Source organism: Bifidobacterium saguini DSM 23967, assembly GCF_000741715.1.
Classification (GTDB): Bacteria; Actinomycetota; Actinomycetes; order Actinomycetales; family Bifidobacteriaceae; genus Bifidobacterium; species Bifidobacterium saguini.
Map to the genome: position 1 here is coordinate 1 of NZ_JGZN01000001.1, position 40,571 is coordinate 40,571.

Below are 40,571 nucleotides of genomic sequence, written 5' to 3' on the forward strand. Positions count from 1 at the left end.
AATGTCAACATCGACCAGATGACCGATGGTCAGGCGCTGTACGCGCGCTACAGCGTGAAAATCGACCGCAAGCAAGTCGCCGATAACGTTGGTACCGACCTCGTCAAAACAAGGTCAAGTACTACAGCGACGATTATGCGAAAAAGCAGACCACTGAACAGAGTATCTGGCTGAACAGCAAATGGTCCGTGAAAAAAGAACGGCAAGGCCAATACCGTCGACAAGACGGATGAGAACGGCAAGCCGGTACTTGGCAAGGACGGCAAGCCGGTGCAGGTCACCGTGGTCAACTGGACGATCACCGTCAACGCCGGCACAGACGCCGAAGTGCCCAACGCGACAACGATCAAGGATTCGCTCGGCAGCAACCTCAAGGCCCCGACCGGTGACGTGAAGGTCGTCTACTACGACGACAACTGGCAGCCGCACGAGACCACATTGAAATGGGACGATCTGGTCAGCGGCAAGGCTACGTTGCCGAGCAACGGTACGCATCCATACCAGCAGTACAAAATCACGTATTCCACTGAAGTCGAGAAGGTGCCCGAGAGCGGCAGCGGCGATAAAGTCACCGTCAAGAACGATGTGACCGTAACGCCCGGCGACGGCAAGGGCAATGCACTGCCCGGCACCGGCACGGTGACGATCGGCAAGGACGCCGTGGATTTGGACAAGAAGTACACCGGTAAGGCAAACGAAGACAAGACGTTGCAATGGCTGACCACATTCAAGGCCAAGGATGATCTGCCGGCCGGCAAGGTGCTGACCGATACCGTCGACGATGACGGCGCGGACCACGAGGACGGATACGTCAAGCCTGACTGGCAGGTGCTCGACCCGGACGCGAGCACTATCAAGATCTACACCGATAGCAAGCTGACCAAGGAGTACGACGGCAGCGTCACCAAGAAGGTCGCTGCCGACCGCAAGTCCTTCACGATCACCTTCAATGGCGAGATCAAGAAAGACACCAAGCTGTACATCTCGTACACGTCCACTGTGCTTCCCGGCGCACCCACCGGCACCACGTTCTACAACACGGCCCGCTTCGTGAAGAAGGAGGCCACGGATAGTCATACGCCGGTGGCCGACAACATGGACAAGTCCAACTTGTCGAACCAGAACGACGGCAATGGTACGCCGATGAGCCGGAACACCATGCGCTGGCAGCTCAAGGTGCATGACATTCCGGATACCGCACAGTCCGTGGTCATCACCGATACGTTGACCCATGGGGAGAAGGCCCCCGACAACAACTGGCAGTACTACGGCGACCACAGCTATATCCCCGGTTCGATGGTGGCCAAGGACTCCAAGGGCAACACGTACGATGGCGTGACCGTCACCGACAACGGCGACCACACGTTGACGTTTGTCATCGCCAAAGGAAGCAAGGCGTTCGAGAAGGCGCAAAGCGGTGAGCTGCTCATCCAGTACGACACCACGTTCACCGACATCACCGGTGCGCTGGCCCAGAAGCTGCAGTACAAGAACGAAGCCACCATCCATATCGACGGCGAAGCGCAGGGGCCGGATTATTCGGACATCTGGGCCCAGCCCGGCAATCTGGTCTCCAAGAAGGGCACATACGACAAGAAGACCGCGCCGAACATCAACTACACAGTGAACGTGAACCCGGGCGGCTCGACCCTGAACAAAGGAAAGTCGCTGACACTCACCGATACACTCGGTGAGGCACTCACCCTGCGTATGGACAGTGTGGTCATCGCCGACACGAACAGCAAGGCCGAAGTGGCCGGCGCGACATACGCGTACGATCCGAGCACTCGGACGATCACGTTCACCGTGCCCGATTCGCGCGCGATCACAATCACCTACAAGGCCACCGTGCAGCTCAAACCGGGGCAGGAGTTCGGCGATCTCGGCAACAACACGATCGTGTTGAAGGGCTACGAGAACAACAGCGGCACGTCCAGCACCACGCAGACCGGCAAGGTTCAAGAGGCGCAGGGCGGCATCAGCTCCAACCTGTACTCGCTACAGATCTACAAGTACGCCGATGGCGACGCCACCAAGCCGCTCAACGGCGCGAAGTTCAAGGTCGAGAAACTCACCGTGGCCATGGACGCCTCCAGCAACGACTGGACCTCGACCAAGGCCGAGATCGTGGATAACGGCCTGCAATCCGGCACCACCGGCTACACCTCGACCGCGGTCGGTCTGAATGCGGACACCATCTACCGCGTGACCGAAACGCAGAGGCCTGACGGATACGATGCGGCACCTCCGGCCACACTGTACGTCGTATTCCCGGGCGGTCAGCCCAGTGGTCATGAAGCCGCGTTCTATCAAGGCAAAACCGTGAACGGTACGCCGCTGACCATCGCCGCCGCACGCGATGTGACACTGCAGAACTACCTGTGGTCGGTGAGCAACGCCAGCGCCAAGAAGGGCTCGTTCAAACTCGACAAGAAGGACGAACAGGGCAACTGGCTGGCCGGCGCCACGTTCACGCTGACCAAGAACGGTGACGCCTCGTTCGTCAGCCAGACGCAGACGACTGCCGACGGCCAATCGATCGAGTTCACGGATCTTACTCCCGGCTCCTACACGCTCACCGAAACCACGGCTCCGGACGGTTACCAGACGGTCGATCCGATCGCCGTCACCGTGACCAATTCCGGTACGGTGCTCGTCAACGGCAAGCCGTTCTCGTCGGCCGACGGCAAACATCTGACCGTCACCGACCATTCGGATGTCACGTCGATCCGCGCTCGCAAGGTGTGGAACGACGATAATAACCGTGACGGCAAACGTCAGCCGGCCGTGTTCCAGCTGCAGAAGTCCGTGGGCGGCGGTCCGTGGACGTCTGTTGCCGGTCAGGACAAGGTGATCAACGAAAGTACGCCGGCCGTGCAAGCTGTGGTCGAATGGACTGATCTGCCGGTGCGTGAGGGAGGCAGGACCGTCACGTACAGGGTCACCGAGAAGGAGCAGGCCGACTATACGACCACCGCCGATCCGGTAACCGAAGCGGACGGCGTGACGACTACCACGTTCACCAACACGCACACGCCGGAAACCGTCTCCGTGCCCGTCACCAAGGTGTGGAACGACGCCAACAACCAGGACGGTCTACGACCAACCAAAATCACTGTGCAGCTTTATGCCAACGGTGTCGCCACCGGCAAGACGCTGGAAATCACGGCCGACGGCAGCTGGAAGGGCACGTTCACCGACCTGCCGAAGTACGAGAACGGCACGCCCATCACGTACACTGTGCAGGAAGTCAACCCGACCAAGGGCTACACGGCGACGACCAGCGGCACCGCAACCGACGCGGACGGCATCACCATCACCAACACGCACTATCCGACCGATACGAAGATTCGCGTCTCCAAGCGCGACCTCGGCGGCAAGGAGATCAAGGGCGCGGAGATGGAAATCGACGGCACGGATGAAGACGGCAATAAGTTCACCGAAAAGTGGACCAGCGAGGCTGGGCAGTCGCGTGAAGTCGAGCTGAAGCCTGGCACGTACACGCTCACCGAGCTGAAGGCGCCGACCGGCTACCGTGTGGCCGACCCGATCACGTTCAAAGTCGTGCGTAATGCCGACCAGTCGCTGTCCGTACAGGACGTGAACGGCAATGCTCTGGACGGCAACGTCATCGTGATGACCGATATCTATAAGACCACCGACGTGAAGATCTCCAAGGTGAGCCTGACCGGCGGCGTGGGCGAGATCGCCGGCGCGAAGCTCACCGTCACCGGCACCACGCTGGCCGGCGAGGCCATCAAGCCGATCCCGTGGACCTCCGCCGGCAAGCCGCGCGAGATCACGCTCGTCCCCGGCACGTACACGCTGCACGAGGCCGAGGCGCCGTCCGGCTACCAGCCGGCGCGCGACATCACCTTCACCGTGAACCTTGACGGCACGGTGAAGGTCGGCAAGGACACCGCCCAAAACAACACCGTCACCATGACCGACGAGCTCAACACCACCAACGTGACCGTCTCCAAGACGGCCGTGGCCGGCGTGGCCGAACTTGCCGGTGCCGATTTCAAGCTGACCGGCACCACGTTCGAGGGTGACGCGGCACCGTTCGACACCGACGCATTCACGAAGCTCGCCGGCGTGACGGTTGCCGACAACGGCGCAGCGCTCACATGGACCTCCTCCTCGGACGGCCCGAAGACGTTCCAGCTGCCCAACGGCACGTACCAGCTCACCGAAACCAAGGCCCCGGAAGGCTACGATGTGGCCGCCAAGCCGATCACGTTCACCGTGGAGAACGGCAAGGTCGTGGTCGATGAGGTGGTCAGCGGCGGCAATGTGGTCCGCGTTGAGGATGCGGTCAAGTCGTATACGGCCGTGTCCGTCACCAAGCGCTGGGAGGACGGTGGCAACACTGCACTGCGTGAAGACGTGACCGTAACGGCTGTGCTGTACAAGAACGGCAAGAAGATGGAAGGCGCTGACTACAGCGTCGAGCTGAATAAGGACAACGGTTGGACTCACGACTGGACCGGTCTGGACGCCAAGGACAGCAAGGGCAACGAGATCACATACACCGTGGACGAGGTACTGTCCGGCGACAACAAGGACGAATACCACGCCTCGATCGTCAAGACGCCGAACGCCAACGGCTACGACGTGGTGATGTACAACATCCATCAGCCCGATGCGCGCAACATCGACCTGACCAAGACTTGGGATGACAACAACAACCAGGACGGCAAGCGTCCTGAGGCGATTCAGGTGACCGTGACCGGCACCAGCAAGCACCCGAAGGACGGCAGTACGACCGAGCTGGAGGAGTACTCCGAGACCATGATCGTCACCACGCTCAAGGTTCCGAACAACGCCGAGGGCAACACGTGGAAGTGGACGTTGGAGAACCTGCCGAAGAAGAACGCGTACGGCTACGAGTACACGTACTCCGTCAGGGAGACGCCGGTGGCCTACTACAACGACTTCGATAAGTCTGGTGTGTGCTCGGTGGCTGATCCGAAGGATGACCAGTGCAACGTCACCTTTACGGAGACGCCGGCCGACGCCGACAAGGGCACGAACGAGCAGTTCTCCATCACCAACAAGCACACACCCGAAACCACGTCCGTGACCGTGAACAAGGTGTGGGACGATGCCCAGAACTTCAACGGGCAGCGGCCCAAGCAGGTGACAGTCTGGCTGCTGACCAGCCTGTGGGACCAGTCCAACGGCTGGCCTGAGCCTCAAGGCGATGAGTGCACCGGTGACTTAGTCGGCGTGAGCTGCGCCGTGCTGACTGCTCCCGACAAGGCGCAGACTGCCGACACCGACGCGGACCAAGCCGACGCAACCAAGGCGGCGGCCGGTGAGACGTGGACATACACGTTCAAGAACCTGCCGAAGTATCGCAACGGCAAGCTGCTGCGCTACTCCGTCACCGAAGAAGCCGTGGACGACTACACCGCGACGTTCCCGACGACATCGGCTCCCTCCGAGGGCGGCAGCACAGCCACCGGTGAACCAGACGCGTACTCCTTCACGCTGAGCAACCGCAACGTGCCGGACAAGACCGACCTCAACGTGCGCAAGGCCTGGAATGACAGCAACAACGCGAACAGAAAGCGCCCCGAGTCCATCTGGGTGCAGCTCTACGAGAAGAACGTCAGCACCACACCCGCCGCGTTCGCCGACGTTACGACCGCGCCACAGTTCGACAACACCAATACCGATGGCCTGACCGCCGTCGGCGACCCGGTCGAGCTGAACGAGGGTAACAATTGGGCGTACACGTTCACCGGGATCAGCAAGCACAAGCAGTACGAGGTGCGTGAAGTCGCCAAGAACGGCGATGGCAAGTACGTGCCGGTGTCTTCGATTGACGGATACCGACCGCCGATCATCACCGGCGATCAGACTCAGGGCTATGTCATCACCAACACCACCGTGCCAACCCTGCCGCAAGCCGGTGGTGAAGGCCTGACCCGCATCCTGCTGATCGGCATGACGTTCATCGCACTGTCCGGAGTGTTCTTCGGACGCAAGACGCTCGCCGCCGCAGGCAAGCGCGACAAGAAGGGAGATCTCCGATGACTCGGAATACCGCATTGCGCGGTTTGACCGCCTCCCGGTCTGCTGAGAAGCCGGCCCACCTGAACAGGCGAGGCAAGGCGATGATGGCCCGATCCTTGCGCAAGAGGGCATCGAAGCTGTTCGCAGTGGTGCTGGGAGCGGCCATGACATTCGGCGGTGCGGCCGCGACAACCGCTGCCGTCGCCGATGAGATCGACGCGAACATTACGCAGTCGGCTGCGGATAAGAAGACCATCGACCCAACCAAGGCACAATCCGACGTGACGATGATCGCATTCCAGCAGTCGTGGAACACCATTGCCAAGGAATGCAAGTCCACGTACGGGCCGGAAGGTGTCGGCTACGTGCAGATCTCCCCGCCCGAGGAATCTGTGCAAGGCACCCAGTGGTGGACGGTCTACCAGCCGATCAGTTACTCGCTCAACTCGCGCTTCGGCACCGAAGACGAGCTGAAGAACATGATCGCCGAGTGCAACAGCGTAGGCGTGCAGATCATCGCCGACGTGGTGCTCAACCACACCTCTGGTCATGATGTCTCGTGGGTGGACGACCAGTACGGCGTTGCCGGCACCGCCTACAACGGCACGTACGGCCGTTACCCGGGCATCGGCATCTACCAGTACGAGGAAAGCGGCAACAACCATCAGTACGGACTGGCCTCGGGCGACTTCCACTCTTGCCGCACCAACATCGCCGACTACACCAATGCCGACGAGGTGCAGGACTGCCGACTGTCGACCATGTGGGACATCAACACCGGTTCCAGCCGTGTACAGAACATTCAGGCCGAGTACCTCGCCAAATTGTGGAACCTCGGCGTGCGCGGCTTCCGTATCGATTCCGCGAAGCATATCGACACGCTCGACCTGAAGGCCATCAAGGCCAAGCTCGCCCAGAAGATTGGCATGAAGGCAGCTGATATCCCGTTCCAGCAGGAAGTCATCTACCATCAGGGAGAATCAGAGCTGCTCGCGCCGAAGAACTACACAGCCAACGGCGACGTCACCGAGTTCTCCTACTCGTACCAGCTGCGGCAGTACTTCAACGGCAATATCGCCAACCTGAAGAACATCAGCAACGGACTGTTGCCGAGCGACAAGGCCACCGTGTTCGTAACCAACTGGGATACCGCACGCGGCTCCGAAACACTGACGATCGATTCAGGCTCGCGCTACGAGCTCGCGAACGCGTTCATGCTTGCCTACGATTATGGCAAGCCGAAGCTCATCTCCGACTACTACTTCACTGACGCCAACTCTGACGCCGGCCCGAACGGCACCACGGACACGCATGTGACCGATGTGGACTTTGACGAGGCGTGCAAGACGAGTGGCACCCGCGAGCAGGGCCAGTGGCTGTGTGAACAACGCTGGGCTTCCGTGCGCGGCATGATCGGTTTCCATAACGCCGTGGCCGGTACCACGGTGGGCAATTGGCAGAACAACGGCGCTGGCAACATCGGCTTCGCTCGTCAGGACGCCAATGGCAAGGACCAAGGCTTCATCGCCATCAACAACACACTGCAGGAGCATCAGGAAACGTACCAGACGAACCTGCCTGATGGCGATTACTGCGACGTGTATACGTCCGGCAAAACCTGCAACAAAGTGACCGTGAAGGACGGCAAGCTGTCCGTGACGATTGACAAGCGATCCGCTGTTGCCATTTATGCGGCCGCTGACAAGCCTGATAACTGGGTCGGCTACGAGACCGCGGCCACCGGTTACGACGATCAGGTCAACACCGACCGCATCGGCGACGGCTCGGCCACGATCTACTACAAGCCTCGCACCGGCTGGGGTGACGACGTATACATTCAGTACGCGATTGGCGACACGTTGCTCAACGGCAAGCCTGTGAAGATGGAGAAGGTCTCCGGCGACGGTGCAGACTGCGATGCGGCTGCCGGTTGGTACAAGACCACCATCCCCGATGCCACGGCGAAGCGCCTCAAGTACCGGTTCACCAATGACCCGAACGGGGCTAACGGTGCACTGTGGGATTACCATGACGGCTATTCGGATGCCGGCGGCTCCAAGCTGTACGAGAATGCGGTCGGTACGGCCATCACCGCGGTCGAGGACCACGATGAGACAATCGGCGTGCCGTTCGTGTGCGTCGCCTCGGCCAAGACCACGTTCACTGTGCACTTCAAGGCGGCCACCGACGCACAGAAGAAGGCGACCGGCGTGGTCGTCTGGGGTACGGACGTGAATGGCAACGCGCTGGGCAAGACGTACCATGCGTTCGACAAGACCTCCGATTCGTACGGCAAGCGCATTACCACAACGCTGGGCGGCGACTTCACCACGGTGAACTATCGCATCGTCGCCGCTGAGGACGGATCGGTGGATGCTGACGCAGTCGCCGGCACAAACGACTCGTACGCGGCTTCCGTAATCGACAAGCAGGAAGGCAGCGTGGTAGCCAAGGTGCGCGGCTCCATCGAAGCATGGGCGGACGGCTCCGACGGCGAGTCGTACGACTCGTCCGAGGAATCGCGCAACCCGGCCTCCGTGCCCACGCCGAACGACGTGAAGAATCCGAAGCAGCTCAACGTGATCGTGCACTACATGCGCGCCGACGGCAACTACCAGGAGTACGACCTCGACACCGACGCCTGGAAGGGCTGGGATCTGTGGATGTGGTCGGGTGAGCAGTCCGGCTCCCCGGTCTCGTTCACCGAGCATGACGACTATGGCATGATCGCGCGCTACACGCTCAACCAGCCGACCAAGGGCAACCGCACTCCTGAATTCGTCCTGCGTCAGGGTGGCGATTCGTGGATGAGCAAGGATCCGGACGGCAACGACCGACTGATTCCCGAGTCCGCGATTCAGGTCGCGGCTGGCCAGAACGAGACCGGAACGGCCGAGATCTGGCTGGTGAGCGGCGATCCGACGATCTACACGTACCGTCCGTCGGTGCTCGGCGTGACGTTCGAGACCGGCTTCGATTGGAACGTCAGCCCGCAAGCCGTGGTCTACGGTGGCACGGTCCGTCCGATTGCCGACAATCAGGTGCCGAAGCGCGAGGGCTACATTCTCACCGGCTGGGCCACCGATGCGGACGGCAAGGAACCGTTCACGATAGGCGAGGGCGGCACTCCGGTGACCGAGCGCCTCAAGCTGTACGCCCAGTATGAGAAGGCGAACGTGGTCAAGTTCGATACCGGTATCGACTGGAACGTCTCGTCGCAGACCGTGAGGGCCGGCGGAACCGTGGCTCCAATCGCCGCTAACCAGGTGCCTCGCCGCGACGGTTACGACCTGCTCGGCTGGAGCACAACCAAGGGCAGCATGGTGGCCGACTTCAAGTTCGACGACGGTAACGGCGGCGGTACCCAGATAACCGGCGACACCACGCTGTACGCGGTATGGCAGATCAAGCAGTACCAAGTGACATTCGTAACCGGTGACGGCGGTCCGGACGTTGCTTCGCAGACCGTCGACCACGGCGGCACGGTCGCACGACCGGCTGACCCGACGATGACGGGCAAGACGTTCGTCGGTTGGACAACGGATGCGGACGGCAAGACACCGTACATGTTCGGCTCGGCGGTGACCGGTGACCTGACGCTGTACGCCAAGTGGGATGACGAGCCAGCTGCGAAGTACTACCTGGTGACGTTCCACCGCAACGACGGCACAACCGGGGCCGACGAGGCCACGTCGATGTACTTCAAGTCCGGTGAAGAGCTGACCGCGCCTACGCTGACCCGCGACGGATACCGACTGACTGGCTGGTACACGGCTGCGGCCGGCGGTGAGAAGTATGACTTCACTGCCGGTGTGACCGGTGACCTGACCCTGTACGCACAGTGGGTGAAGGTCTGGAAGGTTGCGTTCAACCTCAACTATGAGGATGCTCCGGCGGACGGCGAGGACGGTTCGGTGCCCACGCAGACGGTGGACGATGGCGCGAACGCCTACGCCACGAAGCCTTCGCCTGCCCCGACCCGCGAAGGGTACACGTTCGATGGTTGGTATACGGATGCCGACTTGACCACGAAGTTCGTGTTTAAGGACGGTACAGCTGGCGCGGCTGAGCAGCCCACGCTGGTGAGGGCTGACATCACCCTCTATGCCAAGTGGGTGAAGGAAGGCAAGAAGCGGACAATCACGTTCAATGCCAACAGTGGCGCGTTGGGTGAAGGCATGCCTAGCACGCAGCAGGTTCCGGACGGTGAGTATCTGACCAAGCCGAAGAAGAACCCGACCCGCAAGGGCTACACTTTCCAAGGCTGGACCACCGTGAAGAACGACGCCTTCGCCTCGAACAAGAACGGTACGTTCTCGGGCGGCAGTGCCTTCGGCTTCGACGCCGACGGCAAGAGTCTCATCCCGATCGACCGCGACGGTACCCTCTATGCTCTCTGGTCCAAGAACTGACCGGATGGCTGAATAACGGCAGCGGGCCGGCACTGTGAAGCCCCCCCTATCAAGGGCTTTTACAGTGCCGGCCCGCTGCCGTTAATTGTTGTGTTATAAAGCCTTATTACGCAGCCTCGCCGGCCTTACGGCGGGCGTTGGCCACAGCGTACAGGCTGATGCCCGCAGCCACCGAAGCGTTCAACGACTCAACGGTCGAGCTGATCGGAATGCCGGCGATGGCATCGCAAGCCTCACGTACCAGACGGCTCAGGCCGCTGCCTTCCGAACCCAGCACTACCACGAGCGGATCGGTTTCAAAGCCGGTTTCGCCGACGAGCTTATCGCCGCCGCCGTCAAGACCCACTACGTAGTAGCCGCGTTCCTTCAGGCCTTCAATCGCCTTGGTCAGGTTCACCACGCGAGCCACCGGCATATGCGCGGCGGCACCAGCGGACACCTTCCAAGCCGCGGCGTTCACCGAAGCGGAACGGCGTTCGGGCAGAATCACGCCATTGGCGCCGAATGCGGCAGCCGAACGGATTACGGCACCGAGGTTCTGCGGATCGGTCACACCATCCAGAGCAATGAACAGCGGGCGTGCGGCGATGCGAGCGGTTGCAGAATTCGCGGCCTCCATAGCCTTCGCCTTCTTCTCGGCGCGCTCCACCAACTCATGCAGCGAGGAGTACTGGTACGGCTCCACCTTGAGAATCACACCCTGATGGTTGCCGGAGCGGGCGATGCGATCCATCTCCAAGCGGTCGGCTTCCATCATGTGCAGGCCGTTCGCGCCGGCGATCTTCACGATTTCGCGGGTGCGATCGTCATGCTCGATGCGAGACAAGATGTACAGCGTGGAGGAAGGCACACCTACGCGCAGCGCCTCCAGCACGGAATTGCGGCCGAACACCAGATCGGACGTATCCGCGGATGCGAACTTGTCCACGCGGCGGCGGGCAGCCAGTCGCGGATCGGAGCGTAGACGGCGCTCGGCAGCCTTCTTGGCCTTGTATGCCTTGTGATAGACGCGGTCCTCGGCCTTCGGAGTGGGGCCGTATCCCTTCAACTTATTACGATGTTTTCCACCCGACCCCTTGGTCGGTCCCTTTTTGATAGCCATAGGTGCCATTGTCCCAGCACCCCGCGCCAAATGCTGGACATGGTGCCCGCCGCGCCCTACCGCGCTCGCGAGTACAGTATTACCAGTGAAACGGCAACGCGAAATCTTCGGACTCTCCCCGCTGTATTGGGGACTGTGGCTGGCCATCCTGATTCTGTGGATGGGCCGCTTCGTCACATCCTTCCTCTCCATCTATTTGGTCTCCGCGCTGCATATCAATGAGGGCGTGGTGGGCGCGGTCGTCTCCATGTATGGTTTCGGCTCCATCATCGGCTGCCTGTTCGGCGGCACGTTATCCGACCGCTTCGGCCGTCAATCAATGATTATCATCGGCGAAATCGGTGCAGCTGCGGCCCTGCTTGTGGTATCCATACTGATTCATCCCATCCCACTCGGCATAGCGCTTTTCATCTATGGCGCATTCGCCTCGCTGCCCAGCCCGGCCATCGCCGCATATATTGCCGACGTAGTGCCGGTCCAGCGCCAGCAGCGCGCCTATGTGCTGCAATCCTGGGCTATCAACTTTGGTTATGCGACCGGTCCGATAGTGGCAAACCAGCTGGTCAAGGTCTCATATTCGCTGATGTTCTACGTTGAGGCTGCAGTGATGCTCGCAGTTACCGGTTTGCTCATGGTGTTCTTCCGCGAAGTCAAACATTTGGGAATTACTGCTCCTGGGCCGAATGTGCAGATGACTGCGGCAGTAGCCGGCAGTGACAATAACGAACATGGCAGTCAAGTACAGGTCAATGCGTCATCGGCTGGAGCTGCTACTCCCTCCATGCGAGATAGCTGGCGCCGCGTACTTACTGACCTACCGTTCCTCGGCTTTTCCGTACTCATGTTCGGCTACTTCCTCGTTTACTTCCAGAGCACATCCGGCTTGCCCATCGCCATGACTAACCTTGGCCTAGGCCTCGGTGATTATTCGGTGCTGCTTACCATCAACGGTTTCATGCTGTGCGCACTGCAGATTCCAGCGATGAAGCTCTTTGCGCGCATGGGCAATTCGCGCGTGCTCGTCGCCGGCCTCGCGGTAACCGTCATCGGCTACGCAGTGCAGATTGTGGCCGATTCCTGGGCCGGCTTCGCGCTCGCCGTAGTGCTGTGGACACTGGGCGAGCTGGGAACCTTCCCGATTGCTACTACCACGGTTGCCGCAATGGCCCCAGCCTCCGCGCGCGGCACGTATCAGGGCGTCTATAACGTGCTGTGGTCGCTTTCAATCGCTTTGGCGCCGATGGTCGGCGGTTGGGTGATCAGCGACTTCGGTGGGCGCGTGCTGTGGATCTCCTGCACCATCGTGTTGATTGCGGTGACTATCGGCCTGCGCGCGACCAAAGCCTCCCGCGACCGTGCGATGATGCGCAATGTGCACGAGCAGTTTGCAAATTAGACGTACATGTTCCCCTTTCTCGCTTACGAGGGTTGATTTTCGGTTTTCGGAACATCTATCTGCTTTACAAGGGGTTGGTGGAGGCTCATATATCCCGTATGCAAGCTCTCACCACACCGTCTTTCCGCCGTTTTTGAGATCTGTCTACTGAGTGAGGAACCCCTCGTAACGCAGATAGATCTCCGGCGTGGCCCGAATCAACCCCTTGTAAGCGAGATACCGCGAAAAGTTCCGTTGCGGGATTGGTTTTGTGACGATTGCAGACAAGACGGCCGCGCAGATCCTCGTGCGATGGGTTGTGGTGCAAGACGCATAATAGGGGCATGCAATATATTGAGCGCACAATCATCGGTGCCGATGGGAGCGAAGCGCGATTCATCGGGTATGTTGCGGATAACAGTCCGGAGATGGATCCGACCCGACAGCGTACTTCACTACTGATTCTGCCCGGTGGCGCCTATGCCATGACATCGGACCGCGAATCCGAGCCGGTGGCGTTGCGGTTTCTCGGTAAAGGGTTCAATGTATTTGTGTTGCGCTATTCGACCCGTCCCAGCCGCTATCCGGTCGCTCTGTTAGAGTCAGCTGAGGCGATGAGATTGATTCGCGAGCATGCGAACGAATGGCATGTGAATCCGCGTGCCATTGCTGTGCTCGGCTTTTCGGCTGGAGGCCATTTGGCTGCGAATCTCGCCACCTCGGCGGGTGACGCCACCATGCGCGCCCATGAATTCGATCCGGATGCGGTACGCCCCAATGCGCTGATGCTCGCTTACCCGGTGATTACGACCGGCGAATGCGCCCACCGCGGCAGTTTCCAATGCTTGCTTGGTTCGAATGCGCACAACCGCCAGTTGTTGGATGAGCTTGCCATCGAGCAGCATATCGATGCCAAGACCCCACCGGTGTTTGTCTGGCATACGATGACCGACACCACTGTGCCGGTGGAGAATGCGTTGATGCTCATCCAAGCTTGCCGCGCGGCTGGCGTGAGTGTGGAAGCGCATCTCTACCCGGAAGGCAGTCATGGCCTGTCCCTCGCCGATGAGGAGACGGCCGGTGCCGGCAAATACGCTCATGTGGTTGAATGCGTGCAATCCTGGCCCGACCTAGCCGAAGCTTGGCTGCGACGCCTGTTTTAGGCAAAACGCCATTACGCTGTGCGCCGACCCGTCCGCGCGGTTGTGGAATAATGGCAAGGTATGCATCGGCAGCAGTTGCGTCGGTGCCCACAACCGCGCAGTTCTGCGGTGATCAGGAGAGAAAACCTGGTAGAGACCGCGGGACTGACTACTCCGCGGCAATACCAAGGAGAACACTATGGTTGATCGCCAGAATGATCAATCCGTATCCGCGACCGCAACGAATGAGATCGTGGAATCAGAAGAAGTACGCGCCCAGGAAGCTTTGCTCGGTGACACTGACCCGAGCCTGACGAGCGCTGAGGATGTAGCCAAAGCCCTGAATGTCGATCCGAGCCAGGGCCTAAGTGATGAGGAAGCCAAGCGCCGATTGGCCAAATTCGGACCGAACGAACTCGCCGGCGCGCCGCCCGTGCCGAAATGGAAGAAATTCCTGGCCCAGTTCCAGGATCCGCTGGTCTACCTGCTGCTTGCAGCCACCGTGATTTCAGTCATCGCCTGGTTCATTGAAAAAGCCAACGCCGTGCCGGGTGCCGAAGGGGGAGAGGCGCTCCCGTTCGACGCACTGGTTATTGTTCTGATTCTGATTGTGAACGCTGTGCTTGGCTATATGCAGGAAGCCAAGGCCGAAGCCGCAGTCGAAGCACTCGCCCAAATGACCGCGCCGCAGACCTCGGTACTGCGCGGCGGCAAGGTGCAGCGCATCAACACCGCTGACGTGGTGCCCGGCGACATTATCGTCCTCGCTGAAGGCGATTCGGTCTCTGCCGATGGCCGCCTGGTCAACGCGGCCAGCCTGCGCATCGCAGAAGCGTCGCTGACCGGCGAATCCGTGCCGGTCGGCAAGAAGCCGGATACGCTCGCTGAGGCCAAGGCGCTCGGCGACCGCGCCAACATGATTTTCAACGGCACATCCGTGACTCAGGGCACCGGTCGCGCCATCGTGACCGGCACCGGCATGAACACACAGGTCGGCAAGATTGCAGACATGCTCTCCGCCACGGAAGACGAGAAAACCCCGCTGCAGAAGGAAATGGACTATGTCTCCAAGATCCTCGGCATTGCTGTGTGCATTATCGCCGTTGTGGTGCTGGTGGCGCTCGCCGTGCTCGAAGGATTCAACGACATTCACGATGTGATTGATTCCCTGTTGCTCGCCGTTTCCCTGGCTGTGGCCGCCGTGCCAGAAGGATTGGCCGCCATTTTGACCGTGGTGCTGGCGCTTGGCGTGCAACGTATGGCCGCCCACAATGCCATCGTCAAGAAACTGCACTCGGTGGAAACCCTCGGTTCCGCATCCGTGATTTGCTCCGATAAAACCGGCACCTTGACCCGCAACGAGATGACCGTGGAGCGCGTGGTAACTCCGAGCGGTGAAGTGCAGATCACCGGCACCGGCTACGCTCCCGAAGGCCGTATGGTGGTGACCGGCGGCATCAGCCTGATTCTGAGCAGGCCAAGACCGTGGCCGATGAAGTTGTATCCACGCTACTTGCCGGCACGTTGGCCAATGATGGCGAACTGCGTCAAGACGCCAATGGTCGCTGGGAAACCGTGGGCGACCCCACTGAAGTTTCGCTGATCGTGGCCGCACGCAAGGTTAAAGCCGATCACAAGGCACAGCGCTACACCCGCGTGGGTGAAATTCCGTTCACCTCCGAGCGCAAGCGTATGTCCATCATCGCCAAGGATGACACCGATTCCGGCAAGCTCACGGTTTTCGCCAAGGGCGCTCCGGACGTGCTACTGAGCTACTGCAGCCGAATCCGTGTGGGTGGTCAGGTCAGGAAGCTCACCGAAGGCGATCGTCAAATCATTCTCGCCACTGTGGAGCGTCTCTCCTCCGAGGCGTACCGCACGCTGGGCCAGGCAACTCGACCGCTCGAAACCAGTAGCCTCGCGGATGTGCCCGGTGTCACCGTTAATGCAGCTGGTCAGGTGGCGGATATCGCCGATCAGGCCGAGGCCATCGAAACCGATCTCATCTGGAACGGTATGGTCGGCATTATCGACCCGCCGCGCACTGAAGTGCGTGACTCCGTGGCCGAGGCACATCGTGCTGGCATTCGCACGGTGATGATTACCGGCGATCATCCGCTCACCGCAGCCCGCATCGCCTCCGACCTGGGCATCATCGCCAAAGACGGCAAGGCGTTGACTGGCGACCAGCTTGACCAGCTCGCCAGCGAAGCTGAACTCGACAACGCAACCGCTGAAGTCTCCGTCTACGCTCGCGTGGCTCCGGAGCATAAGCTCAAGATCGTTGAATCCTTGCAGCGTCAAGGCAACATCGTGGCCATGACCGGTGACGGTGTGAACGATGCTCCGGCAGTCAAATCTGCGGATATCGGTGTGGCTATGGGCATCACCGGTACCGAAGTCACCAAACAGAGCGCCAAGATGATTCTGGCGGACGACAACTTCTCCACTATCGTGGCCGCCGTGCGCGAAGGCCGCGTGATCTTCGACAACATCCGCAAGTTCCTGCGCTACCTGCTGAGCTCCAACGTGGGAGAAGTGTTTACAGTGTTCCTCGGTGTGGTGCTGGCCGGCTTCCTCGGCATCCGCCAGCCGGAAACCGTAGGCGTCACCGTGCCGCTGCTCGCCACGCAGTTGCTATGGATCAACCTGCTCACTGATGCTGCCCCGGCGCTCGCTATGGGTGTGGATCCGCAGACTGAAGATGTGATGGGCCGCAAGCCTCGTAAGATTACCGATCGTGTGATCGACGCTTCAATGTGGGGCGACATCATCTACATCGGCATCATCATGGCCATCGTGACGCTTATCGGCATGGATATGCACTTGGCAGGCGGCCTGTTCACCGACCGCTCGGTGGAGGCAATCGGCCACGAGGCACAGATGACTGAGGCTCGCACAATGGGCTTCACGATCTTGGTGTTCGCTCAGCTGTTCAACGCACTGGCTTCCCGCTCCCACTTGCAGTCCGCGTTCGTGGGACTGTTCTCCAACAAGTGGCTGTGGGGTGCCATCGGACTCTCGGTTGTGTTGCAGCTTGTGGTGATTTACGTGCCGTTCCTCAATTCCGCGTTCGGCACCACGCCGCTCGGCCCTCTGGCTTGGGTGGAGTGCATCGGCCTGGCAGCTATCGTGCTGATTGCCTCCGAACTGCGCAAGCTTGTGCTGCGTGCTATGGCAAAGAAGTAAAAGCGCACAGAGCAGCAATTGCAGCTGTGAATTGAAGCTGCGCAGTAAGTAAATAAGAAGGTCGGATGGAGATGATCCATCCGACCTTCTGCTATATGACGTGAGCTAGTCAGTCGCTCTCAGGTGTAGCGCTGCCAGTGTCGGTGCTACCGCTATCGCCACCAGTGTTCGGAGTCGGCTGTTGCAGTTGCTGCTGAGCTTCTTCCTGTGCCTTCTTTTCAGCCTCTTCCTGCGCTTGCTTATCGGCATCAGCCTTTTGCTTGGACTGCATGGAAGCATTCACATCAGACTCGGCCTTTTGCAGTGCGGAAATCGCATTATCCACATCTGCATCAGACGGATTCGAGCTGTTCGCAATGGTATTGGCATTGGTGATGGCGGTTTGCAAAGCAGTTCGAGTGCTTTCATCCGCAACATTGCCGGCAGAGTTGTTCAAGGTGCTTTGCGCCTGAGCAATGGCCGAGCTGAGCTTGGACTTCTTCGAATTGGTATCAGCGGTTTTCTCGGAAGCATTAACAGCCTTGATACCGCTGTTAATAGCATCGGTCTGATCAGTCACCGTGCTGATCTGATCCTGCATATCCTTAACCTGCTGCTTGAGCTTATCTGCGGACAGAGAAGCATCGCAGCTGGCGGTATCTTCAGGGTTCTGTCCCTTTTCTACTGCCGCGTTCAGGGAATCAATCGTGGTGCTATCCGCAACCTTGCCCTTGGAAACCTGAACAGTGGTTTGACCCTTGGAGACTGCGGTTGCCAACTTCTTCTTAGCAGCATCGTATTGCTTAGCCGCAGCCTTGCATTCCACCAAAGCGGCAGCTTGACTCACCTTGCTGCTGTTGGAGTGCCACCAGAACAGCCCGCCGCCAATCAATGCAATCACCAGAACTACCACGCCGGCAATAATGGCAATCTTGCGGGTATCCTGCTTATTCTCACCGCCGTTATGACGTCCGGCTTTGTTGCCATCGCCGGAGTCGTCCTCATCCGCGAATTCTTCCAGTGGGGAGATTGTCGGAGGCAGCGGCTGTGCCGGCTCCTCCTCGAGTCCTGCTAGCTTCACCGGAGCATTAGCGACCGGCTGGAATACCTGCGTGGCTTCCTCATCAGCCGGGGTCTCTGCGGACAGTGGAACTGCAGGAGTCTGATTCAAGGCAGTGTATGCCTGTGTGGCCTCAGTCTGAGCAGCGGTACTGAACGGTGAAGTTGCAGCGGGAGTTTGGGCCGGCTGGAATACCTGCGTAGCGCCCTCGTCGGCTGCCGGATTAGTGGGCTGCGGCGTGTAAGACATCGCCTGAGTCGGGGCTGCCGGGGCCACTGGTGCAGTCGCTGGCGTTGCAGCAGCCGGTGTGACGGCTGGAGCAGCTGGTGTGACGGCTGGTGCAGCTGGAGCGACCGGGCGGAAGCTTTGCGTGGCCTGATCCCATACATACTGCTGTTGGCCGGGAGCCGCGGTTACTGGCTGGGCCGCAGCTGGAGCAGCCGGCTGCGTGTATGCCACAGGCTGCGTAGGCTGCACTGGTGCGGGAACCGTAGGCTGCGTTTGCGGGAACGGGTTAAACGCCTGAGTTTCCTGGCCTGCGGTAGCAGAAGTGGCAGGTTGCGTCGGCTGTTCTGCTTGTGTAGGGAGCGGCGGTACTACCGGCTTGATCGGTTCACTGTTGTTCTGGAAGTCGAACTGAAAACCACCATCACTGTTGGTCATTACATCTCCTTGACGTGCGAACAAAGTACCGGCGCACGAGCCGGTGAATAATCGTCAGATGGACTGCAGCCACCTGCCTGGGATAAGCGAGTGAGCGGTTTCAGTCTCAGTCGTCGATATGTGCTCGATAGAAGTTTTCGTAGGAACGGCTTGGCGTGGGGCCGCGCTGACCCTGATAATGCGAGCCGGTGCTTGCAGAGCCATATGGATGCTCAGCCGGAGAGCTCAACTGGAAGAAGCACATCTGGCCAATCTTCATGCCCGGCCACAGCTTGACCGGCAACGTGGAAACATTGGAAAGTTCCAGCGTGATATGGCCTTCGAATCCAGGATCAATGAAGCCTGCGGTCGAGTGGGTCAAAATACCCAAGCGGCCCAGCGAGCTCTTGCCCTCCAAACGAGCAGCAATGGTTGGGTCCAGCTTCACATACTCCCAAGTGGAACCCAACGCGAATTCACCGGGATGCAGAATCCACGGCTCATCAGGACCCACTTCGAATTGCTCGGTCAGCGCGCCCTGGTTCTCTGCCGGATCAACATAGGTGTAGGCATGATTATTGAACAAACGGAAATACCGATCCAGCCTCACGTCGATGGAAGCAGGCTGCACCATTTCGGGGGTCCACGGTTCGAGTGAAATATGGCCAGCGGACTGTGCGGCGATAATATCGCGGTCGGACAGCAGCATAGAAACTCCTTGAATTACAGTATTGTCCCCAAGTTTAGCGCCCAGTGCGGAAACAATAGAGAAAAGGCCGGGGACCTGAGACCTCGTTAGCTTAAAAATTTTCAGGTTATTCTCAGAAAACCCCAGCATTAAACACAGAATCTGATGGTTATATAAGACATGTCAGCGGAAAGCTGAACAGGAACAGCAGCAGTTCCCGATAATTGAACCCCTTTCTTCTTCTCTCTCTCCTTTCTCTCCCCGGCGGCCCGCACCGCCGGGGTTCTTTTTTATTCATGTGCCTGTGGAAGTGGCTTCCCCTTATCCGGTCAACTTTTCAGTTCCTTACGCTCATCCTCGGGAATGACGACTGGCCCAGCTTCTCAGCGGTATACTGGCAAACGAATCGGCAGGGAGGGCGATCTTATGGGGAAGAGCAGCGAGGAATACGATTTCTTTGATGGCGCTGAATACGAGGATGCGCCACAATCCCAGCGCAGACAACGGGCTAAGGGGCCGCATAGTTCCGGTCGCCGCGCTGCCAAGATCAAACTTGATAGCCCAGCTTCCAAAATACTGCGGCGATTGGCGCTGTTCACTGGCTTATTAGCCGTGGCTGCTTCCGCATCTTCCGCTGTGCATGAGATTGCTCCCTACGCCATCTCATTCCTCGTGAAGGTTCCCGGCCGCTACATCGCTGCAACCGCAGCAGTGCTCATAGGACTGACGCTAATGTTCGTGATTGGGGCCCGCACCACCATGCCGCGTAATTCCACTCACGGTGGTGTTGGCGGCGGTGGCATTGTGACCATCGTTCTGGCGGGTGCCTGCTTGGTGGTTGGCGTAGCCGTTGGTGTGCTATTCCCTCAAGGTCTGATTCTTCCGAACAATGACAAAGCGCCAGTGGAAAGCACTGCGCAGATGGAACAAGGTATTGAGCAGTCTGCCGGACAGTGTACGTCCGGTTGGCAAGGCTTGGATGCCGGAGGTCTTCCAGGGGTGAGCACTGTGCAAATGTGCACAGAGCCACGCATGGCCTTTGTATCTTTTGAATCAGAGGCGATGGCAGCAGTGGGCAAGGCACCCATCAAGGTGAAAATCGCCGAGCTGTTGAATCAATACTCTGATAATGAGAAAGCCCAAGGCGATTGGCGCCTGCTCAGTGGCAAGCGTTGGATGGTGTTCGGTGAGGCGGACAAGATGACCGCGTTGCAGCAGCAGTGGGGTGGCGATCTTGAGCCCATCACCGCGGCTGATGACTCAGCTGACGCGACAAGCTCTGATTCCGGTCAGTAAGACTCAGCAAGCTTTGTTGCAATGCCGGCAGCGCCGGTGATGTGACCGAAATCATGAATCGATAGGCGGCGCCTTGCCCTATTGCCCTTTACGATGGATTGGTATGAGCAATGAAGCAAATGCCGCTGGATTCGCATATGAGCCATTGGTTGGCCGCGAGTCCACAGAAGTGCCCGGCCATTTCGGAGACCCGTTGACGGTGGAGTGTAGCGTGACCTCGCGCGGCGGTTTTAATCAGCACCTGACGCATCCGCTATTTCTGTGCCTGCATGGGTGGGGTTCCAACGAGCAGGAGATGGCGGATATTATGCGTCTGATTGCTCCGTACAACGATTTCGTGGCATTGCGCGGACCGCTCACTTTGGCTGAAGCGTCGGCCGATTCTTTAGATCCCGGCAATTATGCGTGGTTGCATGGTTCGCTGCCCGTAGGTGAGGATCTTGACTATGATGCCTATGCTGCTGCTCGGGCTGTAGATTCATGGGTAGCGGCCAATATTCCTACCGACCGCGATATTGTGCCGCTCGGCTTCTCCCAAGGCGGATTGGTGGCCGTGCATTTGCTGCGTATAAACCCAGAGCGATACCGAGCTGTAATCAGCTTGTCTGGTTTTAACGCGCCCGGTCAGGTGCCCGGTACCGCACCTGCTGACGGCCGTCTCGCCGACTTGGACATTCCGGTGTTCTACACCTACGGCAAAAACGATGGCGTTGTGCCGAAATATGAGTTGTTCGCCACTGCCGCTTGGCTTGAGGAACATACATGGCTCAAAACCAAGAGCTACCACGGGCTCGACCATAACGTGAGTCTTGAGGAATTCGCCGATTTGCGCCAGTGGTTACTGGACAATGACATCACTTCCGGCGTGCTGTAGCCATACACTAGTGCCCGTGAATACAGGGGATGCCACCAACAATATTGAGCAGAATCATCTGGACGAGTCACCGCGCGGCCTCATCATCATGGCCGTGGTCGGTGTGGCTGTCGGCGTGCTCTCCGGCATGTTCGGCATCGGTGGCGGCACAGTGATCGTGCCCGCCTTGGTGTGGCTCGGGCTCACGCAGCGTCACGCAGCTGCGACCTCGATGATGGCCATTGTGCCCACCGCGGTTTCCGGTGTGATTTCGTATGCGTTTGAGAGTGACGTGGATTGGATAGTGGCGGCCATCGTATTCGCCGGCATGTTCGTGGGCGGGCAAATTGGCTCATGGCTACTATCCAAATTGCCGGAGCTGGTGCTGCGTTGGGCGTTCGTGGTATTCCTGCTGTTTGTGATGGTCAATCAGGCCATGTCGAATCCGTCGCGAGATTCGCGTATTGAACTTACGGTTGGCACTGTTGTCGGGCTGATTGTGTTCGGTGTTATTGCCGGTATATTGGCAGGATTACTGGGCATTGGCGGTGGCGCAATTTGCGTGCCGGCCTTGTCGATTCTGTTTGGCGCCAGCGATCTTATTGCTCGCGGTACTTCGCTGCTGGCCATGTTCCCCAATGCCATTACTACATCCGTGGCTAATGTGCGTAGGCGTATGGTGCATGTGAAGGCCGCGCTCATTATTGGTATTGTGGCCGCGCTGACTGCGCCGCTCGGCACATGGATTGCTTCCGCCGTGACACCACGCACTGGCGCAATCCTGTTCACCGCGTACTTGTGCGTGCTATTAGTGCGTTCCTTCTGGGTGGCGTTTAAGGCGACGCGACGGTGATGCAGCCGTAATCGGCATCAACCTGCCGAGGCGTGTAGCAGACAGCCCGGTTGGCTGTCTGTAGCCGAGGGGAGCGGCTATGCCGCGACGGTCATGCAGGTTAGATGCCGGAATCGGCATCAACCTGCATGACATAGATGTTGCGCCTCAGGGTCTTGGCTTGGGCTCGGTTGATGTCACCGGCTTCGAGCATGTCTTGAATCACACCAAGTTCGATGGCATAGCTTTCCTTCTTGACCTCTTCAACCTGAGTAATCACGGCTGCGGAACCTCTCATATTCGGGCGGGCTTGCAGCGAAGCCTCAGCTCGTCGATAATCCAGAAGCAGCGCGGAGCAGTGCTCAGTGTTATAGGTGCTATTGCCCATTTCATCCACCAGGCGGTCAATCACATGATGAATCGCCTCAACCTGCAGTTCACGCGTGCGAGCAAAAATCTGGTCCTCGCTCACCAGCGGCGTAGTATGACGAATCTTGGAAATCGTGCGCTTCGCATAATTGCTCGCGCGACGCTGCAGCATGCGCGCACGTCCACGAATCTGAGACACCGCATGACCTGATGCCGGATTTGTGGACGTGTGACGCAGCGTATTCATGATCTGATCAAGCATGCGCTCGCAAGCTTCCACATTGAGTTCCTGAGTGGCGGCATCTGCGGCCGGATGCGCCTTATCCTCCGCTAAGCGGTCTCGTACAAATTCCTTCTCCCAGTGCAGTGCTTCAATCTGCAGTTGCTCCAACCCTTGCGGATCGGAATCGCCATTGCGCTGCTTCAAACGGCTGATGCGCTTGGTGTACAAATCAATCACCATCAGCACAGCACGGCGATTTTCCGGCGTAATGCGGCCGGTCAGCTCTTCTACGGTATTGCGCAGCACCTCAATCGTAATCGGAATCATTTCAGCGCTGGGATCTTTGCCGCGGTTTGGTGCCAGCAGCGGTAGCAGGAAGTTCGCCAAAACCAGTGTCAGGATAATCACGCCTGATGCGATGAAAATCAGTTCGTCACGCATCGGGAACACGGCGCCGCCCGCAATGTAATACGGGATGGTAAACATCAAAGACAACGTAATAGTGCCTTTAGGTCCACCAAAGGTCATGACGGCTGCGGACCGCCAGCGTTCAAGAGTCATTTTGCGGCGTTTGCCGGTGTTCATATCGCGGGCGATACGCAACATGGCTGCCACCCAAATGAATCGCAGCACAATCACCACCGCGGTCACCAGAGCAATAATGCCGATAAGCAGCGTGTTATTGATGTAGGGATCAGACCAGCTGGCCGTCATCGCCTGCGGCAACTGCATACCAAGCAGAATAAACACGGCACCGTTGAGCGAGAAGCTCAGCACACCCCACACCGACGTGGACACAATATTCGTGCGCGCCACATTCGGGCCAACGCCAGTGCGATCGAATCGAATGAACAAGCCGGCTGCCACCACGGACAGAATGCCGGATACGCCGAATTCTTCCGCGCCCAAATACAGCAGGAATGGCAGGAACAGTTCCATCAGAATACGCGTGGTAGTGGTTTCCCAACCGAGCGATCGCACGGTTTCGAATACCCAGTTAGCTATCGCAGCCACTACAAGACCAAAGACCGTGCCGCCGAAGAACGAAATCACGAATTCTCCAGCAGCCTGACCGATGGCGAATTCGCCAGTGAATGCGGCCGCTAATGCGAATTGGAAGCCCACGATACCGGACGCATCATTGAATAAGGATTCGCCTTTAAGCACGCCGCGCTGACGTTGAGTCAGCGAAGCTTCCTTGCCTAGGGAGCTGACAGCCACCGCATCGGTCGGGCCAAGCGCTGCGCCAAGTGCCAGTGCGGAAGCGAGTGAAATCACCGGCCAAACAGCGTGCAGAATAAAGCCGACTGCCACCATCGTCACAATTGCTAAGCCAATGGCCAGCGAAAGGCTTAATTTCAAAGTTTTCAGCAGAGCTGACTTGTCGATTTCATGCGCTTCGAGATACAGCAGCGGTGCAATGAACAGCACCATGAACAGTTCCGGGTTGAGTTGCGCGTCTGGGAAAAATGGAAGATATGCCACGAGTACGCCTAGTGCTATCTGCACGAGCGGCGTGGATACCTTCGGAATGAAACGACTGGCAAAAGAACTCACTACCACCGCTGCAATGATGCATAGGATGAGTTCGAATACTGCCATGACTGTCCTCTCTTCTTCGCCGGGCTTCGGCCAGTATAGAAAACTCATCGCTACAACACGTTAAGCCGTCCGCCGAAGTGGACAGCGCGTGTTTTGCGCGGCATACGTGTGGTTGCTGGGTATGTAGACTCGCAGTATGGCTTTGAGAGTGGCATATGAGGAAGCGATGCGGCAAACGATTGAGTTGGCGAAGCAGGCCGCGGCAGCCGGCGATGTACCGGTCGGTGCGGTGGTGTTGGATGCTTCAGGTGCGATTATCGGCCGCGGATACAACACCCGCGAAACCCACGGCGATCCGCTGGCTCATGCTGAAATTCTCGCGATGCGCGAGGCTGCGCAGTTTCGCGCACGGCAATCCAGCAATGCTGATGCGGCGACTGCGGAACCTGCTACCGCAGCCGTTCGCGCATGGAATCTCGCTGATTGCACATTGGTGGTCACGCTCGAGCCTTGCCCGATGTGCGCTGGTGCTTGCGTCCAAACCCATATCGGCACGATTGTGTTTGGCGCGTGGGATGCCAAACTCGGCGCATGCGGTTCGGTATGGGATATTCCGCGCGACCCGCATATCGGTCACACTCCCGAAGTGCATGGCGGCATTCTTGAGCGCGATTGTCAAGCTATTCTCACCGACTTCTTTGCCGCACGCCGCTGACCAAATACTTACGTGCCTCGGCCAACACGCAGCACCCAGTCAACATATTCGATATTTCCTACCATCGAAGGCAGCAGTAATAATTCCATATCCCAGCAACGTCAAAGGAGACATAAGACCTATGGCCAAGAACGAAACGCTGACCTTCACCGGTACCTCGACAGACGGTACCGCGCTCACCGCCGTCTATCTTGCCCAGCCCACTGCCAATGTGGCAATCGGTCTGGTTTTTGCAGGCGATGAGCTGCCGCGCATTGTGCATTGGGGTCGTCCGCTCACCAACCCTGAAACTCTGTTGGATTCTTACGACGCATTGAAGCCGCAGCGCGTCTCCGGCGCGCTCGACAACACCGCATGGCCGTCCGTGCTGCCAACTCAGGCGGAAAGCTGGATTGGTGAGCCGCGCGTGGTGTTGCGTCGTGCCGGCATCGAACTCTTCCCGAAGTTCACCGTCACCAGCATTGAGGCTGATGGTGTGCTCGACGTATCCCTTGATGCAGTTAGCGCTGAAAGCTACACGGATGTTACCGGTCACAGCCGTTCTACTGGCCCGATTCGTGTGCCGGGCGTGGTGGTGAACGCTGAAGATCAGGAAAACGGGGTCGGTATTGAATGGCGACTGGAACTGCTCGATGGCGGTTTGGCTCGCCAGAAGGCGACCGTCACCAATCTGGATGCTCCGGAAGGTGCTGCAGACCCAGCTGCAGCGAACCTTGAAATCGGCAAAATCGAACTCGGATTCCCTGTGCCTGAACTTGCCGGCGAAATTCTTACCACTACCGGCCACCATCTGCGCGAACGTAGCCCGCAGCGCCAGCCGTTGACCATCGGCCGTTTTGAGAAGCCACAGCTTGCCGGTCGGCCGGACTTCGACGCATCCTTACTACTCACCGCAGGCGTGCCCGGTTTCGGTTTTGAACATGGCGAGGCCTATTCGGTGCATGTGGGCTGGAGCGGCAACTCTGCGCTCTCCGCCGAACGGCTGCCGTACACGCAGGGCATTATCGGCGGCGGCGAACTGCTCTTCGGCGGTGAAGTCACGCTGACTCCGCAGGGCGACGATAAGGGAGAGAGCTCCTATGCAACGCCTTGGCTGTTCGGCTCGTTCGGTGATGGCTTGAATGAGATTGCCGCGCGCTTCCACGCATATGTGCGCTCCCGTCATCCGCGTTTGTTCGCGAAGGGGCGCCCGGTGATTTTGAACACTTGGGAAGCCGTCTACTTCGACCACAACTTCGATACACTCGCCGCACTCGCCGACAAGGCTGCAGCCTCCGGCGTGGAACGCTTCGTGGTGGATGACGGCTGGTTCGGCTCTCGCCGTGATGACACTTCCGGCCTCGGTGACTGGCAGATTTCCCAGGATGTCTGGCCTGACGGCGACAAGTCTTTGAAGGCGCTCGCCGACTATGTGCACGGTAAGGGCATGCAGTTTGGCCTCTGGTTCGAACCGGAAATGGTGAACATCGATTCCGATGTGGTGCGTGCTCACCCCGATTGGATTCTCTCGCCCACGGCCGGCCGCCTGCCAATGCAGGGGCGCAGCCAGCAGGTGCTCGACCTCACTAATCCGGCAGCGTTCGACTATGTGTTCGGTGCGATGGATGCGTTGGTCGGCGAGCTTAAAATCGATTACATCAAGTGGGATCACAACAAGCTGGTCACTGAGCCTGGTTCCCGCTACTCTGGTCGTCCGGCCGTGCACGCGCAGACCTTGGCTGTGTATGAGATTTTCAAAGGATTGAAGCTCAACCATCCGGGCTTGGAAATTGAAAGCTGCTCGTCCGGCGGTGGCCGCGTGGACCTTGGCATTTTGGAATATGCCGACCGTATTTGGGCATCCGACTGCGTGGATCCGGTAGAGCGTGCTGATATTCAGCGTTACACGTCACTGCTGGTTCCGCCAGCCATGATGGGTGAGCATGTGGGTGCCAGCCCGGCACATTCCACGCAGCGCGCTACCAGTCAGGAGCTGCGCATGGCGATGGCGTTCTTTGGCCACATGGGTATCGAATGGAATTTGCTCAAGGAGCCTGAAGATGCGCTCGCCAAGCTCGCCGTATGGGTGGCTGAGTTCAAAAAGCATCGCGACTGGTTCGCCATTGACACTTGCGTGCATGCGGATGCCAACGATCCGGCCGTGCGCTTGGACGGCATGGTGATGCCGAGCCGGGATGCAGCGATCTACCGCTTCACGCAGCTGACCACTGGCCAGACCTATCCGGCTGCTCCGGTTCGTCTGCCTGGCCTTGACCCGGACCGTCGTTACCGTGTGAGCCCGCTGGACCCGAGCCTTGACCTGACCGGTCTGACCAATGGTCAGAGCACGCTCGGCTGGTGGAATGAAGACGGTGTGGTGATGACTGGCGAAGCCTTGCAGCGCTACGGCATCCGTCCGCCGTCCCTCCACCCCCAGCAGGCCGTCCTGTTCAAAGCCGTGGCGTTAAGCTGACAATCCACTGGATTGTCAGTAGACGCGGTCCGAGTGAGGTGATAGCCGAACGAGGATGGATTGAGTCTCGCTTGTGACGAGTCCGAGATTGAAGGATCGTAGCTCTATAGACTGTAGGTTTTCCAACACTGACTGTAGGTTTTTGAACACTGACTGTAGGATTTCCAACGAAATTCGTTCAAAAACCTACAGTCAGTGTCAGAAAACCTACAGTGACCGTTTGAAAACCTACAGTCAAACAGATGGGTGGCGGGAATATGGGTGGTTGCCATCTGACTAGGTGGTGATCACCGTCTGACTATGACTGGAATCATCCTGATATAACGACGAATCAGCCGATATGCTTCACGATGACGCGACTGGCAGCGGCTTTGGCCCATAGCTGCCAGTCGTGATTCACTATCGTGAACTTCACCGGTTGAGTCTGACTATGACGGTAATACCGGATGCCATCACGCAACGAATCCGTGCCGAGCTTCGCCAGAAACGCGGATTCACCGGCGATCATCACATGCCCGGGCATCGCGATATTCGCCACCATCGCCACTAGTGCACCCAAGCGGAAGCATGTGCGATGCACCAGCTGTGTAGCCTGCGGAACTCGGGCTCGAGCATCACGGGCAAAGTCCTCGAATGTCACTGGTTTGCCCACAATCGCGGAATACTGTTCAGCAATCGAATCGTCAGTCAAACATTGCGAACAGCCGATATGCCCGCTTATGCAGCGCGGGCCTTCCGGATCCACCAGCACATGGCCCACCAGGCCATAGCTTTTATCTGGATAGCTCACCGGCTCACCATGCACAGCGAGCGAATACCCTACGCCAATGCCAATGGTTACCACGGCGAACATATCCAATCCAACGCCTGGGCCAAACCAAGAAGCATCCACCAGCAGTGAATCAATATCATTAAAGACACCGCACGGCAGGCCGGTTTCGCGGCCAACCATAGCGCCTAAATCCGTCGGACCATCCCAGTGCAGGAATGGCGCGAACGTCACCACGGAATCATCCACCACATGACCGCCCACGGCCACGCCTACCGCAGTAGGGGAGGGGAGACCCGCAGTTGCAACATCCTCTGAACAGGCGGCCGTTAGTTGAGCAATCGCAGTAGCCACATATTCCGGCGACTGATCATCACCAATCGGCAGCTCATGACGGTCGGAAACCACCTCGCCATGAGCGTTCACCGCGGCGGACACAATCGAAGTGCCGTGCACCTTCACTCCCACGAACGTGCGTGCATTGGCACACAGTACCAGCGAAGTCTGCGGGCGGCCGCGCCTATCCGAGCTCTCTTTCGGAGTGAACCGCTCCGGCAGCTTGCCAGTGAGCCCAGCAGTTGCGCTCGCCGGCAGCTCCTCAATCACCCCTGCATAAATCAAATCACTAGTGATTCTGGACAGTGCACCTTGGCTCAATCCCAGCATTTGCGCCAACGTGGTGCGTGCGATCGGACCGTACTGCGCCACGGCAGCAGCTACGCGATGCGTATGTTCAGAACCGGAAAACCATTGTGGAATCGCATTGGAATCAGCCAACCTATGCCCCTTTGCGAATAATTAATTGCGTTAATCACAAAATAGCGCGTTTTTACTTTCCAGCGCAAGCAGGCTCGCAGACGCTGGGAATGAAAACCCAAAATCGTTACCTTTGAGGGTGGAGGAATTGCCGCTGGCATTGGAGCCAGTGGTGGAAGGAAAGACAAAGGAGTCAGCAATGCTGTCAGATTCCCTGTACCCAACTTCCAGACTGAAGCGTTTAGGCGTGCGCGTGGCCGCAACGGTGTGCGCGCTCGCTGTGGGCTTCGGCCTGGCCGGCTGCGGTTCAAGCACCGCAGGAACCGTCACTCTCGACTTCTTCCAGTTCAAGTCCGAGGCTGCAGACACGTTCAAGGCCATCGTTCAGGACTTTGAGAAGCAGAACCCGACCATCAAGGTCAATATCAACAACTCCGCCAACGCCCAAACTGATTTGCGCACCCGCTTCGTGAAAAACCGCGTGCCGGACGTCATCACGTTCAACGGCGATATCAGCTTCGGTATGTTCGCCGCATCCGGCGTTTTCTATGATTTCACTGACGAGCCGATTGTGGACACGCTCAATCCCGGCATGGTGAATATCGCCAAGAACCTGGTCCAGACCACGGACCCGGCCAAGAAGCGCCTGTACGGCCTGCCGTTCGCCGGCAACGCCTCGGGATACATCTACAACAAGGATCTGTTCAAACAGGTCGGCCTCGATCCGGAGAACCCGCCCACCACCTGGACCGAGTTCACGGACATGCTCAACACATTCAAGGCGGCCGGTATCAATCCGATTCAAGGCACGGTGGCGGACGCGTGGACCACGCAGGCGCCGCTTGCCTCGCTCGCCGGCACGCTCGTCCCTGAAACCAAGTACACCGAGCTGAAACAGGGCAAGACCACCTTCCAGGAACTGTGGAAGACGGCAGTCGAGAAGGAGGCCGAGCTCTTCACCTACTCCACCGCCGACACCGGCGTCACCTACCAGCAGGGCACGCAGAGCTTCGCCCAAGGCAAGGCCGCGATCATCCCGCTCGGCACCTACGCCATCCCGCAGATCCTGCTCATCAATAAAGACATCAACCTCGGCTTCGCGCAGATGCCTGCCTCGGATGATGCCGACGAGCAGATTCTCACCGCCGGCGACGACGTGATGCTTACCATCGGCGCCAACACCAAGCACAAGGACGAGGCGATGAAGCTCGTCGAGTTCATGATGCAGAAGGAACAGCTCGACGCCTACGCTGACGCCCAGTCCGCCATCACCCCGCTCAAGGACACGTACTTCGGCAACGAAGCGCTGGAAACCGTGCGCCCGTTCTTCGAGGAGAACCGTCTGGCCGATTTCTGCGACCACTACATCCCCTCGTCCATCAATATCGGCGGCTATCTGCAGACCATGGTCACGTCCGGCAATACCGATCGATTCCTGAGCCAGATGCAGACCGAATGGGACAAGGTCCAGGCCAGGACCTTCGAGTGACGAGCAGGAGAGGAGAACAATAATGTCCAACGCAATCATCGGTCAGCCAGCATCGCGCAAGCCAGCCAAACCGGCCAAGAAGAAGGTCTCCGCCTTCTCCAAGCGCAAGGTCGATCCCGCCTACTACTGGATGGCGGTCCCGGCGGCGATCATCTTCGCCTTCTTCCTGTATCTGCCGTTCCTTGACGGTGTGAAGTACTCCTTCACCAACTCCCAGGGCTACGGCGACTACAAGTTCATCGGCTTCAAGAACTACATCGCCCTGTTCCAGGACAACCGTGTGGGCCACGCCTACCTGTTCACGCTGCTCATCGCCATCGCGATCACGGTGCTCATCAATGTGATCGCGCTGTTCCTGTCGGTGCTGCTGAACTCGAAGATCGCCTTCAAGAACGGCTTCCGCGCCATCTTCTTCGTGCCTTACACCCTCTCCGTGCTGGTCATCGGCTACGTGTTCAAATACATCTTCATGAACCCGCTGCCCGAGCTCGGCAAGGCGCTCGGCATCGAATGGCTGTCCACGTCGCTGCTGACCAACGAGCAGCTGAGCTGGATTCCGATCGTGTTTCTCGCCGTATGGCAGGGCGTGGCCTACTCCGTGCTCATCTACCTTGCCGGCCTGCAGACCATCGACGATGAGATCTACGAGGCCGCCGCCCTTGACGGCGTCAACCCGTGGCAGAAGTTCTGGAAGATCACCTTCCCGCTCATCGGACCGTTCTTCACCATCAACCTCGTGCTGTCCATGAAGAACGCGCTCGGCACGTTCGATCAGGTCGTGGCCTTGACCGACGGCGGCCCGAACTCCGCCACCGAAACGGTCACTTACCTCATCTGGAAGGGCGGTCTGACCGGTGGCGAGTATGCCTACCAGACCGCGAACGCCGTGCTCTTCTTCATCGTGCTGGCGATTATCGCCTTCATCCAGCTGCGCATCTCCCGCAGCCAGGAACAGATCTGATTTCGGGTAGAGGAAAGACCAATGACTACTGCAACTCTCGCTTCGCCATCCAAGTCCGGCGCTTCCGCCAAGGCCGCGCCCGTCAAGTACCGCAAGGACCGCAACATCAACTGGTGGCTGACCGCCGCCGTGGCCGTGCTGTCGCTGACGATTCTGGTACCGCTGTATTTCACCATCGTCACCGCGCTGAAAACCCCGGCCGAAGCCGGTACGTTCGCCCTGCCCACTTCGTGGCAGTGGGGTAATTTCGCCGACGCCTCCGCCAAGGTGAACTATCCGAAGGCCGCGCTCAACTCCGCAATCATCACGGTCGTGGCCGTGGTGCTCACCCTGCTGACCAACACCTTCGTGGCCTACGCGGTGGCCCGCAACATGGACAAGCGGTTCTTCCGCTTCCTGTATTACTTCTTCATCGCCGCCATGTTCGTGCCGTTCCCGGTGGTCATGCTGCCGATCGCCAAGCAGATGGGCTCGCTGCATCTGGATAACCAGCTTGGCCTGATCATCCTGTACACCGTTCTCGGTCTGGGCACCAACCTGTTCATCGCCACCGGCTTCATTCGCTCGATTCCGGTCTCGCTGGAAGAGGCGGCGCGCATCGATGGTGCGTCCACGTGGCGCATCTTCTGGACCATCATCTTCCCGCTGATGAGCCCGATCAACGCCACCATCGCCATCCTGACCGCGCTGTGGGCTTGGAACGACTTCCTCCTGCCGTTGATCGTGCTTACCGACCAGTCGAACCAGACCATCCCGCTGGCCCAGTACGTGTTCAGCTCGCAGTTCGCCACCAACTACCCGATGGCCTTCTCCAGCTACCTCATGGCGATGGCCCCGATCCTCGTCGTCTACATCTTCGCCCAAAAGTGGGTCGTTGGTGGAGTCATGAGGGGCGCTGTTAAGTAATTGCAGCGCGGGCGCTGCAATTACTTAACAGCGCCGAGCGAGACGAGCCGATTAAGAAAACAGCCCCGGTGGGCTGTTTTCCGGCTCGGGCGGCCGGCAGGCCGCGTACTCGCGAGGTAACACTGAGTCTCGCCGCAGGCGAGTCCGTAATTGCAGGACGCCGTCAAATAATTACTTTCCGGCACGTCCGATGAACAGCCCGATGGGAATAAAACCATCGGGCTGTTTCAATAATTACCAAGCAGTAATAATCAACGATGATTGATGAGAAAGGTCGCAGCGATGACTAACGAACAGCGCATCGAGGTTCCCGACTCCGTTCGCACCAACGGTGCAACTCCGAATCCGTGGTGGTCCAATGCCGTGGTGTATCAGGTGTACCCGCGTTCCTTCCAGGACACCAACGGTGACGGTCTGGGTGATATCAAGGGCATTACCTCTCGCCTCGACTATTTGGCCGATCTTGGCGTCGATGTGGTTTGGCTCTCCCCGGTTTACAAGTCCCCGCAGGACGATAACGGTTACGATATCTCCGATTATCAGGACATCGACCCGTTGTTTGGCTCCCTCGAAGACATGGACGAGCTGCTGGCCGAAGCCCACAAGCGTGGCCTGAAGATTGTGATGGATTTGGTCGTGAACCACACCTCTGACGAGCACGCATGGTTCCAGGCTTCCAAGGACAAGAACGATCCGCACGCCGACTGGTACTGGTGGCGTCCTGCTCGCCCGGGTTTCGAACCTGGCACTCCGGGTGCCGAACCGAACCAGTGGGGCTCCTACTTCGGTGGCTCCGCATGGGAGTACTGCCCGGAGCGCGGCGAATACTTCTTCCACCAGTATTCCAAGAAACAGCCTGACCTGAACTGGGAGAATCCAGCCGTACGTCACGCCGTGTACGACATGATGAACTGGTGGATGGATCGCGGCATCGACGGCTTCCGTATGGACGTCATCACCCAGATTTCCAAGACCATCGACAAGAACGGCAAGCTGCCGGGTGAACCGGGTTCTGAAATTGAGGATTATCCGGTCGGCCCGGAGGGCTATTCCTCCCCGTTCCCGTGGTGCTCGGACGGCCCGCGCGTGGATGAATTCCTCGCCGAAATGCGTCGCGAAGTCTTCGAAAAGCGCGAAGGCTACATGAACGTTGGCGAGGCTCCTGGCGTAGTTCCGGCTCGCAACGAGCACATCACCGATCCGGCCAACCGTGAGTTGGATATGCTGTTCCTCTTCGACCATGTAGGCGTTGATCAGAAGCCGACCTCCAAGTGGGATGTTGTGCCGTTCGAGGTCAAGAACTTGCGCGAGAAGATGGCCGGTCAGCAGGAAGCAGTAAAGAACGCCGGCTGGGCTAGCCTGTTCTTCTGCAACCATGACCAGCCGCGCGTGGTCTCCCGTTGGGGCGACGACACCACCGAGGAGAACCGTGTGCTGTCCGCCAAGGCCTTCGGTCTGCTGCTCCACATGCACCGCGGCACCCCATACATCTACCAGGGCGAAGAGCTCGGTATGACCGGCGCACACTTCAAGAGCCTCGACCAGTATCGCGATCTGGAGTCGCTCAACGCTTTCCGCCAGCGCGTAGAGGAAGCCAAGATTCAGACGCCTGAATCGATGATGGACGCCCTTGAGCTCATCGGCCGCGATAATGCGCGCACCCCGATGCAGTGGGATGGCTCGAAGTACGCCGGCTTCACCTCACCGGATGCCGCCACCGAACCGTGGATTTCCGTGAACCCGAACCATGCGGAGATCAACGCCGCCAGCGAATTCGATGATCCGAGCTCTGTGTATTCGTTCTACAAGCAGCTCATCGCACTGCGCCATGAGAAGGCAGTCGTTGCAGCTGGCGAATGGAACCTCATTGATTCGAATGACGAGCATGTGTACGCGTTCACCCGCACTCTGGGCCATGATCGTTTGCTGGTGGTGGTCAACCTGTCTGGCCGCACGGTTGATTTGCCGCATGACGCCAAGGAACTGGTTGCCGCTGGCGTCACCGAGCCGGACGTGCTGATTAGCAACTACGATGCCAGCCATACGGTCGTCTCCCTCGCCAACAGCGAGCTTGACCCGTGGGAGGCTGCTGTAATCCAGCTGTAATGCCACAAATGAGCGCTTGTTGAGACGGCGGACCGTTCCTAACGGCCCGCCGTTTTACAATATCGAGCATGGAACAAAAGGATGTTTTAAAGGCGCTGCAACGTGATCACGCAGCGGAACTGAAGCTCGCTGCCGAACGACTCAAGGGCACAGCCCGCCACACGGAGATTATTCCTTCTCCAGCATTGAGCGAAATGACCGGTCATGAGATTCTGCTGAAGCCCGAAAACCTTCAGGTCACTGGATCATTCAAGATTCGTGGCGCCTACAACAAGATTGCATCCCTTTCCGAAGAACAGCTTTCCCACGGTATCGTCACCGCCTCCGCTGGCAACCATGCTCAAGGCGTTGCCTATGCCGCTCGCGAACGTGGTGCCAAGGCCACTATCTGCATGCCGCAAATCACTCCGCCGCTCAAGGTGGACGCCACCAAGGCCTACGGCGCTGACGTTGTGCTCTACGGTGATGTATTCGATGAAGCCGCGGCTCACGCCGCTGAGCTCGCCAAAACCGAAGGCATGATTTACGTGCCGCCGTTCGACGACTATGAGGTCATCTGCGGTCAGGGCACCATCGGTCTGGAAATTCTCGAGGATGTGCCGAACGTCACCGACGTGGTCGTGCCGCTTGGCGGCGGTGGACTTGGTGCCGGCGTTGCGCTCGCCATCAAGACCTTCAGACCGGAAGTGCGCGTGATTGGCGCTATTCCGGAAGGTAGCCCTGCATGGAAGAACTCGTTTGCGGCCGGCCGCGTCACCGAAGCCGATCAGGTGATTACTTCGGCTGAGGGTGTCGCCGTCAAGCATCCGGGCGATTTGCCGTACGCGCTGCTCAATGAATTCCTTGATGATCTCGTCACCGTCACCGAGCGTGACATCAACGAGATGATTCTGCTCATGCTCGAAAAGCACAAGCTTGTGGTTGAGGCTGCCGGTGCAGTTTCGCTGGCCGCTCTGGAACATCTGAATCTACGCTCCCGCAAGTTCGCGGCCGCAGAAGGCCCGCATGTGGTGGTGCCGATTATGTCCGGCGGCAATATTGATACCGTGACGATGGGTGCCGTGATTCAGAAGGGCATGATTGCCCGCGGCCGCATTATGAACTTTGAAGTTGAGCTTCCGGATACGCCAGGTCAGCTCGTCAAGGTCGCCACTTTGCTTGCCAAGGAACGTGCGAACGTGATTGCCCTCGATCACGATCAGTTCAAGGCGTCCGGCCACTACACGAATGCGGTGTCGCTCGGCGTCACGGTTGAGACCAATGGCCCGGACCACATCGACCGCATTCTTGCAGCGCTCAAGGAAGCCGGCTTCCAGCCCAAGCGCATTTACTGATACATATTTGCGGATGGTGCGCAGACCGCGAAGGGCTGTGGCATGATGTTCCCGACACGCTCAAGGCCGTTCGGCCAAGCTTACGGTCGGGGACATCATGCCACAGCCCTTCGCTTTACTCCGTGAATAGTATGTTCGCTATAACGTTGACGCGAATCGATTATTCTGCCGCCGCGATCGTTTCATCCACCAGCTCGGGCAGTGCGGTGGCAATGTCTTCGTGAATTAGTCGCGTGGCTAAACGGTCATACTGCGTGCGTCCCATATTCATAATGGTGATTGGTACGCCGGCTTGCGCGGCGACTGGCACAATGCTTGCTGCAGGGTACACCTCCAATGTGGAGCCGATAACCCACAGTTCGTCGGCCTTAGTGGCTCGATCGTAGGACTTTTCCATTGCGCCATCGGGTAATGCTTCGCCGAAATACACCACATCCGTTTTGATGATGCCGTTGCATGGCATATCGCCGCGGTACTTGAGCTTGCGATGACAATGCGGATCGGGTTCCTCATCCAGCCGTGCCATGATGTCGGCCGTATTGTACTTTTGGTGGCACTTCATGCAATGCGAGGTGCCGATGGTGCCATGCAGATTCACGATAATATCTGGGCTGTTGCCGGCTTTTTCGTGCAGAGCATCGAAGTTCTGCGTAGCCAGCAAAGTCAGCATGCCTGCCTGTTCCAGCTTGACTAATGCTTTATGCGCAGCGCCTGGCTGGGCATTCCACACTGGTGACTCTTTCTGCCAGCGCCAGGAATATTCGCGATCCTCTTTATTGTTCATGAACAAATCAATGTCATACACACTGGTTTGTTCAGGGTGCTTGGTCCAAACACCATCCGGTCCGCGGAAGTCAGGGATACCGGCTGAGGTTGAGATGCCGGCACCAGTTAATACAGCAATCTTCTTAGTCATAAATATAGGTATACCCGGCTTCGATGAACGAGAGGTGATGATTGTTGCAGGCGATTGTGCTCAGATTTTCGCTAATCGTGTCTCATATTTCTGGATTTGTTTAAGTGCAAGACATGTTTGAAGCGTATGTTGTGCGTAGCAGAGCAAAAAAAAGATCGAAAATCGGCTCTGTGCGACACGCCGAGGGAGGCGCGCTATGATGCCGTTTCCTAGGGTTTTTCGCGCCCTGATTTGCATTGTTGTTTGGGTTCGTGTAGGTTATTCATCTGTTGCCGCTCGGCACGGCGGGTTTCCTTCCCTTGGTTGGTTGGCTGCTTGCCGGTGTGGTGGTGGTTTGAGAACTCAAGAGCGTGTTTGTACTACTTCTTTATAGTCAATGATTGCCAGCTTGTCTCGTGCCTGATTGTTTTGTCGGTTGGGTCCTTGGTTGGTTGAAACGGGATGAGGTTTTTGTGAGTGTGTCCTTTTCCTTAAAAGGATTGCTCGTCAATTTTTTGTTTTGAGAGTCATCTATTCGATGTCTTTCCGCATTGTTTTTTTGTGGAGGGTTCGATTCTGGCTCAGGATGAACGCTGGCGGCGTGCTTAACACATGCAAGTCGAACGGGATCCATCAGCTTGCTGGTGGTGAGAGTGGCGAACGGGTGAGTAATGCGTGACCGACCTGCCCCATGCTCCGGAATAGCTCCTGGAAACGGGTGGTAATGCCGGATGTTCCAGTTGATCGCATGGTCTTCTGGGAAAGCTTTCGCGGCGTGGGATGGGGTCGCGTCCTATCAGCTTGACGGCGGGGTAACGGCCCACCGTGGCTTCGACGGGTAGCCGGCCTGAGAGGGCGACCGGCCACATTGGGACTGAGATACGGCCCAGACTCCTACGGGAGGCAGCAGTGGGGAATATTGCACAATGGGCGCAAGCCTGATGCAGCGACGCCGCGTGAGGGATGGAGGCCTTCGGGTTGTAAACCTCTTTTGTCAGGGAGCAAGCGTGAGTGAGTGTACCTGTCGAATAAGCGCCGGCTAACTACGTGCCAGCAGCCGCGGTAATACGTAGGGCGCAAGCGTTATCCGGAATTATTGGGCGTAAAGGGCTCGTAGGCGGTTCGTCGCGTCCGGTGTGAAAGTCCATCGCTTAACGGTGGATCCGCGCCGGGTACGGGCGGGCTTGAGTGCGGTAGGGGAGACTGGAATTCCCGGTGTAACGGTGGAATGTGTAGATATCGGGAAGAACACCAATGGCGAAGGCAGGTCTCTGGGCCGTTACTGACGCTGAGGAGCGAAAGCGTGGGGAGCGAACAGGATTAGATACCCTGGTAGTCCACGCCGTAAACGGTGGATGCTGGATGTGGGGCACGTTCCACGTGTTCCGTGTCGGAGCCAACGCGTTAAGCATCCCGCCTGGGGAGTACGGCCGCAAGGCTAAAACTCAAAGAAATTGACGGGGGCCCGCACAAGCGGCGGAGCATGCGGATTAATTCGATGCAACGCGAAGAACCTTACCTGGGCTTGACATGTTCCCGACGACGCCAGAGATGGCGTTTCCCTTCGGGGCGGGTTCACAGGTGGTGCATGGTCGTCGTCAGCTCGTGTCGTGAGATGTTGGGTTAAGTCCCGCAACGAGCGCAACCCTCGCCTTATGTTGCCAGCATTTCGGATGGGAACTCATAAGGGACCGCCGGGGTTAACTCGGAGGAAGGTGGGGATGACGTCAGATCATCATGCCCCTTACGTCCAGGGCTTCACGCATGCTACAATGGCCGGTACAACGGGATGCGACAAGGCGACTTGGAGCGGATCCCTGAAAACCGGTCTCAGTTCGGATCGCAGTCTGCAACTCGACTGCGTGAAGGCGGAGTCGCTAGTAATCGCGAATCAGCAACGTCGCGGTGAATGCGTTCCCGGGCCTTGTACACACCGCCCGTCAAGTCATGAAAGTGGGCAGCACCCGAAGCCGGTGGCCTAACCAGTAATGGGGGGAGCCGTCTAAGGTGAGGCTCGTGATTGGGACTAAGTCGTAACAAGGTAGCCGTACCGGAAGGTGCGGCTGGATCACCTCCTTTCTACGGAGTTATTCAGGCCTCTGCTTGGAGGCCGGTGTGGGCCGGACGGCCGGGACGGTCCCGGTTGGTTTCCGGTCGCTGGTGTGGAAGAGATCGTTGGCTTTCGGCCTGTCCGTCGTGGGATGGCCGTGGAGTGGTGCGGATGCGCTTTTGGGCTCCCGGATCGCCACCCCGAGACGTTGGTCTCGGCGCGGTTCGGTGCCCCGTGGGTCTGGTCGCCCGGTTTGGTTTCCGGTCGGCTGGTCGTGCGGGTGCGTGGTGGTTTGAGAACTGGATAGTGGACGCGAGCAAGAAACATGCTTCGGCTTGTTTTTTGCTGTTGATTTCGTTCGGACTCCGAACAGTTTTGTTTGGTGTTCGTTCCGATCGTTTTGTGATCTGATGTAGTGTCGATTGATTTGTCGTCTGGCAGCATTGTTGCGTTGCGCGGGTGTTTCGCCCGCAAGGGCGTATGGTGGATGCCTTGGCAGACGGGACCGATGAAGGACGTGTGAGACCGCGATAGGCCTCGGGGAGCCGTCAACAGGGCTTCGATCCGAGGATCTCCGAATGGGGGAACCCGGCCGCCGTTGTGGGCGGTCACCGCACTTCGGTGCGGGGGGTACGCAGGGAAGTGAAACATCTCAGTACCTGCAGGAAAGGATACTCCGTGAGTAGTGGCGAGCGAAAGCGGATCAGGCCAAACCTTTGCCGTGTGGTACCCGTCGGGGGTTGCGGCAGGGGTGTTGTGGGAACGCGTGCGCCGGCTCCGACGGGCCGGCCGGCGGTGATAAATCCATGTGCGAGGGGAACCGGGTTGGATACCGGGCCGTAGAGGGTGATGGCCCCGTACCCGAACGCGCATGGACCGCCGATTCGCGTCTCCCAAGTAGCACGGGTCCCGTGGAACCCCGTGTGAATCCGCCCAGACCGTTGGGTAAGCCTAAGTATTCCCGTCTGACCGATAGCGTACTAGTACCGTGAGGGAAAGGTGAAAAGCACCCCGGGAGGGGAGTGAAAGAGTTCCTGAAACCGTGCGCCTACAAACCGTCGGAGCCTTTAGGGGTGACGGCGTGCCTATCGAAAAATGAGTCTGCGAGTCAGTGGCGGGTGGCAAGCGTAAGCCGTGTGGCGGACGCGTAGCGAAAGCGAGTCTTAAAAGGCGTTTGAGTCGCTCGTCCTGGACCCGAAGCGGGATGATCTAGCCCTGGGCAGGTTGAAGCGCGGGTAAGACCGCGTGGAGGACCGCACCCACCTGGGTTGAAAACCGGGGGGATGACCTGGGGCTAGGGGTGAAAGGCCAATCAAATTCCGTGATAGCTGGTTCTCTCCGAAATGCATTTGGGTGCAGCGTCGGGTGAGTACATCCGGGGGGTAGAGCTACTGGATGCTTGAGGGCCCG

20 protein-coding genes, 2 rRNA genes and 1 pseudogene are annotated in these 40,571 nt (G+C 58.6%); 17 read left to right on the top strand and 6 right to left on the bottom strand.

Annotation, left to right across the window (positions count from 1 at the left end):
* Positions 1-270: 270 nt before the first annotated feature.
* Positions 271-6,045: a Cna B-type domain-containing protein gene (locus BISA_RS00005; protein ID WP_033889465.1), complete on the top strand. Its 5,775-nt coding sequence runs from the start codon at positions 271-273 to the stop codon at positions 6,043-6,045.
* Complete coding sequence (locus tag BISA_RS12110) at positions 6,042-10,436, top strand: InlB B-repeat-containing protein (protein ID WP_051917228.1); 4,395 nt, start codon at positions 6,042-6,044, stop codon at positions 10,434-10,436. Before BISA_RS00005 ends, BISA_RS12110 begins: the two co-directional genes overlap by 4 nt.
* A 106-nt stretch (positions 10,437-10,542) precedes the next feature.
* On the opposite strand, the gene rlmB is transcribed toward BISA_RS12110, so the two are convergent.
* The gene (gene rlmB, locus BISA_RS00015; protein ID WP_033889466.1) at positions 10,543-11,538 is read right to left on the bottom strand and encodes a 23S rRNA (guanosine(2251)-2'-O)-methyltransferase RlmB; all 996 of its coding nucleotides are present in this window, start codon (positions 11,536-11,538) and stop codon (positions 10,543-10,545) included.
* An 85-nt stretch (positions 11,539-11,623) separates the two neighbouring features.
* On the opposite strand from rlmB, the gene BISA_RS00020 reads away from it, so the two are divergent.
* The 3 genes and pseudogenes from BISA_RS00020 to BISA_RS11780 all read left to right on the top strand — a co-directional run bounded on the left by BISA_RS00020 (position 11,624) and on the right by BISA_RS11780 (position 17,244).
* Positions 11,624-12,934 (top strand): MDR family MFS transporter, encoded by a 1,311-nt coding sequence (locus BISA_RS00020; RefSeq protein WP_033889467.1) that lies wholly within the window; start codon positions 11,624-11,626, stop codon positions 12,932-12,934.
* 323 nt (positions 12,935-13,257) lie between these two features.
* Positions 13,258-14,076: an alpha/beta hydrolase gene (locus BISA_RS00025; RefSeq protein WP_033889468.1), complete on the top strand. Its 819-nt coding sequence runs from the start codon at positions 13,258-13,260 to the stop codon at positions 14,074-14,076.
* Between the two features lie 178 nt (positions 14,077-14,254).
* Positions 14,255-17,244: pseudogene (locus BISA_RS11780) on the top strand (cation-translocating P-type ATPase).
* A 109-nt stretch (positions 17,245-17,353) separates the two neighbouring features.
* Here the strand turns inward: BISA_RS11780 and BISA_RS00035 are convergent.
* Positions 17,354-18,946, bottom strand: a complete 1,593-nt coding sequence (locus tag BISA_RS00035) for an FIVAR domain-containing protein (protein WP_033889469.1) — start codon at positions 18,944-18,946, stop codon at positions 17,354-17,356.
* 106 nt (positions 18,947-19,052) lie between these two features.
* Positions 19,053-19,634: a dCTP deaminase gene (gene dcd, locus BISA_RS00040; protein ID WP_033889470.1), complete on the bottom strand. Its 582-nt coding sequence runs from the start codon at positions 19,632-19,634 to the stop codon at positions 19,053-19,055.
* 405 nt (positions 19,635-20,039) lie between these two features.
* Between dcd and BISA_RS00045 the strand changes: the two genes are divergently transcribed.
* From BISA_RS00045 to BISA_RS00055, 3 genes are all read left to right on the top strand, one after another.
* On the top strand, positions 20,040-20,909 hold the full coding sequence (locus BISA_RS00045; protein WP_033889471.1) for a hypothetical protein: 870 nt from the start codon (positions 20,040-20,042) through the stop codon (positions 20,907-20,909).
* A gap of 103 nt (positions 20,910-21,012) precedes the next feature.
* Complete coding sequence (locus BISA_RS00050; RefSeq protein WP_033889472.1) at positions 21,013-21,783, top strand: alpha/beta hydrolase; 771 nt, start codon at positions 21,013-21,015, stop codon at positions 21,781-21,783.
* Between the two features lie 88 nt (positions 21,784-21,871).
* Positions 21,872-22,615: a sulfite exporter TauE/SafE family protein gene (locus BISA_RS00055; RefSeq protein WP_051917229.1), complete on the top strand. Its 744-nt coding sequence runs from the start codon at positions 21,872-21,874 to the stop codon at positions 22,613-22,615.
* A 100-nt stretch (positions 22,616-22,715) separates the two neighbouring features.
* Here the strand turns inward: BISA_RS00055 and BISA_RS00060 are convergent, their stop codons facing one another.
* Positions 22,716-24,788: a cation:proton antiporter gene (locus BISA_RS00060; RefSeq protein WP_033889473.1), complete on the bottom strand. Its 2,073-nt coding sequence runs from the start codon at positions 24,786-24,788 to the stop codon at positions 22,716-22,718.
* 136 nt (positions 24,789-24,924) lie between these two features.
* Here BISA_RS00060 and BISA_RS00065 point away from each other — a divergent pair, with 136 nt between their 5' ends.
* Both BISA_RS00065 and BISA_RS00070 read left to right on the top strand, forming a co-directional pair.
* Positions 24,925-25,443 (top strand): nucleoside deaminase, encoded by a 519-nt coding sequence (locus tag BISA_RS00065; RefSeq protein ID WP_152597281.1) that lies wholly within the window; start codon positions 24,925-24,927, stop codon positions 25,441-25,443.
* Between the two features lie 121 nt (positions 25,444-25,564).
* Entirely contained in the window at positions 25,565-27,895 is a 2,331-nt protein-coding gene (locus BISA_RS00070; protein ID WP_033889476.1) for an alpha-galactosidase, read from the top strand.
* A gap of 331 nt (positions 27,896-28,226) precedes the next feature.
* On the opposite strand, the gene BISA_RS00075 is transcribed toward BISA_RS00070, so the two are convergent.
* Positions 28,227-29,441 (bottom strand): ROK family protein, encoded by a 1,215-nt coding sequence (locus BISA_RS00075; RefSeq protein WP_033889478.1) that lies wholly within the window; start codon positions 29,439-29,441, stop codon positions 28,227-28,229.
* A 178-nt stretch (positions 29,442-29,619) separates the two neighbouring features.
* On the opposite strand from BISA_RS00075, the gene BISA_RS00080 reads away from it, so the two are divergent.
* The 5 genes from BISA_RS00080 (at position 29,620) to ilvA (ending at position 36,216) form a co-directional block, all read left to right on the top strand.
* Positions 29,620-30,909 carry an ABC transporter substrate-binding protein gene (locus BISA_RS00080; protein WP_033889479.1) on the top strand — a complete coding sequence of 430 codons (1,290 nt, stop codon included), beginning with the start codon at positions 29,620-29,622 and terminating at the stop codon, positions 30,907-30,909.
* A 22-nt stretch (positions 30,910-30,931) separates the two neighbouring features.
* Complete coding sequence (locus tag BISA_RS00085; RefSeq protein WP_033889481.1) at positions 30,932-31,870, top strand: carbohydrate ABC transporter permease; 939 nt, start codon at positions 30,932-30,934, stop codon at positions 31,868-31,870.
* A gap of 21 nt (positions 31,871-31,891) precedes the next feature.
* Entirely contained in the window at positions 31,892-32,776 is an 885-nt protein-coding gene (locus tag BISA_RS00090; protein WP_033889483.1) for a carbohydrate ABC transporter permease, read from the top strand.
* A gap of 282 nt (positions 32,777-33,058) precedes the next feature.
* A complete protein-coding gene (locus BISA_RS00095) occupies positions 33,059-34,882 on the top strand; it encodes an alpha-glucosidase (protein ID WP_033889484.1) in 1,824 nt (607 codons plus the stop codon).
* A gap of 68 nt (positions 34,883-34,950) precedes the next feature.
* Positions 34,951-36,216, top strand: coding sequence for a threonine ammonia-lyase (gene ilvA / locus BISA_RS00100; RefSeq protein WP_033889486.1), 1,266 nt, complete (start codon positions 34,951-34,953; stop codon positions 36,214-36,216).
* 160 nt (positions 36,217-36,376) lie between these two features.
* On the opposite strand, the gene BISA_RS00105 is transcribed toward ilvA, so the two are convergent.
* Positions 36,377-37,132 carry a Sir2 family NAD-dependent protein deacetylase gene (locus BISA_RS00105; protein WP_033889487.1) on the bottom strand — a complete coding sequence of 252 codons (756 nt, stop codon included), beginning with the start codon at positions 37,130-37,132 and terminating at the stop codon, positions 36,377-36,379.
* A gap of 537 nt (positions 37,133-37,669) precedes the next feature.
* On the opposite strand from BISA_RS00105, the gene BISA_RS00110 reads away from it, so the two are divergent.
* Positions 37,670-39,190, top strand: a 16S ribosomal RNA gene (locus BISA_RS00110).
* Between the two features lie 431 nt (positions 39,191-39,621).
* A 23S ribosomal RNA gene (locus BISA_RS00115) occupies positions 39,622-40,571 on the top strand; the annotation flags it as partial.

Bases quoted from the DNA above. Each gene is read 5' to 3' on its own strand.
- BISA_RS12110 (WP_051917228.1), top strand. From the start codon at position 6,042: ATGACTCGGAATACCGCATTGCGCGGTTTGACCGCCTCCCGGTCTGCT.
- rlmB (WP_033889466.1), bottom strand. From the start codon at position 11,538: ATGGCTATCAAAAAGGGACCGACCAAGGGGTCGGGTGGAAAACATCGT.
- BISA_RS00025 (WP_033889468.1), top strand. From the start codon at position 13,258: ATGCAATATATTGAGCGCACAATCATCGGTGCCGATGGGAGCGAAGCG.
- BISA_RS00035 (WP_033889469.1), bottom strand. From the start codon at position 18,946: ATGACCAACAGTGATGGTGGTTTTCAGTTCGACTTCCAGAACAACAGT.
- dcd (WP_033889470.1), bottom strand. From the start codon at position 19,634: ATGCTGCTGTCCGACCGCGATATTATCGCCGCACAGTCCGCTGGCCAT.
- BISA_RS00045 (WP_033889471.1), top strand. From the start codon at position 20,040: ATGGGGAAGAGCAGCGAGGAATACGATTTCTTTGATGGCGCTGAATAC.
- BISA_RS00050 (WP_033889472.1), top strand. From the start codon at position 21,013: ATGAGCAATGAAGCAAATGCCGCTGGATTCGCATATGAGCCATTGGTT.
- BISA_RS00055 (WP_051917229.1), top strand. From the start codon at position 21,872: ATGGCCGTGGTCGGTGTGGCTGTCGGCGTGCTCTCCGGCATGTTCGGC.
- BISA_RS00060 (WP_033889473.1), bottom strand. From the start codon at position 24,788: ATGGCAGTATTCGAACTCATCCTATGCATCATTGCAGCGGTGGTAGTG.
- BISA_RS00065 (WP_152597281.1), top strand. From the start codon at position 24,925: ATGGCTTTGAGAGTGGCATATGAGGAAGCGATGCGGCAAACGATTGAG.
- BISA_RS00070 (WP_033889476.1), top strand. From the start codon at position 25,565: ATGGCCAAGAACGAAACGCTGACCTTCACCGGTACCTCGACAGACGGT.
- BISA_RS00080 (WP_033889479.1), top strand. From the start codon at position 29,620: ATGCTGTCAGATTCCCTGTACCCAACTTCCAGACTGAAGCGTTTAGGC.
- BISA_RS00085 (WP_033889481.1), top strand. From the start codon at position 30,932: ATGTCCAACGCAATCATCGGTCAGCCAGCATCGCGCAAGCCAGCCAAA.
- BISA_RS00090 (WP_033889483.1), top strand. From the start codon at position 31,892: ATGACTACTGCAACTCTCGCTTCGCCATCCAAGTCCGGCGCTTCCGCC.
- BISA_RS00095 (WP_033889484.1), top strand. From the start codon at position 33,059: ATGACTAACGAACAGCGCATCGAGGTTCCCGACTCCGTTCGCACCAAC.
- ilvA (WP_033889486.1), top strand. From the start codon at position 34,951: ATGGAACAAAAGGATGTTTTAAAGGCGCTGCAACGTGATCACGCAGCG.
- BISA_RS00105 (WP_033889487.1), bottom strand. From the start codon at position 37,132: ATGACTAAGAAGATTGCTGTATTAACTGGTGCCGGCATCTCAACCTCA.